At 69.5% G+C, this 44,396-nt stretch carries 49 protein-coding genes; 15 read left to right on the top strand and 34 right to left on the bottom strand.

The window, feature by feature from the left end; translation table 11 throughout:
* Positions 1–138: 138 nt before the first annotated feature.
* Positions 139–1,134, bottom strand: coding sequence for a polysaccharide deacetylase family protein (locus tag STRIP9103_RS05930; RefSeq protein ID WP_078613812.1), 996 nt, complete (start codon positions 1,132–1,134; stop codon positions 139–141).
* A 200-nt stretch (positions 1,135–1,334) separates the two neighbouring features.
* Here STRIP9103_RS05930 and STRIP9103_RS05925 point away from each other — a divergent pair, with 200 nt between their 5' ends.
* Positions 1,335–2,534 (top strand): class I SAM-dependent methyltransferase, encoded by a 1,200-nt coding sequence (locus STRIP9103_RS05925; RefSeq protein WP_009300619.1) that lies wholly within the window; start codon positions 1,335–1,337, stop codon positions 2,532–2,534.
* A gap of 13 nt (positions 2,535–2,547) precedes the next feature.
* Here STRIP9103_RS05925 and STRIP9103_RS05920 read toward each other — a convergent pair whose 3' ends face one another.
* The 5 genes from STRIP9103_RS05920 to STRIP9103_RS05900 form a co-directional block, all read right to left on the bottom strand.
* Positions 2,548–3,762, bottom strand: a complete 1,215-nt coding sequence (locus tag STRIP9103_RS05920) for an RNA polymerase sigma factor (protein WP_063747268.1) — start codon at positions 3,760–3,762, stop codon at positions 2,548–2,550.
* A gap of 285 nt (positions 3,763–4,047) precedes the next feature.
* Positions 4,048–4,404 (bottom strand): YciI family protein, encoded by a 357-nt coding sequence (locus tag STRIP9103_RS05915; protein ID WP_048819770.1) that lies wholly within the window; start codon positions 4,402–4,404, stop codon positions 4,048–4,050.
* A gap of 140 nt (positions 4,405–4,544) precedes the next feature.
* Positions 4,545–5,639, bottom strand: coding sequence for an LCP family protein (locus tag STRIP9103_RS05910; protein WP_009300573.1), 1,095 nt, complete (start codon positions 5,637–5,639; stop codon positions 4,545–4,547).
* Between the two features lie 74 nt (positions 5,640–5,713).
* Positions 5,714–7,072, bottom strand: coding sequence for an endo-1,4-beta-xylanase (locus tag STRIP9103_RS05905; RefSeq protein ID WP_009300632.1), 1,359 nt, complete (start codon positions 7,070–7,072; stop codon positions 5,714–5,716).
* A gap of 186 nt (positions 7,073–7,258) precedes the next feature.
* Positions 7,259–8,320 (bottom strand): LacI family DNA-binding transcriptional regulator, encoded by a 1,062-nt coding sequence (locus STRIP9103_RS05900; protein ID WP_009300597.1) that lies wholly within the window; start codon positions 8,318–8,320, stop codon positions 7,259–7,261.
* Between the two features lie 178 nt (positions 8,321–8,498).
* On the opposite strand from STRIP9103_RS05900, the gene STRIP9103_RS05895 reads away from it, so the two are divergent.
* The 5 genes from STRIP9103_RS05895 to STRIP9103_RS05875 all read left to right on the top strand — a co-directional run bounded on the left by STRIP9103_RS05895 (position 8,499) and on the right by STRIP9103_RS05875 (position 14,603).
* Positions 8,499–9,830, top strand: coding sequence for an ABC transporter substrate-binding protein (locus STRIP9103_RS05895; protein WP_009300585.1), 1,332 nt, complete (start codon positions 8,499–8,501; stop codon positions 9,828–9,830).
* Positions 9,827–10,723 (top strand): carbohydrate ABC transporter permease, encoded by an 897-nt coding sequence (locus tag STRIP9103_RS05890; protein WP_009300607.1) that lies wholly within the window; start codon positions 9,827–9,829, stop codon positions 10,721–10,723. Before STRIP9103_RS05895 ends, STRIP9103_RS05890 begins: the two co-directional genes overlap by 4 nt.
* A 4-nt stretch (positions 10,724–10,727) precedes the next feature.
* Positions 10,728–11,633, top strand: a complete 906-nt coding sequence (locus tag STRIP9103_RS05885; RefSeq protein WP_048819766.1) for a carbohydrate ABC transporter permease — start codon at positions 10,728–10,730, stop codon at positions 11,631–11,633.
* 83 nt (positions 11,634–11,716) lie between these two features.
* Positions 11,717–14,029 (top strand): beta-xylosidase/alpha-l-arabinosidase, encoded by a 2,313-nt coding sequence (locus STRIP9103_RS05880; RefSeq protein WP_048819765.1) that lies wholly within the window; start codon positions 11,717–11,719, stop codon positions 14,027–14,029.
* A gap of 28 nt (positions 14,030–14,057) precedes the next feature.
* Positions 14,058–14,603 (top strand): hypothetical protein, encoded by a 546-nt coding sequence (locus tag STRIP9103_RS05875; RefSeq protein WP_009300623.1) that lies wholly within the window; start codon positions 14,058–14,060, stop codon positions 14,601–14,603.
* On the opposite strand, the gene STRIP9103_RS05870 is transcribed toward STRIP9103_RS05875, so the two are convergent.
* Genes STRIP9103_RS05870 through tsaB form a run of 4 tightly spaced genes read right to left on the bottom strand, consistent with a single transcriptional unit; the run spans position 14,554 to position 17,111 of the window.
* On the bottom strand, positions 14,554–14,817 hold the full coding sequence (locus STRIP9103_RS05870) for a hypothetical protein (protein ID WP_009300634.1): 264 nt from the start codon (positions 14,815–14,817) through the stop codon (positions 14,554–14,556). The two genes, STRIP9103_RS05875 and STRIP9103_RS05870, sit on opposite strands and share 50 nt — an antisense overlap.
* A complete protein-coding gene (tsaD, locus tag STRIP9103_RS05865) occupies positions 14,814–15,941 on the bottom strand; it encodes a tRNA (adenosine(37)-N6)-threonylcarbamoyltransferase complex transferase subunit TsaD (RefSeq protein ID WP_009300644.1) in 1,128 nt (375 codons plus the stop codon). The genes STRIP9103_RS05870 and tsaD overlap by 4 nt, the downstream gene beginning before the upstream one ends.
* Positions 15,934–16,437, bottom strand: a complete 504-nt coding sequence (gene rimI, locus STRIP9103_RS05860; RefSeq protein WP_048819769.1) for a ribosomal protein S18-alanine N-acetyltransferase — start codon at positions 16,435–16,437, stop codon at positions 15,934–15,936. Before rimI ends, tsaD begins: the two co-directional genes overlap by 8 nt.
* Before the next feature lie 20 nt (positions 16,438–16,457).
* The gene (tsaB, locus tag STRIP9103_RS05855) at positions 16,458–17,111 is read right to left on the bottom strand and encodes a tRNA (adenosine(37)-N6)-threonylcarbamoyltransferase complex dimerization subunit type 1 TsaB (RefSeq protein WP_009300604.1); all 654 of its coding nucleotides are present in this window, start codon (positions 17,109–17,111) and stop codon (positions 16,458–16,460) included.
* Between the two features lie 124 nt (positions 17,112–17,235).
* On the opposite strand from tsaB, the gene STRIP9103_RS05850 reads away from it, so the two are divergent.
* Positions 17,236–17,796, top strand: a complete 561-nt coding sequence (locus STRIP9103_RS05850; RefSeq protein ID WP_181800314.1) for a hypothetical protein — start codon at positions 17,236–17,238, stop codon at positions 17,794–17,796.
* A gap of 464 nt (positions 17,797–18,260) precedes the next feature.
* On the opposite strand, the gene tsaE is transcribed toward STRIP9103_RS05850, so the two are convergent.
* The 4 genes from tsaE to STRIP9103_RS45990 all read right to left on the bottom strand — a co-directional run bounded on the left by tsaE (position 18,261) and on the right by STRIP9103_RS45990 (position 22,113).
* Entirely contained in the window at positions 18,261–18,818 is a 558-nt protein-coding gene (gene tsaE, locus STRIP9103_RS05845) for a tRNA (adenosine(37)-N6)-threonylcarbamoyltransferase complex ATPase subunit type 1 TsaE (protein ID WP_009300614.1), read from the bottom strand.
* Positions 18,784–20,028: an alpha/beta fold hydrolase gene (locus STRIP9103_RS05840; RefSeq protein WP_009300629.1), complete on the bottom strand. Its 1,245-nt coding sequence runs from the start codon at positions 20,026–20,028 to the stop codon at positions 18,784–18,786. The genes tsaE and STRIP9103_RS05840 overlap by 35 nt, the downstream gene beginning before the upstream one ends.
* 201 nt (positions 20,029–20,229) lie before the next feature.
* Positions 20,230–21,390 carry an alanine racemase gene (alr, locus tag STRIP9103_RS05835; RefSeq protein ID WP_009300586.1) on the bottom strand — a complete coding sequence of 387 codons (1,161 nt, stop codon included), beginning with the start codon at positions 21,388–21,390 and terminating at the stop codon, positions 20,230–20,232.
* A gap of 192 nt (positions 21,391–21,582) precedes the next feature.
* On the bottom strand, positions 21,583–22,113 hold the full coding sequence (locus STRIP9103_RS45990) for a L,D-transpeptidase (protein WP_078613811.1): 531 nt from the start codon (positions 22,111–22,113) through the stop codon (positions 21,583–21,585).
* Positions 22,114–22,306: 193 nt separating this feature from the next.
* Between STRIP9103_RS45990 and glmS the strand changes: the two genes are divergently transcribed.
* From glmS to STRIP9103_RS05810, 4 genes are all read left to right on the top strand, one after another.
* Positions 22,307–24,154 (top strand): glutamine--fructose-6-phosphate transaminase (isomerizing), encoded by a 1,848-nt coding sequence (gene glmS, locus STRIP9103_RS05825; protein WP_009300578.1) that lies wholly within the window; start codon positions 22,307–22,309, stop codon positions 24,152–24,154.
* A gap of 112 nt (positions 24,155–24,266) precedes the next feature.
* A complete protein-coding gene (locus STRIP9103_RS05820; protein ID WP_009300631.1) occupies positions 24,267–24,638 on the top strand; it encodes a holo-ACP synthase in 372 nt (123 codons plus the stop codon).
* Between the two features lie 51 nt (positions 24,639–24,689).
* Entirely contained in the window at positions 24,690–26,138 is a 1,449-nt protein-coding gene (locus STRIP9103_RS05815; RefSeq protein ID WP_009300640.1) for a bifunctional ADP-dependent NAD(P)H-hydrate dehydratase/NAD(P)H-hydrate epimerase, read from the top strand.
* Between the two features lie 159 nt (positions 26,139–26,297).
* Positions 26,298–26,489, top strand: a complete 192-nt coding sequence (locus tag STRIP9103_RS05810) for a hypothetical protein (protein ID WP_009300635.1) — start codon at positions 26,298–26,300, stop codon at positions 26,487–26,489.
* Positions 26,490–26,633: 144 nt separating this feature from the next.
* Here the strand turns inward: STRIP9103_RS05810 and STRIP9103_RS05805 are convergent, their stop codons facing one another.
* Positions 26,634–26,882, bottom strand: coding sequence for a hypothetical protein (locus STRIP9103_RS05805; protein WP_234022127.1), 249 nt, complete (start codon positions 26,880–26,882; stop codon positions 26,634–26,636).
* 219 nt (positions 26,883–27,101) lie between these two features.
* Between STRIP9103_RS05805 and coaA the strand changes: the two genes are divergently transcribed.
* Both coaA and STRIP9103_RS05795 read left to right on the top strand, forming a co-directional pair.
* Entirely contained in the window at positions 27,102–28,091 is a 990-nt protein-coding gene (gene coaA, locus STRIP9103_RS05800; protein WP_009300590.1) for a type I pantothenate kinase, read from the top strand.
* Positions 28,092–28,148: 57 nt separating this feature from the next.
* Positions 28,149–29,087, top strand: a complete 939-nt coding sequence (locus STRIP9103_RS05795; RefSeq protein WP_009300617.1) for a DUF389 domain-containing protein — start codon at positions 28,149–28,151, stop codon at positions 29,085–29,087.
* Positions 29,088–29,215: 128 nt separating this feature from the next.
* On the opposite strand, the gene glmM is transcribed toward STRIP9103_RS05795, so the two are convergent.
* From glmM to rplM, 3 genes are all read right to left on the bottom strand, one after another.
* Entirely contained in the window at positions 29,216–30,574 is a 1,359-nt protein-coding gene (gene glmM / locus STRIP9103_RS05790) for a phosphoglucosamine mutase (protein ID WP_009300624.1), read from the bottom strand.
* Between the two features lie 270 nt (positions 30,575–30,844).
* On the bottom strand, positions 30,845–31,357 hold the full coding sequence (gene rpsI / locus STRIP9103_RS05785) for a 30S ribosomal protein S9 (RefSeq protein ID WP_009300595.1): 513 nt from the start codon (positions 31,355–31,357) through the stop codon (positions 30,845–30,847).
* A gap of 41 nt (positions 31,358–31,398) precedes the next feature.
* The gene (rplM, locus tag STRIP9103_RS05780; RefSeq protein WP_019329618.1) at positions 31,399–31,842 is read right to left on the bottom strand and encodes a 50S ribosomal protein L13; all 444 of its coding nucleotides are present in this window, start codon (positions 31,840–31,842) and stop codon (positions 31,399–31,401) included.
* A gap of 354 nt (positions 31,843–32,196) precedes the next feature.
* Here rplM and STRIP9103_RS05775 point away from each other — a divergent pair, with 354 nt between their 5' ends.
* Together STRIP9103_RS05775 and STRIP9103_RS05770 are read left to right on the top strand one after the other, a co-directional pair.
* Entirely contained in the window at positions 32,197–32,571 is a 375-nt protein-coding gene (locus tag STRIP9103_RS05775; RefSeq protein ID WP_009300591.1) for a hypothetical protein, read from the top strand.
* A 176-nt stretch (positions 32,572–32,747) separates the two neighbouring features.
* A complete protein-coding gene (locus STRIP9103_RS05770) occupies positions 32,748–33,632 on the top strand; it encodes a hypothetical protein (RefSeq protein ID WP_181810250.1) in 885 nt (294 codons plus the stop codon).
* Between the two features lie 21 nt (positions 33,633–33,653).
* On the opposite strand, the gene truA is transcribed toward STRIP9103_RS05770, so the two are convergent.
* The 16 genes from truA to rpsH all read right to left on the bottom strand — a co-directional run bounded on the left by truA (position 33,654) and on the right by rpsH (position 44,268).
* The gene (truA, locus tag STRIP9103_RS05765; RefSeq protein WP_009300579.1) at positions 33,654–34,520 is read right to left on the bottom strand and encodes a tRNA pseudouridine(38-40) synthase TruA; all 867 of its coding nucleotides are present in this window, start codon (positions 34,518–34,520) and stop codon (positions 33,654–33,656) included.
* A 76-nt stretch (positions 34,521–34,596) separates the two neighbouring features.
* Positions 34,597–35,118 carry a 50S ribosomal protein L17 gene (gene rplQ / locus STRIP9103_RS05760; RefSeq protein WP_009300596.1) on the bottom strand — a complete coding sequence of 174 codons (522 nt, stop codon included), beginning with the start codon at positions 35,116–35,118 and terminating at the stop codon, positions 34,597–34,599.
* A 163-nt stretch (positions 35,119–35,281) separates the two neighbouring features.
* Positions 35,282–36,304 carry a DNA-directed RNA polymerase subunit alpha gene (locus STRIP9103_RS05755; protein WP_003966937.1) on the bottom strand — a complete coding sequence of 341 codons (1,023 nt, stop codon included), beginning with the start codon at positions 36,302–36,304 and terminating at the stop codon, positions 35,282–35,284.
* A gap of 213 nt (positions 36,305–36,517) precedes the next feature.
* Positions 36,518–36,922, bottom strand: coding sequence for a 30S ribosomal protein S11 (gene rpsK / locus STRIP9103_RS05750; protein ID WP_003956432.1), 405 nt, complete (start codon positions 36,920–36,922; stop codon positions 36,518–36,520).
* Between the two features lie 68 nt (positions 36,923–36,990).
* Entirely contained in the window at positions 36,991–37,371 is a 381-nt protein-coding gene (gene rpsM / locus STRIP9103_RS05745) for a 30S ribosomal protein S13 (protein WP_009300593.1), read from the bottom strand.
* 200 nt (positions 37,372–37,571) lie between these two features.
* A complete protein-coding gene (rpmJ, locus tag STRIP9103_RS05740; protein WP_003998809.1) occupies positions 37,572–37,685 on the bottom strand; it encodes a 50S ribosomal protein L36 in 114 nt (37 codons plus the stop codon).
* Between the two features lie 73 nt (positions 37,686–37,758).
* Positions 37,759–37,980, bottom strand: a complete 222-nt coding sequence (gene infA / locus STRIP9103_RS05735) for a translation initiation factor IF-1 (protein WP_003948620.1) — start codon at positions 37,978–37,980, stop codon at positions 37,759–37,761.
* Between the two features lie 177 nt (positions 37,981–38,157).
* Complete coding sequence (map, locus tag STRIP9103_RS05730) at positions 38,158–38,994, bottom strand: type I methionyl aminopeptidase (protein WP_009300611.1); 837 nt, start codon at positions 38,992–38,994, stop codon at positions 38,158–38,160.
* 110 nt (positions 38,995–39,104) lie between these two features.
* Positions 39,105–39,767: an adenylate kinase gene (locus STRIP9103_RS05725; protein ID WP_009300588.1), complete on the bottom strand. Its 663-nt coding sequence runs from the start codon at positions 39,765–39,767 to the stop codon at positions 39,105–39,107.
* Positions 39,767–41,080: a preprotein translocase subunit SecY gene (secY, locus tag STRIP9103_RS05720; RefSeq protein ID WP_009300642.1), complete on the bottom strand. Its 1,314-nt coding sequence runs from the start codon at positions 41,078–41,080 to the stop codon at positions 39,767–39,769. The genes STRIP9103_RS05725 and secY overlap by 1 nt, the downstream gene beginning before the upstream one ends.
* Before the next feature lie 549 nt (positions 41,081–41,629).
* Positions 41,630–42,085, bottom strand: a complete 456-nt coding sequence (rplO, locus tag STRIP9103_RS05715; RefSeq protein ID WP_009300627.1) for a 50S ribosomal protein L15 — start codon at positions 42,083–42,085, stop codon at positions 41,630–41,632.
* Positions 42,086–42,087: 2 nt separating this feature from the next.
* Positions 42,088–42,270, bottom strand: a complete 183-nt coding sequence (gene rpmD / locus STRIP9103_RS05710; RefSeq protein ID WP_003974250.1) for a 50S ribosomal protein L30 — start codon at positions 42,268–42,270, stop codon at positions 42,088–42,090.
* Between the two features lie 2 nt (positions 42,271–42,272).
* Positions 42,273–42,878, bottom strand: a complete 606-nt coding sequence (rpsE, locus tag STRIP9103_RS05705) for a 30S ribosomal protein S5 (protein WP_004984517.1) — start codon at positions 42,876–42,878, stop codon at positions 42,273–42,275.
* 40 nt (positions 42,879–42,918) lie between these two features.
* Positions 42,919–43,302, bottom strand: a complete 384-nt coding sequence (gene rplR, locus STRIP9103_RS05700; RefSeq protein WP_009300621.1) for a 50S ribosomal protein L18 — start codon at positions 43,300–43,302, stop codon at positions 42,919–42,921.
* A 3-nt stretch (positions 43,303–43,305) separates the two neighbouring features.
* On the bottom strand, positions 43,306–43,845 hold the full coding sequence (gene rplF / locus STRIP9103_RS05695; protein WP_009300583.1) for a 50S ribosomal protein L6: 540 nt from the start codon (positions 43,843–43,845) through the stop codon (positions 43,306–43,308).
* Positions 43,846–43,869: 24 nt separating this feature from the next.
* Entirely contained in the window at positions 43,870–44,268 is a 399-nt protein-coding gene (gene rpsH, locus STRIP9103_RS05690) for a 30S ribosomal protein S8 (protein WP_030839654.1), read from the bottom strand.
* Positions 44,269–44,396: the final 128 nt, after the last annotated feature.

Raw genomic sequence — 44,396 nt, 5'->3', positions numbered from 1 at the left:
GTACCCCACCTGGGCGCACCCTTCGCGCCGTACGCCCCGCGCGCACCGTAAGGACCGCGCGCACTGTAGGCACCGCACGCCCCCAACGCACTCCACTCGCCGTACGCGCCCCGCACCGCGTACGCCCCCCGCGCCCCCTCACAGGTAGTCCTCCAGCCGTGCCACCGCGTACCCCTCGGCGGTCACATGGTTCAGGAACCGGCGGATCATGTCGGGCATGGTGCCCTTCCAGTGCTTCCGGCCGCGGAAGTGGCTGAGGACGATGTCGCCGGGGCGGAGTTCGCGGTCCCCTTCGCGGTACTCCCAGCGGTCGACGAAGACCTCCTCGTTCCACAGGGGGACGGCTTTGACGCCGCAGGCCTTGGCGGCGCGCAGGGTGTGCCTGTCGTAGCTGCCGTACGGCGGCCGGAAGAGCGTGGGCCGTTCGCCGTACCGCTTCTCGATCACGTCCTGCATGCCGCAGATCTCGCGCTTCTGGGCTTCGTAGGAGAGGGCGGGCATGTAGCGGTGGTTGAGGGTGTGGTTGTCGAGTACGACACCTCGGTCCCGCATGTGTGCGAAGTAGCCGTAGTCCCCCTTGATCAGGTAGTCGCTGAGGAACGCGGTGTACGGGATCCTCAGTTCGCTCATCATGCGCAGGAAGGCGGGGTCCTTCTCGGCGCCGTCGTCGATGGTGAGGAAGACGACCTTGTGGCGGGTCGGAACGGTGGTGAAGACGGGCGGCAGTCCGTCCTCGACATGGTCGTCGACCTCGAAGCCCTTACGGGTCCTGAGGAGCGGCTTCCTCTCCGGAGGCGCGGGCGGGGTCAACGGCGGCTCGGCCAGCCTCCAGCGCTTCGCGGCGGCGACCCGCGCGGCGTGCGCACGGCGCAGTTTCGCGGCGTACGCGCCGAGGGCGCGCGCGGCGGGGGCGACAAGGCGCTGCCGACCGGGTTGGCCGTGGACCGGGGAAGCCGTCCCGCGTTTCCGGGAGCCGCTGGGCTCACCCTCCGAGTCTCCCCCGGCGCACCCCGACACGATGGCCGCGACGGCGAGTACGGCGGCGCCTCCTCGGAGGGCGCCGCTCCCCCTCCGGGTATTCGACCAGTTGGCCCCACCCACACCCTTTTCGTCATTTTGTCGTACTAGTTGCATGGCGCCGCATCCTCGCAGCACACCCCCTCCCCACCGCCCCGACACCGCCAACGACCCCGCACCATCCCCCGACCGGCGCACACGCCACCCGACCGGCAGGCACCGCTCGACCGCCGCCTGTCGCGCCCGCTGCCGTCGGCTGCCGCCCGCACCCACCCCTCGCCGTCCCACGCCCCCTCCCCCTGGCCGACAATGGCCCCGTGAACGACCTCGACCCCGACGCCTTCCTCGCCCCTCTGCTCACCCCCGAGGGCCGCGCCCTGCTCGACGAGGTGCGCGGTACCGAACCGGCGCGGGAGTTGGCCGTGGCGACCCGGTTGCGGCGCGCGTACCCGGCGGAACTCGTCACGGCGGCGATGACGCAGGCGCAGCTGCGGCAGCGGGCGGTGGCGAAGTTCGGGGCGGCGGACGCGGAGCGGATGTTCTTCACGCCGAACGGGGTCGAACAGTCGACGCGGGCGAGTGTGGCGACGTACCGGGCCGAGTGCCTCCACGCGCTGGGCGTACGCTCCGTCGCCGACCTGTGCTGCGGGATCGGCGGTGACGCGATCGCGTTCGCGCGCGCCGGGATCCGTGTCCTGGCCGTCGACCGCGATCCGCTGACCGCGGCGGTGGCCCGCGCCAACGCCGACGCGCTCGGCCTCGCCGATCTGATCGAGGTGCGCGAGGCGGACGTCACGGAGGTGGACACGGCCGGGTACGACGCCGTGTTCGTCGACCCGGCCCGGCGCTCCTCCAAGCGCGGCCGGATCTTCGACCCGGAGGCGTACTCCCCGCCCCTGTCCTGGGCCGTGTCCGCCGCGCTCGAGGCACCGCTCGGCGTGCTGAAGATCGCGCCCGGCATCCCGCACGAGGCGATCCCCGCCGAGGCCGAGGCCGAGTGGATCTCGGACGGCGGAGACGTGAAGGAGGCCGTGCTGTGGTTCCGGCCGAACGGGACGCCGGGGGCACGGCGGGCGATGCTGCTCCCCTCGGAGGCGGGCATCCGGGCCTCGCCCGACACCATGCTGCCCGACCCCTCGGTGCGGCCCGTGGGGCGCTATCTGTACGAGCCCGACGGCGCCGTCATCCGCGCCCATCTGGTCGCCGAGGTCGCCGCGGACCTGGACGGCGGGCTGATCGACCCCACGATCGCGTACATCACCGCCGACGAGCACCACGTCACCCCGTACGCCACCGCCTACGAGATCACCGACCGGCTGCCCTTCAACGTCAAGAAGCTGAAGGCCCTGCTGAGGGAGCGGGAGGTGGGGGTCCTGACGGTGAAGAAGCGGGGGTCGGCCGTCGAACCGGAGGAACTCCGCAGGAAGGTCAAGCCCCAGGGCCCCAACTCGGCGACGGTCTTCCTGACCCGCGTCGCGGGAGCCCCGACGATGCTGATCGGGCACCCGGTCCGGTAGCCGCCGAACGAGTTCAGTCGCCCCCGACCGACTCCGCACGCTCCCGCAGCATCCCCCGCTCCCGCTCGTTGCGCGCCAGCGCCGCCGCGCGTTCGAACTCGGCCCGGGCCTCCGTCGTACGCCCCAACCGCTGGAGCAGGTCCCCTCGGACGCTCGGCAGCAAGTGATAGTCACGCAGGGCGGGTTCGGTGGTGAGGCGGTCGACGATCTCCAGGGCGGGGCCGGGACCGTCGGCCATCGAGACGGCGACCGCGCGGTTGAGTTCGACGACGGGGGACGGGGAGCGGGCGGCGAGAAGGGCGTAGAGGGTGGCGATCTTCGGCCAGTCGGTCTCCTCGTACGTGTACGCCTGGGCGTGGCAGGCGGCGATGGCGGCCTGGAGGGCGTACGGGCCCGGGGTGCCCGGGGCGAGGGCGGTGGCGCGGGCGAGCGCGGTGAAGCCCCGGGCGATGAGGAGGCGGTTCCAGCGGCGGCGGTCCTGGTCCTTGAGGAGGACGGGCTCGCCGGACGGGCCGGTGCGGGCGGCGGAACGTGACTCCTGCAGCTCCAGCAGCGCCACCAGGCCATGCGCCTCGGGTTCCTTGGGCATCAGCTGGGCCAGCACGCGCGCGAGGCGGAGGGCGTCCTCGCACAGGGCGGGGCGCAGCAGGTCGTCGCCGGCGGTGGCCGCGTAGCCCTCGTTGAAGATGAGGTAGATGACCTCCAGTACGGAGCCCAGCCGAGCCTCGCGGTCGGGGCCGTAGGGCACCTCGAAGGGGACGTTCTTCGCGGCCAGGGTCCGTTTGGCGCGGACGATGCGCTGGGCGACCGTCGTCTCCGGGGCGAGGAAGGCGCGGGCGATCTCGGTCGTCGTCAGACCGCCGAGGAGGCGGAGGGTGAGGGCGATCCGGGCCTCGGCGGAGAGCACCGGGTGGCAGGCGGTGAAGACGAGACGGAGCAGGCCGTCGTCGATGTCGTCGGGGTCGGACGGCTCGTCCAGGTGGTGCGGGTTCGCCTCCAGGTCCCGGCCGACCTCCGCCAGCTTGCGCGCATACCGTTCCCGGCGTCGTACGAGGTCGACCGCGCGGTGCTTGGCCGTGGCCGTCAGCCAGGCCCCCGGATTGTCCGGGACCCCGTCCCGCGGCCACTGCTCCAACGCCGCGACCAGCGCGTCCTGCGCCAACTCCTCCGCGATACCGACGTCCCGCACGATCCGCGCGACCCCGGCGATGATCCGGGGCGCCTCCATCCGGAAGACGGTCTCAACAGCGACACCAGCAAAGCCGACCGGACTCCCGACGGCGCCGGAGTCGGCGAGGCCGGCGTCAACGGAGCCGGTGCCGGCGTCGGCGGGGCCGGAGTCGGCGGGGCCTGGGCCGGCGCCGGTGGGGCCGGAGTCCGTGAGGCCGGCGTCGGCGGGGTCTGGGCCGGGCGGGGCGGTGCCGGGGGCGGTGGGCTGTGGGGTCACAGCCCACCATCAGACACCCGTACGGGGCTTCGGACCAGCGAACAGGAGCGTCAGCCCCCGAGGCCGTCAGGCCTCCTGGATCTCCCGCACCTCACACGTCACCGTCCAGTACTCCTCGTGCACCTTCAGGAACCGCTTGGTCCACTCGATCGCCTCGGCCATGTCCTTGCACTGCATGAGCGCGTAGCCGCCCACGACCTCCTTCGTCTCGGTGAACGGCCCGTCGGTGACCGACAGCTCGCCGCCCTCCCAGCGCACCCTCTTCCCCTGCGCACTCGGCATCAGCCCACCGGTGTCGAGCATGACCCCCGCCTTGGTGATCTCCTCCAGCAGATCCCCCATCCGCTGCATCAGCTCGGGGCTCGGCCCCTCGGGGGGTGCGGTCTGCTCGTCGATCCTGACCATCGACAGATAGCGCGGCATGATGACTCCCTCGTTCTCGTCTTCTTCGTCTTCGTTCGATGTCGCTACGGTCGGCAGGGCTTCTCCCTGCCTCTCACCCTCGCGTCGAACGGGAGCCACCGGGATCGACACGAGCGACCGAAGTTCCCCGAAGTTTTTTCTCACCCCTTCAGCGACGCCCACAGCTCGCTCGCCTCCGGTTCGTCCGCCACCACGCGGTTGCGGTCGTACGGGGCCGTGACCACCGGCATCGTCACGGTCTCGGTGTCGTCCGACGACAGGCCCTTCAGGCTTTCGGCGAAGGTCATCAGTTCGGTGAGGGAGTCCAGGCCGGTGTCGGTGGTGAGGCTGCCGGTGATCGCGTCGGCGACCTCGTAGAGCTTGGTGGGATCGGTCGGCAGATTCGTGGACGCGATCTGGTCCAGCAACGCCTTCACCAGCTTCTGCTGAAGGCCTATTCGGCCGAGGTCGCTGCCGTCGCCTATGCCGTGGCGGGTGCGGGCGAGGGCCAGGGCCTGTTCGCCGTCCAGATGGTGGGTGCCGGCCTTCAGCTCCAGATGGCTGTCCTCGTCGTCGATGTCCTCGTCCGTGGTGACCGTGACGCCGCCGAGGGCGTCGACCAGCTTCGCGAAGCCCGAGAAGTCGATCTCGATGTAGTGGTCCATGCGGACGTTCGTCATCGACTCGACGGTCTTCACCGCGCACACCGGCCCGCCCACCGCGTACGCGCTGTTGAACATCGCGTTGTACGCCACCGACGTCGAACCGCCCGACTCCAGGGGGCAGGACGGACGGGTGACCAGAGTGTCGCGGGGGATGCTGACCACCGTCGCCTCGGTGCGGCCCTCGTCGATGTGGACGACCATCGCCGTGTCGGAGCGGGCGCCGGAGTCCTCGCCGCCGCCGAGTTCGGCGTTCTCCTCGCCGCTGCGGGAGTCCGAGCCGAGGACCAGGATGTTCAACGCGCCGCTCGGCAACGGCTCGGTGTCGGCCGACGCCGAGGGCGATGCCGTCGACGGGGTCTTCGCGGGGCGGTCGTCGCCGAGCGCGCTGTTGATGTCGACGCTCTTGATGTTGCCGTTGAGCTGCCAGAACGCCCAGCCCGCCCCACCCGCGCCGAGTACGAGGACGCCGGCGAGCGTGCACCCGGCGATCTTCAACCACCGCGACCGCCGGCCCAGCCGTTGCTCCAGCCGTTGCGGCCGTCTGTCCGCGCCCCCGTTGTCGTCCTCGTACTCGTCTTCTTCACCAGTCACACACAGGAACGTACGTCCGAATTATTACGAGGAGGAACCACCCGTCGCCTTTCCTTCGGAAATTCTCAGCTTTCTCAGCCCAACGTCACCGTCGGCACCGGATTGCTCCCGCTCCAGGACGCGTTGAAGCCGAAGGTCACCGAACCGCCGTTCGACACGCTGCCGTTCCAGGAGGCGTTGACGCAGCTGACGGTCGCGCCGCTCTGGGTGCAGGTCGCGTTCCAGGCCTGACTGATCTGCTGGCCCGCGCCGAACGTCCAGTTGACGCGCCAGGAGGAGAGGGAGGCGCCGGAGCAACTGATCGTGACGTTGCCGGTGAAGCCGGTGTTCCACTGGCTCGCCACGCGGTACGCGGCCGTGCAGCCGTCCGGGACCGGCGGTTCGGTCACCGTGCCGCCGAGCGCGGTCACGATGCCGTAGTACGCGGGTTTCGGCGCGTAGTTCTCGTCGTACGGGGTCGCCGCGCCCTGCCCCGGGAAGGTGTCCGGGATCCAGGAGTCGGAGTCGGTGAAGCCCCAGACCGTGACGCCGGTGCAGCGGGTCACCGCCACGCACGCCTTCACCACGGTCTCGTACTCGGTGCGCTGCTGGGCCAGCTTCGCCTCGGTGGCCGGGAGTTGCATACGGATGTCGAGTTCCGTGATGGCGACGTCCACACCCAGGTCGGCGAAGCGCTGGATGTTCTGCTGCAAGGTCGACGGCACTTGGCCGAGGATCAGATGGGCCTGGAGTCCCACCCCGTCGATCGGGACGCCGCGCGCCTTGAGGTCCCTGACCAGGTTGTACAGGGCGGTGCTCTTCGCGTTGACGCCCTCGACGTTGTAGTCGTTGATGTAGAGCTTGGCGGCCGGGTCGGCGGCGCGGGCGGCGGTGAGGGCCTGGGCGATGTAGTCGGCGCCGAGGCCGTTGTACCAGAGGGTCTGGCGGTAGGTGCCGTCCTCGTTGAAGGGTTCGTTGACCACGTCCCAGGCGGCCAGGCGCCCCTTGTAGCGGCCGACTTCGAGCGCGATGTGGTCGGTCATGAGCTGGCCGAGCTGGGCGGACGTCCAGGTGCCGTTCGTCAGCCAGCTCGGGTTCTGGCTGTGCCAGACGAGGGTGTGGCCGCGTACGTCCTGGTCGTGGGCCTCGGCGAAGGCGACGATCTGGTCGGCCTCGGTCCAGTTGAAGTTGCCCCGGGTGGGCTCGACGGAGCCCCACTTCATGGCGTTGCCGGGGGTGAGCCAGTTGAACTCCCGGCCCGCGATCTCGCCGTAGGTGCCGGTGAGCTTGGAGCCGGTCACCGCGGTGCCGATGGCCTTGCCCTTGGCCGCGGCGAGATCCCGCAGCGGCGGATCGGCCGCGTGGGCGGCGGGAGCCGCGACGAGCAGGGCACCGAGCGCGACGACGCCGGTCAGCAGGGAAGTGAGCGATAAGCCTTTTCTCAGAGATCTCATTGCGGGTGCCTCCGAAAGTTTCGGCCGTGCAACCGATTGGCTTCGGAGCAGTGTGGGGGGCGACGGAACACGCGTCAATACACGGAACACCCGTCAATGCAGCGCCACGGCCAACCCCTGATACAGCGGCACGGCAAACCCTCGATACAGCGGCACGGCCAACCCCGATACAGCGGCACGACTCCCCTAAACCGCCGGAGGCACCCCCGTACTGCTCCGCACCACCAAGCTCGTCGCCAGCTCCACCCGCGTCGCCGACGACGCCCCCTCCTGGCGCCCCAGGTCGAGCACGAGCCGGGCCGCCGCCTCGGCCATCTCCATCAGCGGCTGTCGTACGGTCGTCAGCGGCGGCCCCACCCACCGGGCGACCGGCAGATCGTCGAACCCGACCACGCTCACGTCCTCGGGGATGCGCAGCCCCAGTTCGCGGGCGGCCTCGTACAGGCCGAGCGCCTGGAGGTCGTTGCCGGCGAAGACGGCCGTCGGGCGGTCGGGGTGGCGCAGGAGTTCCAGGCCCAGCCGGTATCCGGTCTCGTGGTGGAAGTCGCCGGCCCTGATCAGGCTCTGGTCGACCGGCAGCCCGGCGGTCTCCAGCGCGGCGCGGTAGCCGTCCACGCGGGCGCGGCTGCAGATCATCCGCGAGGGGCCGCTGATGGCGCCGATGCGCCGGTGGCCGAGCTCGATCAGATGCCGGGTGGCGGCCAGCCCGCCCTGCCAGTTGGTGGCACCGATCGAGGGCACGTCGTCTCCGGGGTCGCCCGCCGGGTCCATCACCACGAACGGGATGGAGCGGCTGGTCAGCAGCGCGCGCTGGGACTCGTCGAGCCCGGACAGCACGAGGACGACCCCGTGCGGGCGGCGGGCGGCGACCTGGTCGGCCCAGGTGCGGCCGGGGGTGAGCCGGCCCGCGCTCTCGGAGAGCACGACGCTCAGCCCCTCCTCCCGGGCCACGTTCTCGACGCCCCGGATGACCTCCATCGCCCAGGCGCTCTCCAGCTCGTGGAAGACCAGGTCGATGAGCGGGGAGCGGGTCGCCTCGGCGCGCCGGCGCCGGTAGCCGTACTCGCGCAGCAGCTCCTCGACCCGTGTGCGGGTCGCCGGCGCGACGTCCGCGCGACCGTTGAGCACCTTCGAAACAGTCGGAGCCGAGACCCCGGCCTGCCGGGCGATCTCGGCCAGCGTCGCGGTCTGCGTGGACTGCGACGCACGCGCTCTTGTCTGGGTTTCTTCGGACTTCGCGGGCTTCATGGGCGGGATCGTATCCCTGCGCGCCCCCTTGACGAACCCTTTCGACGGCCATACGTTCCCGGAACGTTCGAGGAAACAGCCGAAACATTCGCCTCGACCAGCTCATCAGCGATACCCGTACTCGCTCATCCGCAAGGCCCGTACTCACTCGCCCGAAACGTTCGTGAGAGGTGCTGTCATGGAGTCGAACAGAGGCCGGACGTTCAGCAGACGCTGGGTGCTCGGCGCCGGCGCCACCTCGCTGCTCACCGCCGGAACCACCGGCCTCACCGCCTGCGGCTCCGGAAGTTCCGCGGGCGGCGACGGCAAGACGGTCACCGCGTTCGTGTACGGCGACGACGCGGTGAAGGTCCAGCAGGCCGCTGTGGACCGCTTCAACAAGTCGGCCGCGGCGAAGAAGGCCGGCGGCACCGTCAAGCTGCAGAAGGTCCCCGGCTCCGACTACTCCCCCAAGCTCCGCACGGCCATGGGCTCCCCGAGCGCCCCGGACGTCTTCTTCAACTGGGGCGGCGGCTCCATCAAGGCGTACGAGGAGGCCGGCAAGCTCGTCGACCTCACCGACATCATCGAGGGCGACCCGGTCCTCAAGAACGGCTTCCTGCCCTCGGTGCTCGCCGCCGGCGACCTCAAGGGCCGCCACTACGGCATCCCGATGCGCGGTATGCAGCCGGTGATCCTCTTCTACAACAAGACCGTCTTCGCCGAGCACAAGCTCCAGCCACCCACCACCTGGGACCAGTTGCTGGACATCAACGCCAAGCTGAAGAGGGCGAAGATCACCCCGTTCGCGCTCGGCGGCTCCGACATCTGGCCGGACCTGATGTGGCTGGAGTACCTGGTCGACCGCATCGGCGGCCCCGGGGTCTTCAAGCGCATCCAGGACGGCGACGCCGAGGGCTGGGGCGACCCGGCCGTCCTCAGGGCCGCCGAGCTGGTCAAGGAACTCATCGACGACGGCGCCTTCGGCTCCAAGTTCACCTCGGTGTCGTACGTCAACGGCGGCGCCCCCGCGGTCTTCGCGCGCGGCAAGGCGGCCATGCATCTGATGGGCTCCTGGGAGTACTCCACACAGCTCGGCAAGTTCCCGGACTTCGCCAAGAAGAACCTGGGCTGGGCCGCCTTCCCGAGTGTCGAGGGCGGCACGGGCGACGTCCGCGACGTCGTCGGCAACCCCACCAACTACTGGTCCATCAACAGCCGTACGAAGAACAAGGACCTGGCGATCGGCTTCCTCAAGGAGTGCGCGTCGAAGGCGTACGCCCAGGCCCTCATCGACAACGGCGATGTCCCGACCACCTCGAACGCGGCCGATCTGCTCTCCTCCGCGCCCAACCCGGAGTACGCGAAGTTCCAGTACGACATGGTCCAGCAGGCCCCCGCCTTCACCCTCTCCTGGGACCAGGCGCTCGGCGACGCGCTGGGCACCAAGATGCACACGGAGATAGGCAAGCTGTTCGCGGGGCAGTCCTCGCCGAGCGAGTTCGTGGCGGCGTGCAAGGGGTTGAAGTGACCGCGACGGTCGAGAAGGCCCCGCCCGGCGCCCCGCGGAAGGCGAGCCGGGTCGGCCGCCCGCACGCCGCCTGGGCCCTGCCCGGCGTCCTCTTCTTCACCTTCTTCGCCGTCGTCCCGATGGCCCTCGCCCTCTACCTCTCCTTCACCAGCTGGGACGGCCTCGGCGACCCGCGGCCGGTCGGGCTGGAGAACTGGCGCAAGCTCCTCGACGACCCCCGCCTCACCCAGTCCCTGGGGCTGACCGTCGTCCTGACCATCGCCAGCTGGGCCTTCCAGACCATCGTGGCGCTGCTGCTCGGTGTGTGGGCGGCGGGGCGCCAGCGCAACCGGGCGGTCCTCTCCGCGATCTTCTTCGTCCCGTTCCTGCTCTCCTCCACCGCCATCGCGATCCTGTTCTACGCCCTCCTCGACCCGAACTTCGGCATCATCCAGAAGGACACCCTGGGCTCGCAGAGCGGCGCGTTCCTGGCGATCGTCTTCGTCGGCGGCTGGCAGTTCATCCCCTTCCACACCCTGATCTACCAGGGCGGGGCCCGTCAGATCCCGGAGGTGCTCTACCAGGCCGCCGCCATCGACGGCGCGGGCCGCTACCGCCAGTTCTTCTCGATCACACTCCCGCAGTTGCGGCACACGATCACCACGTCCACGGTCCTGATCGTCGTCGGCTCGCTGACGTACTTCGAGACCGTCCTGATCCTCACCAAGGGCGGCCCCGGCACGGACACCGCGATCCTGCCGTACCTGATGTACGAGGCGGGCTTCAAGACGTACGACTTCGGCTACGCGAGCGCCATCGCCACCTTCCTGGTCCTCGCCGCGACGGGCCTCTCGCTCGTGCTGGTCCGGCTGACGGGCTTCGGCGCCATGCGCAGCACCCGCGAAGGGATGTGACGGAGTGTCACACGATACGTTGCCGCGCCCGACGCGGACCCGGGGGCCCGCGGAGCACCGGCAGGCCCCGGCCGCCCGACGCCCACGCCACTGGACGAGGCGGGCCAACCCGGTGGCGGGCCTCGGCGCCTTCCTCTGGCTGATCGTCGTCCTGATCCCCATCTACGCGATGCTGTCGGCCTCCCTCACCGGCGCCGACAAGGCCCTCACCGGCAACCCCCTGCGCCCGCCCGCCGACCCGACTCTCGACAACTACAACACCGTCCTGAACAGCGGCTTCGGCCATCTGCTCGGCAACACGGTGATCGTGGCGATCGCGGTCGTCGGCATCGTCCTGGCCCTCTCGATCCCCCTCGCCTACGTCGCGGTCCGCACCCGCGACCGCTGGTCCACTGCCGCTTTCCGCCTGTTCCTCCTGGGCGTGGCGATCCCGGCCCAGGCGGTCGTCGTCCCGTTGTATTTGCTGATCGCGAAACTCGACCTCTACGACACCCTGCTCGCCGTCATCCTCCCGACGGCCGCCTTCGCGATGCCGGTCTCGGTGCTGGTCCTGGTCGGCACCCTGCGGGACGTGTCGGAGGACCTGTACGAGGCGATGGCCCTGGACGGCGCCTCACCGCTGCGGATGCTGTTCCAGCTGACGATCCCGCTGGCCAAGGGCGGCATCAGCACGGTCGTCATCTACTCCGCGCTGCAGGCCTGGAACGGCTTCCTCTTCCCGCTGATCTTCACCCAGTCCGACGGCCCACGCGTCCTCACCCTCGGCCTCTTCAACTACGTCAGCCAGTTCGGCGTCAACATCCCCGCCCTGCTCGCCTCGGTCGTCCTCTCCGGCATCCCCATCTTCGCGGTGTACCTGGTGGCACGCCGGGCGCTGGTGGGCGGTCTGATGGGCGTGGGCGGCAAGTGACCGGCCATGGCTTCCGAAGTGGCGCAACCGGCTCCCGCAACGCACCCAAGCCGCTGAAACTCACCGACCCCGACAGGAGTTTCATGACCACCCCTTGGCGTGACCGCGCCCTGCCCGCCGCCGACCGGGTCGAGGACCTGCTCTCCAGGATGACCCTGGAGGAGAAGACCGCCCAGCTGTACGGCGTGTGGGTGAAGAACGACTCGAACGGCGAGGACATCGCCCCCGACGAGCAGGGCATGACGGAGTCGTTCGACTTCGACGAGCTGATCACCCGGGGCCTGGGCCAGCTCACCCGGGCCTTCGGCACGGCCCCCGTCGACCCGGCGCTGGGCGCGCAGGCACTGGCCCGCGCCCAGCGCCGCATCATGGCCGCGAACCGTTTCGGCATCCCGGCCGTGGCCCACGAGGAGTGCCTGGCCGGCTTCACGACCTGGCGTGCGACCGCGTACCCGGTCCCCCTCGCCTGGGGCGCGTCCTTCGACCCGCCCCTCGTGGAGGAGATGGCCCGGCGCATCGGCCACGACATGGCCTCGGTCGGTGTGCACCAGGGACTGGCCCCCGTCCTGGACGTGGTCCGCGACCCGCGCTGGGGACGGGTCGAGGAGACGATGGGCGAGGACCCGTACCTGGTGGGCACGATCGGCTCGGCGTACGTCCGGGGCCTTGAGTCAGCCGGGATCGTGGCCACGCTGAAGCACTTCGCCGGGTATGCCTCGTCCGTCGGCGCCCGCAACCACGCGCCCGTACGAGCGGGGGTGCGGGAGTTCGCGGACGTGACCCTGCCGCCGTTCGAGATGGCGTTGCGGGAGGGCGGCGCCCGCTCGGTGATGGCGGCCTACACCGAGACGGACGGCGTCCCGGTCTCGGCGGACCCGCGCCTCCTCACCGAACTCCTGCGCGAGCAATGGAAGTTCACCGGCACGGTCGTCTCCGACTACTTCGGCGTCGGCTTCCTGGAGACCAACCACCGCGTCGCCGGGAGCCGTGCGGAGGCCGCCCACGCGGCCCTGGCGGCGGGCATCGACGTGGAACTGCCGACCCTGCGCTGCTACGGCGAGGCCCTGGTGACGGCCGTGCGCGCCGGTGAGATCCCCGAGTCCCTGGTGGACCGGGCCGCCCGCCGGGTCCTGCTCCAGAAGTGCGAGCTGGGCATGCTGGACGAGGACTGGGCTCCGGAGCCCGCCACGGCCACGGTCGACCTGGATCCCCCGGCGAACCGCGCCCTGGCCCGGCGCCTGGCCGAGGAGTCGGTGGTGCTCCTGGACAACCCCGACGACGTACTACCCCTCGCCCCGGACATCAGGATCGCGGTGGTGGGTCCCCGCGCCGACGACCCGCTGGCCATGCTGGGCTGCTACTCCTTCCCCTCCCACGTCCTCCCGGCCCACCCCGGCACCCCGTCGGGCATCGAGATCCCCACGGTCCTGCGGTCCCTCCGCACCGAACTCCCCGACGCGAAGATCACCCACGCCCCCGGCTGCGACGTCGACGGCGACGACACCGGCGGCTTCCCGGAGGCGGTCGCGCGGGCGACGGAGGCGGATGTCTGCGTGGCGGTGCTCGGCGACCGCGCCGGCCTCTTCGGCCGGGGCACCTCCGGCGAGGGCTGCGACGCGGAGGACCTACGGCTCCCCGGCGTCCAGGCGAAGCTGCTGGACGCGCTGGCGGCCACGGGCACCCCGGTGGTGCTGGTCCTGCTCACCGGCCGCCCGTACGCGCTCGGCCGCTGGAACGGTCAGCTGGCCGGGGTGGTCCAGGCGTTCTTCCCCGGGGAGGAGGGCGGCCCGGCGGTGGCGGGAGTGCTGTCGGGCCGCGTCTCCCCCTCGGCCCGTCTGCCCGTCAGCGTCCCGCACCGCCCCGGCGGCCAGCCCTGGACCTACCTCCAGCCGCCCCTCGGCCTGGTCGGCACCGCCAGCAACCTCGATCCGACGCCGCTGTACCCGTTCGGCCATGGTCTGTCGTACACGAAGTTCGCGTGGGAGGACTTCACCGGCGGGGACGAGCCGTCGGAGATCCCCACGGACGGCACGTACGACGTCTCACTGACGGTCCGCAACACGGGCGACCGCGCGGGCGCCGAGGTCGTCCAGTTGTACCTGCACGACCCGGTCGCCTCTGTCACCCGCCCGGATGTCCGCCTGATCGGCTATCAGCGGCTGGAGTTGGAGCCGGGCGAGGCCCGTCGGGTCACCTTCCACTTCCATACGGACCTTTCGGCCTTCACCGACCGATCCGCCCGAAGGGTGGTCGAACCGGGCGCGCTGGAACTACGGTTGGCCGTATCCAGCACGGACGTACGGCACACGGCCCGGCTGAACCTCACAGGACCGGTAAGGGAGTTGGGGCCCGACCGTCGGCTGCGCTGTGAGACGGAGGTGTCGGACGTGGAGTGATCCGGCACCGGGGAGCACGGGGGGTGCGGTGATCCGGTACATCAATCACGAGTTCAGGGCGGCTGTCCCGGCGTGGATCGCCGTGGTCTGCGCGATGGGGGTCTTTCTCGCCGTCCGCGGGAACGCGGGGCTGCCCGACTGGTGGTGGCGCACCGTCTCCCTCATCGTCGCGGTCCAGGCTCTGTGGCTCCGTCTGCGGGGAACCCGGCTCAGGTTCTTCAGCACGGCACGGTACTTCGACGAGGCGCTTCCCCGGCCGGTCCCCTACGGCACCTGGTCCACGGACCACTGGGGGGTGTTCCATCGCCCCCGGAGCCCGTTCGCCGTCCGCCCTCTCGTCCTCATGGCCCTCGTGCTGCCCCTGTCCCTCTTCTGGGAGCCCTATCCGATCCTGGGCCTGCTGTGGGTGGCGCTGGACTGGACGAGCCTCGGTCTGGTCGCCGCCCGCTGGGAGTTCGAGAACCGAGCGCTGCTGTGGCTCGGGCGGCAGGGAAGGGACCCGGCGGAGTACTACTACACGCCGGTCAGCCCTCGCCCACCGACTCGAACCGCCACCGATGCACCGCCCGGCTGACCAACTCACCGCCCGGCTCCGGCAGTTCGGGCAACTCGGCGTCGTACGCCGCGTTCCACCACGTGACGACCAGCACTCGGTCCTGGGGCGCCCGGAACGTCTCCCGGCGCAGGAGCCGCCCGCTGTCGGGCAGCTCCTGCGCCCGGGCCCAGGCGAGGAGTTCGGCGCCGCGTCCCTCGACGGCGCGGGCCTCCCACATCAGGGCGACGGTCATGAGTACAGGTTGTCCTTCGCCATCTCGTGCACGTGGTCGTGGCCGCCCCTCTGCCCGTGCAGATGCTCAACCCCGTTGGCCGTCCCCGGCACATGCGGATCCGTGACCGGCAGTGAGGAGTCCGCCGACAGGTCCCAGTCCGAGGCGGCGCGCCCCCGGGCGACCATCTCGGCGCCGAGCGCGGCGACCATCGCCCCGTTGTCCGTGCACAGCTTGGGCCGCGGCACCCGGAGCCGGATGCCGGCCGCCTCGCACCGCTCCTGTGCGAGCGCCCGCAGCCGGGAGTTGGCGGCGACGCCCCCGCCGATCATCAGGTGGTCCACGCCCTCGTCCTTGCAGGCCCGCACCGCCTTGCGGGTCAGTACGTCCACGACCGCCTCCTGGAAGGAGGCCGCCACATCACGCACCGGCACCTCCTCCCCCGCCGCCCGCTTGGCCTCGATCCAGCGCGCCACGGCGGTCTTCAGCCCGGAGAAGGAGAAGTCGTAGACGGGATCGCGGGGCCCGGTCAGACCGCGCGGGAACGCGATCGCGTTCGGGTCTCCCTCCCTCGCGTACCGGTCGATGACCGGCCCGCCCGGGAACCCCAGATCCAGCACGCGCGCGATCTTGTCGAAGGCCTCGCCCGCCGCGTCGTCGATGGTGGCCCCCAGGGGGCGTACATCGGAGGTGATGTCGGTCGAGAGCAGCAACGACGAGTGCCCACCGGACACCAGCAGCGCCATCGTCGGCTCCGGCAACGCCCCGTGCTCCAGCTGGTCCACACAGATGTGCGAGGCGAGGTGGTTGACGCCGTAGAGGGGCTTGCCGAGGGCGTACGCGTACGCCTTGGCCGCGGAGACACCCACGAGCAGGGCACCGGCGAGACCGGGACCGGCGGTGACGGCGATGCCGTCGAGGTCCTTGGCTCTCACCCCCGCCTCCTTCAGTGCCCGGTCGACGGTCGGGACCATCGCCTCCAGGTGGGCACGGGAGGCGACCTCGGGCACGACGCCGCCGAAGCGGGCGTGCTCGTCGACGCTGGAGGCGACGGCGTCCGCGAGCAGTGTCGTCCCTCGGACGATGCCGACGCCGGTCTCGTCGCAGGAGGTCTCAATGCCCAGGACCAGGGGCTCGTCAGTCATTGATCTCGGTTCCTTGTACGGATGACGGCCCGGCGGCGACGCCGCCGTCGGACGCGGTGTCGAGGCGCATCACGAGGGCGTCGACGTTCCCCGGTTGGTAGTAGCCGCGGCGGAAGCCGATCGCCTCGAAGCCGAAGCGTTCGTACAGCTTCTGCGCGCGGATGTTGTCGACCCGGCATTCGAGCATGACCTGGGCGCACTCGAAGGAGGTGGCGGCCCGCAGCAGCTCGGTCAGCAGCAGCGCGCCGAGGCCGGTGCCCCAGTGGTCGCGGGCGACGGCGATGGTCTGTATGTCGGCGACGTCCCCGGCGGCGGCCAGTCCCCCGTATCCGACGATCCGCCCGCTCGCGGGGTCCTCGGCCACGACGTACCGCCGGGTCGCCTCCGGCCCGCGCGCATGGGCGAGGTCGGACCAGAACATGCCCCGGGACCAGGCGTCCTCCGGGAAGAGGTCCTTCTCCAGCTCCAGTACGGGCTCGATGTCCCACCAGCGCATCTCGCGCAGCACCGCGGTCGTCACTTGGGGGTGACCACCTTGTAGTTCTTGGGCACCTGCGCGTCGGGCCGGCGCAGATACAGCGGCCGGGGCGCCGGCAGTTCCTCACCCGCGGCGAGCCGCTCGGCGGCCAGGGAGGCGAGGGCGGCGGCGGAGACGTGTTCGGGTCCACGGGCGTCCACGAACGTATCGGGATAGAGCAGGGCTCCGGCCCCCACGGCAGGCAGCCCGCTCACCACGTCGGCGATGTCACCCGGCCGATCGACGGCCGGCTCCGTCACCCGCGCACGAGGACCGTCGTACTTCGCCCAGTAGACCTCCTTCCGTCGGGCGTCGGTCGCCACGACGAAGGGACCCTCGACGTCGGACGCGTACGCGAGCCCGTCGAGCGTGCACAGTCCATGGACGGGGACGCCGAGGGCGAGCCCGAAGGTGTCGGCGGTCATCAGCCCGACACGCAGCCCGGTGTACGGTCCGGGCCCGATGCCCACGACGATCCCGGTGACGGCGTCGAGGCGGGTGCCCGCCTCGGCGAGGACCCGGTCGACGGCGGGCAGCAGCAGTTCCCCGTGCCGACGCGCGTCCACCTGACTCGACGCGGCGACGACGTCCGTCCCGTCGTGCAGCGCGACGGTGACGGCTGGGGTGGCGGTATCCAGAGCGAGCAAGAGCACGCAAACAGCCTACGGCGCTTTGGACCGGGCCACGGCCGACCGGGGGGACCGGTCGGCTGCTGCTACCGTCACAGCACAGACGTACATCAAGGGCGTACGTGGGTACGAGAGGTGGGCACACAAGGTGGCCAGTAGCAGCTCGGGATTCGTGGCCGGGCTCACCGCGGCGGCCGTCGCCGCAGTCGGTTTCCTCACCTACCAGGCATCGGCGAACGTGCCGGACGACCTGGGCAAGCCGTCCGCCTCCGAGTCCCCGGCAGCCAAGAAGTCCAAGGCACCCACCGAGGGGAAGAAGGACGAGACCGAGGCCGTCCCCGAGAACTCCGGCACCGGCGAACGCGTCGTCTACTCCCTCGACGAGGACCGCGTCTGGCTGGTCGGCGCCAACGAGAAGATCACCCGCACTTTCGAGGTCACCCCCAGCACGGTCGACCCCACCCCCGCGACGTACACCGTCACCTCCCGTTCGGCCGCCGTCACCGGCTCCGACGGCACCCCCATCGAACACGTGGTCCGCTTCGCCGCGGTCGACGGCGTCCCCATCGGCTTCAGCGCGGCGGTGGACGGCTCCACGCCCCGGCCCGACCCCACCACCAAGACGGGTGGCATCCGCGAGGCGCGGGCGGACGGCAAGGCGATGTGGGAGTTCGCGAGGATCGGCACGAAGGTGGTCGTGGTCGAGTAGGGAGCGCAGTCGAGCAGGGGGCGCATGGAAGCGCCGGCCGGCCCCTTGGGGGCGCGGGAGCCGGGAGCTCGAACACCTGCGGATCCTCCCCGACCAGCCCCCACCGACCCGCAGCGCGCCCACCCCGACCGATCCCCCTCCCGGAGCGCTACGCGGCCTTGGGCCGCCGTCTCCGCACAGGGCGCCGCTCCTCGGTCCTCACCGGTGGAGCGGCGGGCGGAGCCGGAGGCGTGGACACGGCCTTCGCCGCCGCACACGAAGCCAACAGGTCCCGCATCGACACCCCGCCCACTCCAGAGGGCTTACGTTCCGCTGCCGACATGGACGCCTCCTGGTGCCACCGGCGAACCAAGTTAGGTAGACCTAACCAAGGACTGGTTACCATGTGACCACGCCGAACACGCCCGACGCAACACGTTGCCGACACCTTGTCGGAACCCACACACGACCAGGGGCAACCTGGCTCAGGCCGACAGCACGCCCAGCTCCACCGAGGCCCACCGCTCCCCGAACCCGGTGACCGTGACATGCCGTACCTCGTCGGTCTCCGGGAGTCCGGGGGCCGTCCCCCGGAGGGGTGCACCGCCGACGGCCCGGTGGATGACGACATTCAGCCGGTCGTCCGTCAGCTCCTCGACCTTCCCCTCGCCCCACTCCACCACGATCACCGAATCGGGCAGCGAGACATCGAGATCGAGGTCCTCCATCTCGTCCAGCCCGCCCCCCAGGCGATAGGCGTCGACATGGACGAGCGGCGGCCCGTCCCCCAGGGACGGATGCACCCGGGCGATGACAAAGGTCGGCGAGGTGACGGCCCCCCGCACACCCAGCCCCTCCCCGAGCCCCCGGGCCAAGGTCGTCTTGCCGGCCCCCAGCTCGCCGTTGAGCATCACGAGGTCGCCCGCCCGCAGCAATTTGGCCAGACGGCGACCCAACTCCGACATCTGCTCGGGGGAATGGACGGTGATCTCGTGGGACGGCGCGGGCTCACCCGGGCCGTGCGGTGCTGCTGGCGCTTCCATAACCACTTACGGTAGCCCCCGCGGGCACGGCACCCGCGCGGGTGAGCAGGTCGGCGAGCCGGTCCGTGACGACCTCGGGGTGCTCCAGCATCACCAGATGCCCGGCGTCCGGCACGAGCACCAGTTCGGCTTCCGGTAGCAGATCGGCGATGACCTCGCTGTGCTCACTCGGCGTGACGAGATCCTTGACCCCGGCCAGCACGAGCACCGGCAGCTCGGCGAACGCCGCGAGCGCCTCGGTCTTGTCGTGGTCCGTGAACGCCGGATAGAACTCGGCGACCACGTCGATCGGCGTGCCCTCGATCATCCGCTCGGCGAACCGCGCCACCGCCGGATCGACGTCCCGGGACGCGAACGAGTACCGCTTGATGATCCCGGCGAACAGATCGGCGGTCGCCCGCCGCCCCCGCTCCACCAGCGCGGCCTGCTGCCCCAGCGCCCTGAGCACGCCCGGCAGCACCCGCCGTACGGCGTTCACGCCCGCGACGGGCAACCCGAAGTTGACCTCGCCGAGCCGCCCCGACGACGTACCGATGAGGGCGACGGCGACGACCCGCTCCCTGATCAGCTCCGGGTACTTGTCGGCCAGCGCCATGACGGTCATACCGCCCATGGAGTGCCCGACCAGCACGATGGGCCCCTCGGGCACGGCCGCGTCCACGACGGCCTTCAGATCGCGCCCGAGCTGGTCGATGGAGACCGGCGTCCCGTCCTGCACCTGGCCCGCCCCGCGCCCGGAGCGGCCGTGGCTGCGCTGGTCCCAGTGCACGGTCCGTACGACACCGCGCAGCGCGGCCCGCTGGAAGTGCCAGGAGTCCTGGTTGAGGCAGTAGCCGTGGCTGAAGACGACGGTCACCGGGGCGGGCGCCTTGCGGCCGAAGAGCCGGCGCCTGCGGCCGGCCGGTCCGCCCTCCGGCTCGACGTCGTCGACCTCGTAGTACAGCTCGGTGCCGTCGTCGGCGTACGCCTTGCCGGGGGTGCCGCGCAGCGCGCCGTACGGGCCGGTGGAGTCGAGCGCGAGGCGGGCCTTCCTGCGCATGCCGCGCCCCACCGTGAGCCGTTCTATGGCGACCCCGGCGGCGGCGCCCGCGGCGACGACGCCTATCGCCGCCCCCGCGATTCCGGCCCGGCGCCAGATCCCATCGGCGGAGGCGGCCGTGGCAGCCGCGCTCGCGACGGCCTCCACGGCCCCCGCGCTGCTTTCGCTCACGTACCGCTCCTCTTCGCCGACATTCCGTTCCCGCCGCTGCGCACCCGTACGGAGTTACCCGCCCGGTTCGTCTTTCACTTACTCGTGTTCAGGTCTTCACGTTCAGGCGCATGCACGCTTTCAGGCGTCTTCACGCGTGTGTGATCGCGCACTCGTGCCCCGCCCGTGATCCGTACTCACGGATGGGGTGCCGTCGCCCGCTCACTCACCCGTGTGGACGTAGACGCGCGGCACGCGAGTTCCGATCCGGGTGACGATCTCATACCCGATGGTTCCGGCCGCCTGCGCCCAGTCCTCGGCGGTCGGCTCGCCCGCGTCGCCCGTGCCGAACAGCACGACCTCGTCCCCCGCGGCGGGTTCGTCCCCGCCGAGGTCGACGACGAACTGGTCCATGGCGACCCGGCCGGCGACGGTCCGCCACTTGCCGCCGACCAGGACGGGGCCGGTGCCGGAGGCGTGCCGGGGGACGCCGTCCGCGTAGCCGACGGGGACCAGGCCGAGGGTGGTGTCTCCCGGGGTCACGTAGTGGTGCCCGTAGCTGACGCCATGGCCCCCGGAGACATGCTTGACCAGCGCCAGCGAGGCGCTGAGCCGCATCACCGGGCGCAGTCCGAGGTCGGCGGAGCTGCCCAGCTCGGGGCTGGGCGAGATGCCGTAGACGGCGATCCCGGTGCGTACGAGGTCGAAGTGGGAGTCGGGGAGGGTGAGGGTGGCGGGCGAGTTGGCGATGTGCCGCACCTCGGGGCGCACGCCCTGCCCTTCGGCGTACGCGACCATCTCGCGGAAGCGGGCGAGCTGGGCGCCGATGGACGGGTGCCCCGGCTCGTCGGCGCAGGCGAAGTGCGACCAGAGCCCGGTGACGGCGACGACCCCGTCGGCCTCCGCGCGCAGCGCCGCGGCGACCAACTCGGGCCAGTCATCGGGCTGACAGCCACTGCGCCCGAGCCCGGTGTCGGCCTTGAGCTGCACACGCGCGCGTACGCCCGCCTGCCGCGCCGCCTCGGTGACCTCCCGCAGGGCCCACAGATCGCTGACGGAGACGTCGAGGTCCGCCTCGACGGCCTCCCGCCAGGGCCCGCCCGGTGTCCAGAGCCAGCACATGATCCGCCCCGGCAGCCCCGCCGCCCGCAGCGCCAGCGCCTCCTCCGGCGTGGCCGTCCCCAGCCAGGTGGCCCCCGCCTCGACCGCCGCCCGCGCACACCGCACCGCCCCATGGCCGTACGCGTCCGACTTGACCACGGCCATCAGGGCAGCACCCGGCGCCAGCGCGCGCAACGTCCGCACATTGGCCCGCAGGGCATCCAGATCGATCTCGGCACGGGCCCGCAGGGTCGCGGCCGGGAGGGGTTCGTTCTCAGTCATGGCACGGCCAGTGTCTCAGAGAGCACGGGCACCCCACCGGCGCGCCCTGAAGGGGAGCGAGGCCGTATCGATACGCGGCTCCGCCGCGTGGGCGCGAGCGCCCACGGACAACCCATGTCCGCCGCGCACGAAAGCCGCCACCCCGGACAACCCGCGTCCGCCACGCGGGGAAGCCGCCACCCCGAACCCGGATCATCGCCCCGCCCGCTTCCCCCAGACGAAAACCCGATCCCCCGTCTTCAAGGCCTCCCACAACGCCCGAGCGTCCGCCACCCGCAGATTCACACACCCCATGGACCCGATCTCCGTGTAGAGGGACCCGTACACCGCGTGGAACGCCTGCCCCCCACTGAAGAACTGGCTGTACGGCATCGGCTGGTGATACAGCGTCGACCAGTGGTTCTTGTGCCGCCAGTAGATCCGGTGCCATCCACCCCGAGTCGGGTAACCCGTGCGCCCGCTTCGAATCGGGGCCGGCCCGAACACCACCTTCTTCCCCTTCTGCACCCACGTCAGCTGCGTCGTACAGGTGACCTTGCCCCGCGCGACGGCCTCGGCCTCGCCTAGCGGCACGGACTCGATGAGGTCGTACGTCCCGGCCACCGCGTCCATCGGCTCCACCGCCTCCTCCTCGGTGCTCGGCGTGTACACCAGCGGCGGCAGCACCTGGTCGGGTGTGTCGATCTGCACGGCGACGGCACGGAACATCAGTCGGCTTGTCATGCGATCAGCGATACGTGTCGCCCACGCGCGCGTGAATGCGCCGCGCGTACGGTCACCCGATATGCGCGGGGGAAGTCACCCGATATGAGGGCTCACCTGGTGCCGCACTGTCACGTACAGTCACATTGGATACACGGCAAGTCGCAGACCATCACACCGGCAGCCGGCACACCGGAACGACACAGGGGTTGATATGTGCGGAATCGTGGGATACGTCGGCTCGAAGTCCGCGCTCGACGTGGTCCTGGCCGGTCTGAAGCGGCTGGAGTACCGGGGGTACGACTCGGCGGGCGTGGCCGTGCTGGCCGACGGGGGCCTGGCCGCCACCAAGAAGGCCGGGAAGCTGGTCAATCTGGAGAAGGAGCTGGTCGGCCGCCCGCTGCCCACCGGCTCCACCGGCATCGGCCACACCCGCTGGGCCACCCACGGCGCCCCCACGGACGCCAACGCCCACCCGCATCTGGACAACGCGGGCCGGGTGGCCGTCGTCCACAACGGCATCATCGAGAACTTCGCCGTCCTCCGCGCCGAGTTGACCGAGCGCGGCCACGACCTGGCCTCCGAGACGGACACCGAGGTGGTCGCCCATCTGCTCGCCGAGGAGTTCTCGTCGTGCGACGACCTCGCGGAGGCGATGCGGCTGGTGTGCCGTCGGCTGGAGGGCGCGTTCACGCTGGTCGCGGTGCACGCGGACGCGCCCGACGTGGTCGTGGGCGCCCGGCGGAACTCCCCGCTCGTGGTGGGCGTCGGCGAGGGCGAGGCCTTTCTCGCCTCGGACGTCGCCGCGTTCATCGCCCACACGCGGTCGGCGATCGAGCTGGGGCAGGACCAGGTGGTGGAGCTGCGCCGGGACGGCGTGACGGTGACGACCTTCGACGGCCGCCCCGCCGACGTGCGCTCGTACCACGTCGACTGGGACGCTTCGGCGGCCGAGAAGGGGGGCTATGACTACTTCATGCTCAAGGAGATCGCCGAGCAGCCCAAGGCGGTCGCCGACACATTGCTGGGCCGTATCGACGCGTCGGGCTCGCTGACGCTCGACGAGGTCCGGATCTCCGCCTCGGAGCTGCGCGAGCTGGACAAGGTGGTCATCGTCGCGTGCGGTACGGCGTTCCATGCCGGGCTCATCGCCAAGTACGCCATCGAACACTGGACGCGTATCCCGTGCGAGGTGGAGCTGGCCAGCGAGTTCCGTTACCGGGACCCGATCCTCGACCCGCACACCCTGGTGATCGCCATCTCCCAGTCCGGCGAGACCATGGACACCCTGATGGCCCTCCGGCACGCCCGCGAGCAGGGCTCCAAGGTCCTCGCCATCTGCAACACCAACGGCTCGACGATCCCCCGAGAGTCGGACGCGGTGCTGTACACGCACGCCGGCCCGGAGGTCGCGGTCGCCTCGACGAAGGCGTTCCTCACCCAGCTGGTGGCCTGCTATCTGGTCGCGTTGTACCTCGGCCAGGTACGCGGCACGAAGTGGGGCGACGAGATCCAGGCGGTGATCCGAGACCTCTCCAGAATCTCCTGCCAGGTCGAACGCGTACTGAAAACCATGGAGCCGGTACGGGAGTTGGCGCGCACTGTCGCCACCAAGAACACCGTGCTGTTCCTGGGCCGCCACGTCGGCTACCCGGTGGCGTTGGAGGGCGCCCTGAAGCTCAAGGAGTTGGCGTACATGCACGCGGAGGGCTTCGCGGCGGGGGAGCTGAAGCACGGTCCGATCGCCCTGATCGAGGAGGGCCTCCCGGTGGTGGTCGTGGCCCCGTCCCCCCGTGGCCGCTCGGTCCTCCACGACAAGATCGTCTCCAACATCCAGGAGATCCGCGCGAGGGGCGCCCGCACGATCGTCATCGCGGAGGAGGGCGACGAGGCGGTGGTGCCGTACGCCGACCACCTGATCCGCATCCCGGCCACCCCGACCCTGCTGCAGCCGCTGGTCGCCACGGTCCCCCTCCAGGTCTTCGCGTGCGAGTTGGCGACGGCGAGGGGCAACGAGGTGGACCAGCCGAGGAACTTGGCGAAGTCGGTGACGGTGGAGTAGCGGAGGGGGCGGGCGAGCGGACGGGGGCCGGGCGGGGCGAGCGGACGGGGGCCGGGCCTCTTTCGGTCGGCGGGGACCGAAGCCTGGTCGGGGGCCCCGTAGGGTGCAGCCCATGCCCATCATCGGAGTCGGCATCGACGTCGCCGAGATCGACCGCTTCCGCGCCTCCCTGGAACGCACCCCCAGCATGGCCGAGCGCCTCTTCCTCCCGAACGAACTCCTCCTCCCCAGCGGCGAACGCCGAGGCATCGCCTCCCTGGCGGCCCGCTTCGCCGCCAAGGAGGCCCTGGCCAAGGCCCTGGGCGCCCCCGCCGGCCTCCACTGGACCGACGCGGAGATCTACGTCGAGAACTCCGGCCAACCCCGCCTCCGAGTAACCGGCACGGTCGCGGCCCGCGCCGCCCAACTGGGCGTCAAGTCCTGGCACATCTCCCTGAGCCACGACGCGGGCGTGGCCTCGGCGGTGGTGGTAGCAGAGGGCTGACCCCACCCCACCCGGCTGCACACCCGCCCCTCCGCAAGGCAGACTCACCCCATGCGCTCAGCCCACCGCGTAGAAACCGTCCGCACAGCCGAACGCACCCTGATGGCCCGCCTACCGGACGGCGCCCTCATGCAACGCGCGGCCGCGGGCCTGGCCGCGGCCTGCGCGGACACCCTCCCCCGCGTCTACGGCAGCCGCATCGTCCTTCTCACCGGCAGCGGCGACAACGGCGGCGACACCCTCTACGCAGGCGCCCGCCTGGCCAAACGCGGCGCAGGAGTAACGGCCGTCCTGCTCAACCCGGACCGCACCCACCCCGAAGCCCTGAAGGCCCTCCTCCGAGCAGGCGGTACCACGACCACCCCCACCCCCCACACCACCGCAGCGGACCTCATCTCCAGGGCCGACCTCATCCTGGACGGCATCGTCGGCATCGGCGGCAAGGGCGGCCTCCGCCCCGAAGCCGCCCACCTGGCCGACCTCACGGCCGCCTCCCCCGCCACCGTCGTAGCCGTCGACCTCCCCAGCGGCATCGAACCCGACACCGGCGAAGTACACGGCCCGGCCATCCACGCCGACCTCACCGTCACCTTCGGCACCCACAAACCGGGCCTGCTCGTGGACCCGGCCCGCGCGTACGCCGGCTCGGTACGCCTGATCGACATCGGCCTCGGCAGTACCCTCCCCGCCACCCCCGACCTGGAGTCTCTCCAGCACGCCGACGTGGCCGCCCTCCTCCCCCGCCCGACCCCGGAGAGCGACAAGTACCGCCGAGGAGTGGTCGGCATCGCGGCGGGCTCGACCCGCTACCCCGGCGCCGCCGTACTCGCGGTCGCGGGCGCCCTGCGCGGCGGCGCGGGAGCCATCCGCTACGTGGGCACGGCACGGGAAACCGTCCTCGCCCGCTTCCCGGAGACCCTGGTGTCGGACAAGGGCCCGAAGAAGGCGGGAAGGGTGCAGGCCTGGGTCGCGGGCCCCGGCGCGGGCGACGACGCGACCCCGATCGCCGAGGCCCTCTCCACCGACGTCCCCGTTCTCCTGGACGCCGACGGCCTACGCCTCGCCGACCGCGAAACGGTCCGCGCCCGCACGGCCCCCACCCTGATGACCCCCCACGCCGGAGAGGCGGCGGCCCTCCTGGGCGTCTCCCGCGAAGAGGTCGAGGCATCCCGCCTCACCGCCGTACGGGACCTGGCCCGCGCCTACGACGCCACGGTCCTCCTCAAGGGCTCCACCACCCTCGTCGCCACCCCCGACGACACCACCCCGATCCGCGTGAACCCCACCGGCACCCCCTGGCTGGCCACGGCCGGCAGCGGCGACGTCCTCTCCGGCCTGGCGGGCTCCCTCCTGGCCGCGGGCCTCACCCCCCTGGACGCGGCGAGCGTGGCGGCGTACCTCCACGGCCTGGCGGGCCGCTACGCGGCACAGGGCGCCCCGGTCGGCGCCCACGACGTGGCGGAGGCGATCCCGGCGGCCTGGCGGAACATCACGGCGTGAGCGCCGAACGGCGGACGGCGTCCCCCCTCGGGGTCGCCGACGCGCGCTCACCGAAGCAGGCGAAAGCCTCTTCCGTCAGGAACCCGAAGCCCTGGCCATCCTGACGTCGAGGGCGTCTCGGGCCGAGAGGCCAGGCCGTACCTTCGACAGGAGCACACCATGCATGATCGTGACTGGTACGACGACAGTGACCACCACAGCGAGGTCCAGCGGGCCCAGCGCGCGGCGCGGGCCGGCTGGGCGGTGATCGCCGGCGTGACCGGGCTGCTGGGCCTCGCCCTTGTCGCCCTGATCGTCCTCACCGTCGTCGTGGCCGTCGCCCTCGGCTACGCCACGGCGGTCATGGACTAGCGTCCGGGCTCACCGGCAGCCCATGAACGAGGACCCGACTCGTCGGCGGTTCACAGACCCGGGACCCCGACTCGTCGGCGGTTCACAGAGCCGGATCCCACCTCACCAGCGGCTCACGGCCCCGGGCCCCGCCTCATCGACGGCTCACTCGCCCTCCTCGATCCGGTCGATCGCCTCCCGCACCATCTCCAGATACTCGACCTCCTCGCACCGCGGCTTGCTCCCCATCCGGTACGTGTCGATCGCGTCGTTCAGATACTCCCCCAGGTCCTCGTCCGGCAGATCGGCGGCGAGCTCGCTGCACACCCGCCCGCGGAACTCGGCGTCACCGGGCGCGGACCCCTGTCGTAAGGCGCCCCGCAACCGAACGACGTCCCGTATGCGCACACGCATGGCAAAAGCCATCTCAGGCCCCCATTTCCCCCTGGTCGATCGGCAGGCGGCTCCCTCCCGACCGCCTGGACGCTAGTCCTGCCCGCACCCGAGGTCCATACCTTCCCCACAGTTCCCCCACAGCGAAGGGCAAACCCTCTACCCTGTCCCGCCACGCCATCGCCCCCGCGTGACGGATCCCACCCCGCCACCCCGTTCGCACTCCGTTAACAATGGACTGTGATCTCACCGGTCTCCTCGTTGCCGCGGAGCGCCCACCGGCCCAGGCCGGAGGCGACTCCCTACGTCGACCTCACCCGTGCCGAGTGGAGCGCGCTGCGCGACAAGACGCCGCTGCCACTGACCGCCGAGGAGGTCGAGAGGCTGCGCGGCCTGGGCGATGTCATCGACCTCGACGAGGTACGGGACATCTACCTGCCGCTGTCCCGCCTCCTCAACCTCTACGTGGGTGCCACGGACGGCCTGCGCGGCGCCCTGAACACCTTCCTCGGCGAACAGGGCTCGCAGTCCGGCACCCCGTTCGTCATAGGCGTCGCCGGCTCCGTGGCCGTCGGCAAGTCCACCGTCGCCCGGCTGCTCCAGGCCCTCCTCGCCCGCTGGCCCGAACACCCGCGCGTCGAACTGGTCACCACGGACGGCTTCCTGCTGCCCATGAAGGAGTTGCAGGAGCGCGGCCTGGTCTCCCGCAAGGGCTTCCCCGAGTCGTACGACCGCCGCGCGCTGACCCGTTTCGTCGCCGACATCAAGGCCGGCAAGGACGAGGTGACGGCCCCCGTCTACTCCCACCTCATCTACGACATCGTCCCCGACCGGCGGCTCACGGTCCGCCGCCCCGACATCCTCATCGTCGAGGGCCTGAACGTCCTCCAGCCCGCCCTCCCCGGCAAGGACGGCCGCACCCGCGTCGGTCTCGCCGACTACTTCGACTTCAGCCTGTACGTGGACGCCGGCGTCGACGACATCGAGCGCTGGTACCTCAGCCGCTTCAAGAAGCTCCGCCAGACCGCCTTCCAGAAGCCGGACTCGTACTTCCGCAAGTACACCCAGGTCTCCGAGGACGACGCCGTCGACTACGCCCGCACCCTCTGGCGCACGATCAACAAGCCCAACCTGGTCGAGAACATCGCCCCGACCCGGGGCCGGGCCACCCTCATCATCCGCAAGGGCCCGGACCACAAGGTCCAACGCCTCAGCCTGCGCAAGCTGTGAGGCCGTGATCCGTACACGGAACCCGTACGCGTAACGATGGCCTGTTAGAAAGACGTCATGCTGCATCTGCGCCTGATCACACCGGCCGACAAAACCGACGACGTGGTACGCCTGATCGAGAAGACGGTCGGGACGACCCACCTCGTCGTCATGACGGGCGCCGCCCGCACCCCCGCCGGAGACCTCGTGCTGTGCGACGTCGCACGCGAGGCGGGCGACGAACTGATCGGCGCGCTACGGGCGTTGGAACTGGACAAGTGCGGTTCCATCGCCGTCGAGAACATCGACCTGGCGCTCTCCGAGCGCGCCGACAAGGCCGAGGCGGAGGCACCGGGCGAGGGAGCGGACGCGGTGCTGTGGGAGCACCTGGCGGACGCCACACACGAGGAGTCGACGCTCTCCATCACCTACGTCGCCTTCCTCACCCTCGCCACGATGATCGCGGCGTGCGGCGTGGTCCTCGACAACGCGATCCTGATCGTGGGCGCGATGGCGGTCGGCCCCGAGTTCGGCCCGCTGGCCGGCTTCAGCACGGCCATGGTCCAACGCCGACCACGTCTCGCGCTGCGCTCCCTGATCGCCCTGATCGTGGGCTTCGCGGTGGCGATGGCACTGACGGTCGGCTTCAGCCTCTTCATGGACTCGCTCGACCTGTTCAGCAGGGAGCAGTTGGACGCCGGCCGGCCCAACACGGCCTTCATCTACGCCCCCGACGCGTTCTCCTTCGTCGTGGCGGTCCTCGCCGGCATCGCCGGCACCCTCTCCCTGACCTCGGCCAAGTCGGGCGCCCTGGTCGGCGTGGCCATCTCCGTGACCACCGTCCCGGCCGCCGCCAACGCGGCAGTCGCCCTGAGCTACGGAGACACGAAACAAACAGTGGGCTCGACGGAGCAACTGCTCCTGAACCTCCTGGGCATCGTCCTCGCCGGCACCCTCACGCTACTGGCCCAGAAATGGCTCTGGGCCACGCAGCGTCAGCGCAACAGCGCCTTGTGACAGACGGGTCCCCACAAGGGACCGCGGGGCCTGTGCTGATGTGCGGCTCCGCCGCGTGCGCGCGAGCAACCAGGACGAACCCGCGGCCCGCCCAGCACAGACCCCCGCCCGAACCCGGAACCAGCCACCTACCCGAGCGCGGACTTCACCGCATCGGCAAGCCGTCCGGCCACAGACCGAGCCTGCTCGATATCGGCCGCCTCGACCATCACCCGAACCAACGGCTCGGTCCCCGAAGGCCGAAGCAACACCCGCCCGCTGCCACCGAGCTCCCGCTCTGCCTCGGCCACGGCGGCGGCCAACTCCGCGGACGTCCCCACCCGCGTCCGATCCACATCCGGCACGTTGATGAGCACCTGAGGCAGCCGCTCCATCACGCCCGCCAGCTCCTTGAGCGTGCGCCCGGTCTGCGCGACCCGAGCCGCCAGCAGCAACCCGGTCAGCGTGCCGTCCCCGGTGGTGGCGTGATCCAGCACGATCACATGCCCGGACTGCTCGCCCCCGAGGGCGAACCCGTGCTCCTTCATCTCCTCCAGCACATACCGGTCCCCGACCGCGGTCTGCACCAGCCGCAGCCCCTCCCGCTCCAACGCCAGCTTGAAGCCGAGGTTGGACATGACGGTGGCGACGACCGTGTCGGAGCGGAGCACCCCACGCTCCCGCATGGCCAGCGCGAGCACCGCGAGGATCTGGTCCCCGTCGACCTCGCCGCCCTCGTGGTCCACGGCGAGGCAGCGGTCGGCGTCCCCGTCGTGCGCGATACCGAGGTGGGCCCCGTGCTCGATGACGGCGGCACGCAGCTTGTCGAGGTGCGTGGACCCGCATCCGTCGTTGATGTTGAGCCCGTCCGGCTCGGCACCGATGGTGACGACCTCGGCACCGGCCCGCTTGAACACCTCCGGCGAGACCGCGGCAGCGGCACCGTGCGCCTCGTCGAGGACGACCTTGAGCCCGTCGAGCCGGTTGGGAAGGACGGACAGCAGATGATCGACGTACCGCCCGAACCCTTCGTCGTACGAGTTGATCCGCCCGACACCCGCCCCGGTGGGCCGGTCCCAGGGCGCCCCGGTCCGGTGCTCCTCGTAGACGGCCTCGATCTTGTCCTCCAGCTCGTCCGCGAGCTTGTGCCCGCCGCGGGCGAAGAACTTGATGCCGTTGTCGGGCATGGCGTTGTGGCTGGCGGAGAGCATCACGCCGAGGTCGGCGCCCAGCTCGCCGGTGAGGAACGCCACCGCCGGGGTGGGCAGCACGCCGACGCGCAGCACGTCGACGCCCGCGCTGGCGAGGCCGGCCACGACGGCGGCCTCCAGGAACTCCCCGGACGCTCGCGGATCCCGCCCGACCACCGCCACCGGCTTGTGGCCTTCGAACGTGCCCGCCTCGGCGAGTACGTGCGCCGCCGCGACGGAGAGTCCGAGCGCCAGCTCGGCCGTCAGATCCGCGTTGGCGACACCGCGCACGCCGTCCGTGCCGAAGAGTCGTCCCACTGTGGTGTCCTCCGAATTGCTGAGAATGTGCGGCTCGTACCAGATGGTCCCGCACCGGGCTGTCCCATCCCGGGTGTCCCCGAGTGTCCCGGTACTTCCCGGACCAAGTACATCCCCTGAGACCGTCCTCCCCCTGCCGGGGTTGTATGGACAGTCTGCGCTTAAGCCTGCGATAAACACTCGCCCCTGCTACGCAAACCGCCCCGGCGGCACGGGTACGTGCCACCGGGGCGATGCGTGCGAAGCGCGCGGTGCAGCGAAGCGGCGTGATTAGCGCTTGCTGTACTGCGGAGCCTTGCGGGCCTTCTTCAGACCGGCCTTCTTGCGCTCGACCGCACGGTCGTCACGACGCAGGAAGCCGGCCTTCTTGAGCGGGCCGCGGTTGTTGTCGACGTCGGCCTCGTTCAGCGCGCGGGCGACACCGAGACGGAGCGCACCGGCCTGACCGGAGACGCCGCCACCGGCGATACGCGCGATGACGTCGTAACGGCCCTCCAGCTCAAGAACCTTGAACGGCTCGTTGACTTCCTGCTGGTGCACCTTGTTCGGGAAGTAGTCCTCGAGCGTACGCCCGTTGATCTTCCACTTGCCGGAGCCCGGGACGATCCGGACGCGGGCGATCGCGTTCTTGCGACGGCCCAGGCCGGCGGCCGGCTGCGGCTCGCCGAAGCGGGACGCGAGGGACTCGGAGGTGTACTCGCCCTCGACGGGGACGTCCGACTCCGTGGTGTAGCTGTCGATGTCGATCTCTTCGAACGGCTGCTCGGCAGTGGTCTCGGCCACGATTCTCCTCAGATTCTCTTCAGTCTTAGGGGTGGCCGGACTTACTGCGCGACCTGGGTGATCTCGAACGGCTGCGGCTGCTGCGCGCCGTGCGGGTGCTGGTCACCCTTGTAGACCTTCAGCTTCGAGAGCATCTGACGGCCCAGCGAGTTCTTCGGGAGCATGCCCTTGACGGCCTTCTCGATGGCCTTCTCCGGGTTCTTGTCCAGCAGCTCGTCGTAGCGGACGGAGCGCAGACCACCCGGGTAGCCGGAGTGGCGGTAGGCCATCTTCTGGGTCCGCTTGTTGCCGGACAGGTGCACCTTGTCCGCGTTGATGATGATGACGAAGTCACCAGCGTCGACGTGGGGGGCGTAGATCGGCTTGTGCTTGCCGCGGAGCAGGGTCGCTGCGGTGGTGGCGAGACGACCCAGGACCACGTCCTGAGCGTCGATGACGTGCCACTGGCGCGTCACATCGCCGGGCTTGGGGCTGTACGTACGCACGGTTCGTAGCCTTCGCTTCTTCAGTGAGGTTCCTGACAAGGTCACCGAAGACGATCACGACAGCCCTGACCGCACAGCGGTGACGCAAACCGCGTGCTGGTCGCTGGTCATCGGCCCGGTGGACCGGTGTAAGGCCTCTCACGTGAGAATGAGCAAGCCAATACACATAACGAACCTTGAGCTTAGCCGCGCATGCCCGACCGGGTCAAAACGGTGCGCTGCCGCTGCCGCCGGGGCCGGGCCGGGGATCGCGACGCCCATTGATCCACTTCGCCCATGGGTTCGATACGATCCGGCCTCACGTGCCGCGAGGCGCGTGATCAGACATGCAACCTGCACAAACGGGGTCCACATATGAAGTTCCGCAAGAGCATGCTCGCGTCGATGGTGGCGGCCGGTGTCGCGCTGACGCTGGGCACCGCGGGGACGGCGTCCGCATCGAGTTACTACTCGGTGCCCGGCGGTCAGGTGAAGTTCACGTCCAAGGGCGAGATCCTCAAGGTCTGGGACACCAAGGCGGGCAAGACCGGTCTGTACGTCTCCGTCTACGACCTGTCCGCGAAGAACCCGACGATGGACTGGTGCAACGTCAAGGGCAAGGGCAAGAGCAAGACCTGCGACATGAAGTTCAAGAACGGGCACAAGCTCGAGATCAACGTCTTCTCGTACACGAAGCTGAACGACCACAGCACGCGCAAGCTCGTCGCCGGCTGGAAGGACAAGGCGTAACCACCAGCACACGCCGTGGGCCCGAATCCTCAGTCAGGGATGCCGTTGGTTGATCCGGGCCCGCTTGCTTCGCCCCGTCGCCATGCGTCGGGGCGAAGTGCTGTCCGAGGGCTGTCCGGCTCAACTCCCCGTAGACACTCACCAGTACGCCCCTTCACCCGTCTAAAATGCGGCCCATGAGCTTTGGGCAGGGGGGGTCTCAGTGGAGCCCCGGGGGTTCCCGCAATCCGTGGGACAATCAGTGGAATTCCACCAATAACCAGACCCCGGACTGGGCGTCACTCGCCGAGCAGTCTGAAATACGCAACAAACGGCGCAGACTCCTGATGATCGTCGGCGGCGCCCTCGCCACGGTCGGCATAGGCGTCGCCGTGGCCGTCGCCGTCGTCAACACCGACAGCGGCAACACAACGGCGAACGGCCCGAACGACCTCCCGGCCACGGCGGACATCCCGAGCGCCAGCGCCAAGACGGACCCGTCGTTCGCACCGACCTCGGCCCCGCCCCCGCTGAACCCGAAGGACTTCATCTCCAGCGCGAAGAAGGACAAGGCGCCGATCAGCCCGGACATCCTCTTCCCAGGCTCCCAGCTGACGACGCAGGACGACAACGTCTATCTCAAGGGCCCCACGGCCTCGACGAAGGACTGTGCCTCGGCCGTCCAGGGCGCCCTCGACAAGCTCCTGACCAAGAACGACTGCACCCGCTTCATGCGCGTGACGTACTACCGGGACAAGATCGCGGTCACGATCGGCGTCGCACTGTTCGACACCGAGGCCAAAGCGGACAAGGTCAAGGCGGACTGGGACAAGAAGAGCACCCTCGTCTCGCTCTCCGGCGAAGGCGTCCCCACCTTCTGCCGTACGACGGTCTGCCGTACGACCGCCAACTCCTACGGCCGTTACGCCTACTTCACCGTGTCCGGCTTCACCGACGGCAAGGACGTCACGGAGAAGGACAGCTCCGTCTTCGCCGCCGGCGACGCCCTCGGCAAGCACACCTTCGAGCAGATCCGCCGCCGGGGCGAGGCCCAGGCTGCCGCCGCGGCCAACGAGCAGTAACCCGCGTCCGGCCGCCCGGGGTCAGCAGCAGCCACCGCCCCCGGGCACCCCCGGCAGGCTCCGCCGGTTCCGCGCCTCCTTGCTCCGCGCGGCCAGCAGCTCGTCCGCCGGGTACCCGACCTCCTCCAGGGTCAGCCCGTGCGGTCGTACGACATGCACGGCGGAGTCCCGTACCCCCGCGGCCAGCACCTTCGCGGGCCAGTCGGCCCCACGGTGTCCGTCCCCCACGAACAACAGCGCCCCGATCAACGACCGCACCATGTTGTGGCAGAAGGCGTCGGCCCGCACGGTGGCGGTGATGATCCCGTCCTCGCCCCGCACCAGGCTCAGCTCCTGAAGCGTACGAATGGTCGTGGCACCCTCACGCCGCTTGCAGTAGGCCGCGAAGTCATGCTCGCCCAGCAGCCCCCGCGCGGCCTCGTTCATGGCATCCACATCCAGCGGCCAGTCGTGCCACAGCACGTGGTTGCGCAGCAGTGGATCGACACCGCCGGGATTGTCGGTGACGCGATACGCGTACCGTCGCCAGACGGCCGAGAACCGCGCGTTGAACCCACTGGGCGCCTCCCGCAGCGCCCACACCCGCACGTCCCTGGCCAACCGCCCCGCCAGCCGCTTCAGCAGCTTCCCGTGGTGCTCGTCCCAGACCTCCCGAGGCAGATCCACATGCGCCACCTGCCCCCGGGCATGCACCCCGGCGTCGGTCCGCCCGGCTACGGTCAGCTCAAAGGTCTCCCGGGACCGCGTGACCGTACGCAGAGCCTCCTCGATCTCCCCCTGCACGGTCCGCTGCCCCCGTGCCTGCTTGGCCCACCCGGAGAACTCGCTCCCGTCGTAGGACAGGTCGAGACGGATACGGACGTAACCGGGCTGTACTTCGTCACTCACCCCTGGATCCTCTCAGGTACACAAAAGCGGGTCCGCCCCCGGAAGGGGACGGACCCGCTCAACGCAAGGCAGAGCCTCAGGCGTCCTTGGACTCCTCAGCCGGCGCCTCGGCCTCGGCCTCGTCGGCCTTGGTGACGTCGACCTTGGTCTCCTCGGCCTTGACCTCAGCGGCAGCCTCGGCGTCCTTGGCGGCACGCTTGGTCGCGGCCTCGGCCTCACCGGTCGCCTGCTGCGCGACGGTCAGCGCCTCGACCAGCTCGATGACAGCCATGGGCGCGTTGTCGCCACGGCGGTTACCGATCTTGGTGATACGGGTGTAGCCACCCGGACGGTTCTCGTAGCGCGGGCCGATCTCGGTGAAGAGCGTGTGCACGACGCCCTTGTCCGTGATGACCGAGAGCACCTGACGGCGGTTGTGAAGGTCACCCTTCTTCGCCTTGGTGATCAGGCGCTCGGCGTACGGCCGCAGCCGACGGGCCTTCGCCTCGGTGGTGGTGATACGACCGTGCTCGAAAAGGCTCTTGGCGAGGTTCGCAAGAAGCAGCTTCTCGTGCGCGGCGCTGCCGCCCAGACGGGCACCCTTGGTGGGCTTCGGCATTTTCTTTCTCCTTGGTATCTGCCCCGGCCGTATGAGGTACCGAGGTCAGGGCCCGATGAGCGGATGCTCACCGGCAACAACCAGCGCCCCGTAAGGGGCGCGGGGAACTGCGCGACCAGCCACAGCGGTCGCGCAGCCTAAAACGAACCGCCGAACCGAGCTGTCAGTACTGCTCGGTCTCGACGAACCCGGCGTCCGCGTCGTCGTCCGCGCCGAACGCGTCAGCCGCGGCGGTCGGGTCGAATCCGGGCGGGCTGTCCTTCAGGGCCAGGCCCATGCCGGCCAGCTTCGCCTTGACCTCGTCGATCGACTTCGCACCGAAGTTACGAATGTCGAGCAGGTCGGCCTCGCTGCGCGCAACGAGCTCACCCACGGAGTGGATGCCCTCACGCTTGAGGCAGTTGTACGACCGAACGGTGAGCTCCAGCTCCTCGATCGGCAGCGCCAGATCGGCGGCGAGAGCGGCGTCCGTCGGGGACGGACCCATGTCGATGCCCTCGGCGTCGATGTTGAGCTCACGGGCCAGACCGAACAGCTCGACCAGGGTCTTACCGGCCGACGCCATGGCGTCACGGGGACGCATGGCCTGCTTGGTCTCGACGTCGACGATCAGCTTGTCGAAGTCGGTGCGCTGCTCGACACGGGTCGCCTCGACCTTGTAGGTGACCTTGAGAACCGGCGAGTAGATCGAGTCGACCGGAATACGCCCGATCTCCTGGCCCACCTGCTTGTTCTGCACGGCGGAGACGTAACCGCGGCCACGCTCGACCGTCAGCTCCATCTCCAGCTTGCCCTTGCCGTTGAGCGTGGCGAGGACGAGGTCGGGGTTGTGCACCTCGACACCGGCCGGAGGCGCGATGTCGGCGGCGGTGACCAGACCCGGGCCCTGCTTGCGCAGGTACATCACGACGGGCTCGTCGTGCTCCGAGGAGACGACCAGCTGCTTGATGTTGAGGATCAGGTCGGTGACGTCCTCCTTGACACCCGGCACGGTGGTGAACTCGTGCAGGACACCGTCGATCCGGATGCTGGTGACAGCCGCACCGGGGATCGACGACAGGAGCGTACGACGCAGGGAGTTGCCGAGGGTGTAGCCGAAGCCCGGCTCCAGCGGCTCGATCACGAACCGGGAGCGGAACTCGTCGACGACCTCTTCGGTCAACGAGGGACGCTGAGCGATCAGCATGTGTGGATCAGATCCTTCTGTCGTGGACGCCCGCTATTTGACGCCCGACGGAAACCGCACCCATGAAAAGCGCGGGTACTGCAAGGGTACGGGCGATACGGCCCCTTCATGGAGCCGTACCGCCCGAACCGAGACCGAATCGGCCAAACGCTTGTTAGACGCGCCGACGCGGATCATCTCTGCCGACGCGGAGAGAGTCGTCGCGCCCGACGATCAAACGCGACGACGCTTCGGCGGACGGCAGCCGTTGTGCGGGGTGGGCGTGACGTCCTGGATGGAGCCGACCTCGAGACCGGTCGCCTGGAGCGAACGGATGGCCGTCTCACGACCCGAGCCCGGGCCCTTGACGAACACGTCGACCTTGCGCATGCCGTGCTCCTGGGCGCGGCGGGCAGCCGACTCGGCGGCCATCTGCGCGGCGAACGGCGTGGACTTGCGGGAGCCCTTGAAGCCGACGTGGCCGGCGGAGGCCCACGAGATCACGTTGCCGGACGGGTCCGTGATCGAAACGATCGTGTTGTTGAACGTGCTCTTGATGTGCGCGTGGCCGTGAGCGACGTTCTTCTTTTCCTTGCGGCGCACCTTCTTGGCAGCGCCCTGACGTCCCTTGGGGGGCATCTATTTACTCCTACGGGAGGTGGTCGGTCCTACAGCGAAGACCGCTGGACGGCGAGTGTCGCTGCGGACTACTTCTTGCCCGGCTTCTTCTTACCGGCGATGGCGCGACGCGGGCCCTTGCGGGTGCGGGCGTTGGTGCTGGTGCGCTGACCGCGGACGGGCAGGCCACGACGGTGACGCAGGCCCTGGTAGCAGCCGATCTCCACCTTGCGGCGGATGTCGGCCTGGATCTCACGACGGAGGTCACCCTCGGTCTTGATGTTGTTGTCCACGTACTCGCGGATCGCGACGAGCTGCTCCTCGGAGAGGTCGCGGACGCGGGTGTTCGGGTCGACGCCGGTCGCCGCCAGCGTCTCCTTCGAGAGGGTCCGGCCGATGCCGAACACGTAGGTGAGGGCGACCTCCACGCGCTTTTCGCGCGGGATGTCAACACCGGAAACGCGTGCCATTCAATGGCTCCTGGTGATCTTCGGAGGTCTTCCACAGAGCCGGTTCCCGGCCGCCGTATCAGGTACGAACCGGGTCCCCGGCCTCCGAACCGGGGGTGTCGGACCACTCAGAGGTGATCCGGGCCCTGCGTATGAACAAATTCAGCTCGCGTCGCGCGAATCCCTGCGATATCGATGCAGAGGGAGCGGTCGAACGTGCGTCAGCCCTGGCGCTGCTTGTGGCGCGGGTTCTCGCAGATGACCATGACCCGACCGTGACGGCGGATCACCCTGCACTTGTCGCAGATCTTCTTGACGCTCGGCTTGACCTTCATGGGGTGAGGTTCTCCGGGTCAGTGCCACCACCCGTGTCCCGAGAGACCGGGGCACGGAGTGCGGAGGCAAGATCTACTTGTAGCGGTAGACGATCCGGCCACGCGTCAGGTCGTACGGAGACAGCTCCACCACGACCCGGTCGTCAGGGAGGATGCGGATGTAGTGCATACGCATCTTGCCGCTGATGTGTGCCAGGACCTGGTGGCCGTTCTGGAGCTCGACCTTGAACATGGCGTTCGGCAGAGACTCGACGACAGTGCCCTCGATCTCGATGGCACCTTGCTTCTTGGCCACGCTTCGCCCTTCGAATCGACTACCTTGATCGACTCTCCGCGACCGTATGAGGACACACGGGCACACCAGAGCCGACGAGTCAGTCTACGTCAGGCCTTCCGGAAACACGAATTCGGCTATGCCTGCCCACCACAGAAGATCGATACGCCGGATACGGAAGCGCTCGGCGACGATTGCTCATCCCACCGGATCGGGAGCCGCCGTAATCCCGTACTCGGCCAGCTTCGCCTTCCCGCCGTCGGGGGCGGTGAGCACCAGCGGCCCAGCCTCCGTCACCGCCACCGAGTGCTCCCAGTGCGACGACCACGTGCCGTCCGTGGTGACCACGGTCCAGTCGTCCGCCAGGACCTCCGTCTTCGGCGTCCCCAAAGACACCATCGGCTCGATCGCGAGACAGAACCCCGGCACCAGCTTCGGCCCCTTCCCCCGCCGCCGGTCGACATAGTTCAGCAGATGCGGATCCATGTGCATCTCGGTCCCGATGCCGTGCCCGCCGTAGTCCTCGACGATCCCGTACTTCCCGCCCCCCGGCTTCGGCTGCCGGCGGATGTACGTCTCGATGGCCCGCGAGACGTCGACGAGCCGGTTGCCCTGCTTCATCGCCGCGATCCCGGCCCACATGGACTCCTCGGTCACCCGCGACAGCTCGATCAGCTCCGGGGCGTGCCCGGAGCCGACGAAGGCGGTGTACGCCGCGTCACCGTGCCAGCCGTCCACGATGGCACCGCAGTCGATGGAGATGATGTCCCCGTCCTTCAGGACGACGTCCTCACTCGGGATCCCATGCACCACGACCTCGTTCACGGAGGTGCAGATGGTCGCGGGGAAGCCGCCGTACCCGAGGAAGTTCGACTTGGCCCCGTGCTCCTCGAGCACCTTGCGGGCCACGTCGTCGAGGTCCTTCGTGGACGCGCCCGGCACGGCCGCCTCACGAGTGGCCGCGTGGATGGCGGCGACGACCAGCCCCGCCTCGCGCATCTTGGCGATCTGCTCGGGGCTCTTGATCTGCACCATGGGGGCCTGCGCTCTCCGTCTTCCGTGACTGTGAACTCTTGGGGTTGCCTACACAACAGTACGGCCGCGGCGCCCCTCCAGGGCACCGCGGCCGACGTACCGCAGACGGCTTACTTGCCGTCGTCCTCGCGCTTCAGCGCGTCCATCGCGCGCTGGGTGACCTCTTCCACCTTGCCGAGCGCCGAGATCGTCACCACGAGGCCCTGGGCCTTGTAGTAGTCGATGATCGGCTCGGTCTGGGTGTGGTAGACCTCCAGCCGCTTGCGGACGGTCTCCTCGGAGTCGTCGTCACGCTGGTACAGCTCGCCGCCGCAGACGTCACAGACGCCCTCCTGCTTCGGCTGCTTGTACGTGACGTGGAAGACGTGCGAGGAGTCGTTCCGGCAGATGCGGCGGCCGGCGATCCGCTTGACGACCTCTTCCTCGGGGACCTCCAGGTCGAGGACCGCGTCCAGCTTCATGCCGGCCTCGTCGAGCGTGGTGTCCAGCGCCTCGGCCTGCGAGACGTTGCGCGGGAAGCCGTCGAGCAGGAAGCCGTGCTCCGCGTCGGGCTTCTCCATGCGGTCCTTGGCCATCCCGATGGTGACCTCGTCCGGCACCAGGTTGCCCGCGTCCATGTAGGACTTGGCGAGGTTGCCGAGCTCCGTCTTCTGGCTGATGTTGGCCCGGAACAGGTCGCCCGTGGAGATGTGCGGGATGGACAGGTTCTTGGCGAGGAACGCGGCCTGCGTTCCCTTGCCCGCACCCGGCGGCCCAACGAGGACGATTCGCATCAGCGGAGGAACCCTTCGTAATTGCGCTGCTGGAGCTGGCTCTCGATCTGCTTCACCGTCTCCAGACCCACACCCACGATGATCAGGATGCTGGTACCACCGAACGGGAAGTTCGCGTTCGCCCCGAAACCAGCCAACGCCATCGTCGGCACAAGAGCGATCAGGCCCAGGTACAACGAACCCGGCCAGGTGATCCGGTTGAGCACATACGAAAGGTACTCAGCGGTCGGCCGGCCGGCCCGGATGCCCGGGATGAAGCCACCATACTTCTTCATGTTGTCCGCGACTTCTTCGGGGTTGAAGGAGATGGCCACGTAGAAGAAGGCGAAGAAGACGATCAGGAAGAAGTAGAGAGTGATGTGTACGGGCGCCGCGGTGTCCGCCAGGTTGGTCTGGATCCAAGTGGCCCAGCCGGCCTGAGAGTTGGCGAACTGGACGATCAGCGCCGGGATGTAGAGCAGCGACGACGCGAAGATGACGGGGATCACACCCGCCTGGTTCACCTTCAGCGGAATGTACGTCGAGGTACCGCCGTAGGACCGACGGCCGATCATGCGCTTCGCGTACTGGACCGGGATACGGCGCTGGGCCTGCTCGACGAAGACCACCAGCGCGACCATGACCAGGCCGACGGCGATGACGGTGCCGAACTCGATCCAGCCGTCCGCCAGGTCGCCCTGCTCCTTGATGGCCCACAGAGCGGACGGGAACGTCGCGGCGATCGAGATGAACATCAGGATCGACATGCCGTTGCCGATGCCGCGGTCGGTGATGAGCTCACCGAGCCACATGACGAGGGCCGTACCGGCGGTCATGGTGATGACCATGACGATGGTGGTGTAGATCGAGCGGTCCGGCACGATCGAGCCGGCCAACTGGCAGCCGTTGAACAGCGAGCCGCTGCGGGCGGTGGCGACGAGACCCGTGCCCTGGAGAATGGCCAGGGCCACCGTCAGATAACGCGTGTACTGTGTGATCTTCGCCGTGCCGGCCTGGCCCTCCTTCTTCAGGGCTTCCAGGCGCGGAATCACCACGGTCAGCAGCTGCAGAATGATGCTCGCCGTGATGTACGGCATGATGCCGAGCGCGAAGATCGTGATCTGCAGCAGCGCGCCACCGCTGAACATGTTCACCAGACCGAACAGACCCTGGTTGGTACTGGCCTGGTCGATGCAGAACTGCACAGCGGTGTAGTCGACGCCGGGGATCGGGACATGCGTGCCGATCCGGTAGACCACGATGATGCCGAGCGTGAAGAGCAGCTTCTTGCGCAGGTCGGGCGTCTTGAACGCCCGGGCGAACGCGGTGAGCACGGTTCCTCCTGCGACCCCCGCGACGCGCGCGGTAGGGACTAGTCGTTTTCAACAGGGCCCGGTGGGCCGAACGATGTTTTCTCCCACCCCGACACCGAACGGCTTTCCTCGCGCGGGCACAGGTGGACCTCACGGACTCTAACAGTGCCTGTGCAGCCAGGTGAAGTTCGCTTGCCCGTCAACCAAGCCAAGATCTCCCCACGTCAACAGGATCCGTCGGCTGTTCGATTCCCGTGACTCGATCGGAACCGTCCGCCGAGCGCCCCGGAGTATCGGAGAAGTCGCCTTTTCCCAGGTCGGCCCGGGGCTCCCGAAAGGCCAATGGACACATGCGGATGCCCTGGTTTACTTTCTTGCGCCGACCCATGATCATCAAGACGGTTCGCCACGGGGAAACACACACGCGGAAATACCCCCATGGACACTCTGACGGACGCGTGTCTCTGCCGGACACGTGCCTCTGCCGGAGAACACGCCGAAGGCCGGGCAGCTCCCCCGGAAGGGAACTGCCCGGCCTTCGTACGTGCTGCGCGGGGTGGCCGCCCGGGCTCAGACGAGCTCGGTGACCGTGCCGCCGGCGTTGGTGATCTTCTCCTTGGCGGAGCCGGAGACGGCGTCGACCGTCACCTGCAGCGCCACGGAGACCTCGCCCTGGCCGAGGACCTTGACAAGGCTGTTCTTGCGGACGGCACCCTTGGCGACCAGGTCGGCAACGGTGACCTCCCCACCCTCGGGGTAGAGGGCGGCGAGCTTGTCCAGGTTGACGACCTGGTACTCCGTCTTGAAGGGGTTCTTGAAGCCCTTCAGCTTCGGGAGACGCATGTGGAGCGGCATCTGGCCACCCTCGAAGCGCTCCGGAACCTGGTAGCGGGCCTTGGTGCCCTTGGTACCACGACCGGCCGTCTTACCCTTCGAGGCCTCACCACGACCGACACGGGTCTTGGCGGTCTTGGCACCCGGGGCGGGACGGAGGTTGTGGATCTTGAGCGGGTTCTGCTCCGCCATGATCAGTCGACCTCCTCGACCGTCACGAGGTGGCGGACGGTGTGCACCATGCCGCGGAACTCGGGGCGGTCCTCCTTGACGACCTGCGTGTTGATGCCCTTGAGACCAAGGGAGCGCAGGGTGTCACGGTGGTTCTGCTTGCTGCCGATGTAGGACTTGACCTGCGTGATCTTGAGCTGCGCCATGATCACACACCCGCCCCGGCACGCGCACGCAGCAGAGCCGCGGGGGCGACGTCCTCCAGCGGCAGACCACGGCGGGCCGCGATCTCCTCGGGACGCTGCAGACCCTTCAGGGCCTCCACGGTCGCGTGCACGATGTTGATCGCGTTGTCGGAGCCGAGCGACTTCGACAGCACGTCGTGGATACCGGCGCACTCCAGGACGGCACGCACGGGACCACCGGCGATAACACCGGTACCCGGCGAAGCCGGCTTGAGGAGAACGACACCGGCAGCCTTCTCACCCTGGATGGGGTGCGGGATGGTGCCCTGGATACGGGGGACCTTGAAGAAGTGCTTCTTGGCCTCCTCAACGCCCTTGGCGATGGCGGCCGGCACCTCCTTGGCCTTGCCGTAACCGACACCCACGGTGCCGTCACCGTCGCCCACCACGACCAGCGCGGTGAAGCTGAAGCGACGACCACCCTTCACAACCTTGGCGACGCGGTTGATCGCGACGACGCGCTCAACGTACGCGGTCTTCTCGGCGGCAGCTGCGCCGCCGTCACGGCCCTTCCGGTCCCGCCGCTCGCCGCCACCGGCACCGCCACCGCGGCGCTGGGGTCCAGCCATTGGATTTACCTCTCTCTTTTCCGCTAGCTACGCAGCGAGCTCAGAACTTGAGCCCGGCCTCGCGGGCGGCGTCGGCCAGGGCCGCGATGCGACCCGCGTACCGGTTACCACCACGGTCGAACACGACGGCCTCGACACCAGCGGCCTTGGCACGCTCGGCGACCAGGGCGCCGACCTTGCCGGCCTGGGCCGACTTGTCGTCGTCGCCACCACGGATGGACGCGTCCAGGGACGACGCCGACGCAAGGGTGTGACCCTTGAGGTCGTCGATCACCTGGGCCACGATGTGGCGGTTCGAGCGGGTCACGACCAGGCGGGGACGCTCAGCCGTACCGTTGACCTTCTTACGGATACGGATGTGGCGCCGCTTGATGGCAGCACGCTTGTAAGCGTCGCCCTTAGCGATCTTCGTACCGTATGCCATGGCTTACTTACCCGCCTTTCCGACCTTGCGGCGGATGACTTCGCCCTCGTACTTGACACCCTTGGCCTTGTACGGGTCGGGCTTGCGCAGCTTGCGGATGTTGGCCGCAACCTCGCCGACCTTCTGCTTGTCGATGCCCTCGACCTGGAATCGGGTCGGGGTCTCCACCTTGAAGGAGATGCCCTCGGGCGCCTCGACGGTGATCGGGTGGCTGTAGCCGAGCGCGAACTCGAGGTTCGAGCCCTTGGCCTGCACGCGGTAACCGACACCGCTGATCTCGAGCTTCTTGACGTATCCCTGGGTCACACCGGTGATCATGTTCGCCACCAGCGTGCGGGACAGGCCGTGCAGGGCCTTGCTCTGCCGCTCGTCGTTGGGGCGGGTCACCGAGAGGGTGCCGTCCTCGCCCTTGACGATGTCGATCGGCGCGGCAACGGTGTGGGTCAGCTCGCCCTTGGGGCCCTTGACCTTGACCGTACGGCCGTCGATGGTGACGTCCACGCCGGCGGGAACCGGGATGGGGAGCTTGCCGATACGCGACATAGCTGTTTCCTCCGTTCCCTTCCGTTACCAGACGTAGGCGAGGACTTCCCCACCCACGCCCTTCTTCTGCGCCTGCTTGTCGGTCAGCAGACCGTGGGACGTGGAGATGATCGCCACGCCGAGGCCGCCGAGCACCTTGGGCAGGTTGGTGGACTTCGCGTACACCCGGAGACCGGGCTTGGAGATCCGCTTGATGCCCGCGATGGAGCGCTCACGGTTGGGGCCGAACTTCAGCTCCAGGACGAGGTTCTTGCCGACCTCGGCGTCCTCGACCTTCCAGCCCGTGATGAAGCCCTCCTGCTGGAGGATCTCCGCGATGTGCGACTTGATCTTCGATGCCGGCATCGTCACGGAGTCGTGGTATGCCGAGTTCGCGTTACGCAGACGCGTGAGCATGTCTGCGATCGGATCAGTCATGGTCATGAATTGGCCTTCGGCCTCTCTCGCCGGGGTTTCCTGGTGCGCCATCCCTCTCCCCGATCCGAGACGGGACGGGTGCGGCGCGGTGGACCTACGGCGTAGTAAGTCGTAAGGGCGACTGTCAGGCGCCC

Source organism: Streptomyces ipomoeae 91-03, from assembly GCF_000317595.1.
GTDB lineage: Bacteria > Actinomycetota > Actinomycetes > Streptomycetales > Streptomycetaceae > Streptomyces > Streptomyces ipomoeae.
This window is presented reverse-complemented; position numbering and strand designations above follow the sequence as displayed.

Bases quoted from the DNA above. Each gene is read 5' to 3' on its own strand.
- STRIP9103_RS05930 (WP_078613812.1), bottom strand. From the start codon at position 1,134: ATGCAACTAGTACGACAAAATGACGAAAAGGGTGTGGGTGGGGCCAAC.
- STRIP9103_RS05920 (WP_063747268.1), bottom strand. From the start codon at position 3,762: ATGGAGGCGCCCCGGATCATCGCCGGGGTCGCGCGGATCGTGCGGGAC.
- STRIP9103_RS05915 (WP_048819770.1), bottom strand. From the start codon at position 4,404: ATGCCGCGCTATCTGTCGATGGTCAGGATCGACGAGCAGACCGCACCC.
- STRIP9103_RS05905 (WP_009300632.1), bottom strand. From the start codon at position 7,072: ATGAGATCTCTGAGAAAAGGCTTATCGCTCACTTCCCTGCTGACCGGC.
- STRIP9103_RS05900 (WP_009300597.1), bottom strand. From the start codon at position 8,320: ATGAAGCCCGCGAAGTCCGAAGAAACCCAGACAAGAGCGCGTGCGTCG.
- STRIP9103_RS05895 (WP_009300585.1), top strand. From the start codon at position 8,499: ATGGAGTCGAACAGAGGCCGGACGTTCAGCAGACGCTGGGTGCTCGGC.
- STRIP9103_RS05880 (WP_048819765.1), top strand. From the start codon at position 11,717: ATGACCACCCCTTGGCGTGACCGCGCCCTGCCCGCCGCCGACCGGGTC.
- STRIP9103_RS05870 (WP_009300634.1), bottom strand. From the start codon at position 14,817: ATGACCGTCGCCCTGATGTGGGAGGCCCGCGCCGTCGAGGGACGCGGC.
- tsaD (WP_009300644.1), bottom strand. From the start codon at position 15,941: ATGACTGACGAGCCCCTGGTCCTGGGCATTGAGACCTCCTGCGACGAG.
- rimI (WP_048819769.1), bottom strand. From the start codon at position 16,437: ATGCGCTGGTGGGACATCGAGCCCGTACTGGAGCTGGAGAAGGACCTC.
- tsaE (WP_009300614.1), bottom strand. From the start codon at position 18,818: ATGGAAGCGCCAGCAGCACCGCACGGCCCGGGTGAGCCCGCGCCGTCC.
- alr (WP_009300586.1), bottom strand. From the start codon at position 21,390: ATGACTGAGAACGAACCCCTCCCGGCCGCGACCCTGCGGGCCCGTGCC.
- STRIP9103_RS45990 (WP_078613811.1), bottom strand. From the start codon at position 22,113: ATGACAAGCCGACTGATGTTCCGTGCCGTCGCCGTGCAGATCGACACA.
- glmS (WP_009300578.1), top strand. From the start codon at position 22,307: ATGTGCGGAATCGTGGGATACGTCGGCTCGAAGTCCGCGCTCGACGTG.
- STRIP9103_RS05820 (WP_009300631.1), top strand. From the start codon at position 24,267: ATGCCCATCATCGGAGTCGGCATCGACGTCGCCGAGATCGACCGCTTC.
- STRIP9103_RS05815 (WP_009300640.1), top strand. From the start codon at position 24,690: ATGCGCTCAGCCCACCGCGTAGAAACCGTCCGCACAGCCGAACGCACC.
- STRIP9103_RS05810 (WP_009300635.1), top strand. From the start codon at position 26,298: ATGCATGATCGTGACTGGTACGACGACAGTGACCACCACAGCGAGGTC.
- STRIP9103_RS05805 (WP_234022127.1), bottom strand. From the start codon at position 26,882: ATGCGTGTGCGCATACGGGACGTCGTTCGGTTGCGGGGCGCCTTACGA.
- STRIP9103_RS05795 (WP_009300617.1), top strand. From the start codon at position 28,149: ATGCTGCATCTGCGCCTGATCACACCGGCCGACAAAACCGACGACGTG.
- STRIP9103_RS05775 (WP_009300591.1), top strand. From the start codon at position 32,197: ATGAAGTTCCGCAAGAGCATGCTCGCGTCGATGGTGGCGGCCGGTGTC.
- STRIP9103_RS05770 (WP_181810250.1), top strand. From the start codon at position 32,748: ATGAGCTTTGGGCAGGGGGGGTCTCAGTGGAGCCCCGGGGGTTCCCGC.
- rplQ (WP_009300596.1), bottom strand. From the start codon at position 35,118: ATGCCGAAGCCCACCAAGGGTGCCCGTCTGGGCGGCAGCGCCGCGCAC.
- STRIP9103_RS05755 (WP_003966937.1), bottom strand. From the start codon at position 36,304: ATGCTGATCGCTCAGCGTCCCTCGTTGACCGAAGAGGTCGTCGACGAG.
- rpsK (WP_003956432.1), bottom strand. From the start codon at position 36,922: ATGCCCCCCAAGGGACGTCAGGGCGCTGCCAAGAAGGTGCGCCGCAAG.
- rpsM (WP_009300593.1), bottom strand. From the start codon at position 37,371: ATGGCACGCGTTTCCGGTGTTGACATCCCGCGCGAAAAGCGCGTGGAG.
- rpmJ (WP_003998809.1), bottom strand. From the start codon at position 37,685: ATGAAGGTCAAGCCGAGCGTCAAGAAGATCTGCGACAAGTGCAGGGTG.
- map (WP_009300611.1), bottom strand. From the start codon at position 38,994: ATGGTGCAGATCAAGAGCCCCGAGCAGATCGCCAAGATGCGCGAGGCG.
- STRIP9103_RS05725 (WP_009300588.1), bottom strand. From the start codon at position 39,767: ATGCGAATCGTCCTCGTTGGGCCGCCGGGTGCGGGCAAGGGAACGCAG.
- rplO (WP_009300627.1), bottom strand. From the start codon at position 42,085: ATGGCGGAGCAGAACCCGCTCAAGATCCACAACCTCCGTCCCGCCCCG.
- rpmD (WP_003974250.1), bottom strand. From the start codon at position 42,270: ATGGCGCAGCTCAAGATCACGCAGGTCAAGTCCTACATCGGCAGCAAG.
- rpsE (WP_004984517.1), bottom strand. From the start codon at position 42,878: ATGGCTGGACCCCAGCGCCGCGGTGGCGGTGCCGGTGGCGGCGAGCGG.
- rplR (WP_009300621.1), bottom strand. From the start codon at position 43,302: ATGGCATACGGTACGAAGATCGCTAAGGGCGACGCTTACAAGCGTGCT.
- rplF (WP_009300583.1), bottom strand. From the start codon at position 43,845: ATGTCGCGTATCGGCAAGCTCCCCATCCCGGTTCCCGCCGGCGTGGAC.
- rpsH (WP_030839654.1), bottom strand. From the start codon at position 44,268: ATGACCATGACTGATCCGATCGCAGACATGCTCACGCGTCTGCGTAAC.